Annotated in this window: 47 protein-coding genes and 1 riboswitch (1 of these 48 running past the window's edge); of the genes, 23 read left to right on the top strand and 24 right to left on the bottom strand. The window is 72.5% G+C overall.

The features are described 5' to 3' along the window. From ACFY29_RS21140 to ACFY29_RS21130, 3 genes are all read left to right on the top strand, one after another. Nucleotides 1-1095, top strand: partial view of a DNA topoisomerase IV subunit B gene (locus ACFY29_RS21140; protein WP_328425600.1) — the 3' portion only. 963 nt of this gene lie to the left of the window's left edge; only the last 1095 of its 2058 coding nucleotides appear in the window; its start codon lies beyond the left edge, outside the window; its stop codon occupies nt 1093-1095. Between the two features lie 32 nt (nt 1096-1127). Then, nucleotides 1128-3611 (top strand): DNA topoisomerase (ATP-hydrolyzing) subunit A, encoded by a 2484-nt coding sequence (locus ACFY29_RS21135; protein WP_386988647.1) that lies wholly within the window; start codon nt 1128-1130, stop codon nt 3609-3611. Nucleotides 3612-3820: 209 nt separating this feature from the next. Further along, nucleotides 3821-4339 (top strand): TrmH family RNA methyltransferase, encoded by a 519-nt coding sequence (locus tag ACFY29_RS21130; protein ID WP_328425602.1) that lies wholly within the window; start codon nt 3821-3823, stop codon nt 4337-4339. A gap of 70 nt (nt 4340-4409) precedes the next feature. On the opposite strand, the gene ACFY29_RS21125 is transcribed toward ACFY29_RS21130, so the two are convergent. The 7 genes from ACFY29_RS21125 to pseB all read right to left on the bottom strand — a co-directional run bounded on the left by ACFY29_RS21125 (nt 4410) and on the right by pseB (nt 11804). Continuing rightward, the gene (locus tag ACFY29_RS21125) at nt 4410-5045 is read right to left on the bottom strand and encodes an alpha-ketoglutarate-dependent dioxygenase AlkB (protein WP_386988644.1); all 636 of its coding nucleotides are present in this window, start codon (nt 5043-5045) and stop codon (nt 4410-4412) included. A 91-nt stretch (nt 5046-5136) separates the two neighbouring features. Continuing rightward, entirely contained in the window at nt 5137-6195 is a 1059-nt protein-coding gene (locus tag ACFY29_RS21120; protein WP_328426425.1) for a spore coat protein, read from the bottom strand. Next, nucleotides 6192-6905 (bottom strand): cytidylyltransferase domain-containing protein, encoded by a 714-nt coding sequence (locus ACFY29_RS21115; RefSeq protein ID WP_386989890.1) that lies wholly within the window; start codon nt 6903-6905, stop codon nt 6192-6194. Before ACFY29_RS21115 ends, ACFY29_RS21120 begins: the two co-directional genes overlap by 4 nt. 86 nt (nt 6906-6991) lie before the next feature. Further along, nucleotides 6992-8818 (bottom strand): class I SAM-dependent methyltransferase, encoded by a 1827-nt coding sequence (locus ACFY29_RS21110; protein ID WP_386988641.1) that lies wholly within the window; start codon nt 8816-8818, stop codon nt 6992-6994. Then, nucleotides 8808-9656: a hypothetical protein gene (locus ACFY29_RS21105; protein ID WP_355607399.1), complete on the bottom strand. Its 849-nt coding sequence runs from the start codon at nt 9654-9656 to the stop codon at nt 8808-8810. The genes ACFY29_RS21110 and ACFY29_RS21105 overlap by 11 nt, the downstream gene beginning before the upstream one ends. A gap of 10 nt (nt 9657-9666) precedes the next feature. Then, nucleotides 9667-10824 carry an aminotransferase class I/II-fold pyridoxal phosphate-dependent enzyme gene (locus ACFY29_RS21100; protein ID WP_355607396.1) on the bottom strand — a complete coding sequence of 386 codons (1158 nt, stop codon included), beginning with the start codon at nt 10822-10824 and terminating at the stop codon, nt 9667-9669. Beyond that, nucleotides 10821-11804, bottom strand: coding sequence for a UDP-N-acetylglucosamine 4,6-dehydratase (inverting) (pseB, locus tag ACFY29_RS21095; protein WP_328425612.1), 984 nt, complete (start codon nt 11802-11804; stop codon nt 10821-10823). The genes ACFY29_RS21100 and pseB overlap by 4 nt, the downstream gene beginning before the upstream one ends. Nucleotides 11805-12159: 355 nt before the next feature. Between pseB and ACFY29_RS21090 the strand changes: the two genes are divergently transcribed. Next, the gene (locus tag ACFY29_RS21090) at nt 12160-13893 is read left to right on the top strand and encodes a hypothetical protein (RefSeq protein WP_386988636.1); all 1734 of its coding nucleotides are present in this window, start codon (nt 12160-12162) and stop codon (nt 13891-13893) included. Between the two features lie 108 nt (nt 13894-14001). On the opposite strand, the gene ACFY29_RS21085 is transcribed toward ACFY29_RS21090, so the two are convergent. Next, nucleotides 14002-14511 (bottom strand): GNAT family N-acetyltransferase, encoded by a 510-nt coding sequence (locus ACFY29_RS21085; protein ID WP_386988634.1) that lies wholly within the window; start codon nt 14509-14511, stop codon nt 14002-14004. A gap of 99 nt (nt 14512-14610) precedes the next feature. On the opposite strand from ACFY29_RS21085, the gene ACFY29_RS21080 reads away from it, so the two are divergent. Genes ACFY29_RS21080 through ACFY29_RS21065 form a run of 4 tightly spaced genes read left to right on the top strand, consistent with a single transcriptional unit; the run spans nt 14611 to nt 17341 of the window. Beyond that, nucleotides 14611-14862 (top strand): acyl carrier protein, encoded by a 252-nt coding sequence (locus ACFY29_RS21080; RefSeq protein ID WP_328425618.1) that lies wholly within the window; start codon nt 14611-14613, stop codon nt 14860-14862. Next, on the top strand, nt 14859-16163 hold the full coding sequence (locus tag ACFY29_RS21075; RefSeq protein WP_386988631.1) for an AMP-binding protein: 1305 nt from the start codon (nt 14859-14861) through the stop codon (nt 16161-16163). The genes ACFY29_RS21080 and ACFY29_RS21075 overlap by 4 nt, the downstream gene beginning before the upstream one ends. Next, nucleotides 16156-16911, top strand: coding sequence for an SDR family NAD(P)-dependent oxidoreductase (locus tag ACFY29_RS21070; protein WP_386988628.1), 756 nt, complete (start codon nt 16156-16158; stop codon nt 16909-16911). The genes ACFY29_RS21075 and ACFY29_RS21070 overlap by 8 nt, the downstream gene beginning before the upstream one ends. Further along, nucleotides 16895-17341 carry a hypothetical protein gene (locus tag ACFY29_RS21065; RefSeq protein ID WP_386988625.1) on the top strand — a complete coding sequence of 149 codons (447 nt, stop codon included), beginning with the start codon at nt 16895-16897 and terminating at the stop codon, nt 17339-17341. The genes ACFY29_RS21070 and ACFY29_RS21065 overlap by 17 nt, the downstream gene beginning before the upstream one ends. Before the next feature lie 1040 nt (nt 17342-18381). Here ACFY29_RS21065 and pseI read toward each other — a convergent pair. Then, nucleotides 18382-19434, bottom strand: coding sequence for a pseudaminic acid synthase (pseI, locus tag ACFY29_RS21060; protein WP_355607376.1), 1053 nt, complete (start codon nt 19432-19434; stop codon nt 18382-18384). Between the two features lie 133 nt (nt 19435-19567). Beyond that, nucleotides 19568-20746, bottom strand: a complete 1179-nt coding sequence (locus tag ACFY29_RS21055) for a glycosyltransferase family 2 protein (protein ID WP_386988622.1) — start codon at nt 20744-20746, stop codon at nt 19568-19570. 311 nt (nt 20747-21057) lie between these two features. Here ACFY29_RS21055 and ACFY29_RS21050 point away from each other — a divergent pair, with 311 nt between their 5' ends. The 4 genes from ACFY29_RS21050 to ACFY29_RS21035 all read left to right on the top strand — a co-directional run bounded on the left by ACFY29_RS21050 (nt 21058) and on the right by ACFY29_RS21035 (nt 25186). After that, nucleotides 21058-22302 (top strand): acyltransferase family protein, encoded by a 1245-nt coding sequence (locus tag ACFY29_RS21050; RefSeq protein ID WP_386988620.1) that lies wholly within the window; start codon nt 21058-21060, stop codon nt 22300-22302. An 83-nt stretch (nt 22303-22385) separates the two neighbouring features. After that, nucleotides 22386-22778: a hypothetical protein gene (locus ACFY29_RS21045; RefSeq protein ID WP_386988617.1), complete on the top strand. Its 393-nt coding sequence runs from the start codon at nt 22386-22388 to the stop codon at nt 22776-22778. 135 nt (nt 22779-22913) lie between these two features. Next, nucleotides 22914-23681: a hypothetical protein gene (locus ACFY29_RS21040; protein WP_386988614.1), complete on the top strand. Its 768-nt coding sequence runs from the start codon at nt 22914-22916 to the stop codon at nt 23679-23681. Between the two features lie 285 nt (nt 23682-23966). Next, a riboswitch (cyclic di-AMP (ydaO/yuaA leader) is annotated at nt 23967-24108 on the top strand. A 244-nt stretch (nt 24109-24352) separates the two neighbouring features. Beyond that, nucleotides 24353-25186 (top strand): C39 family peptidase, encoded by an 834-nt coding sequence (locus tag ACFY29_RS21035; protein WP_386988612.1) that lies wholly within the window; start codon nt 24353-24355, stop codon nt 25184-25186. 70 nt (nt 25187-25256) lie between these two features. Here the strand turns inward: ACFY29_RS21035 and ACFY29_RS21030 are convergent, their stop codons facing one another. Further along, complete coding sequence (locus ACFY29_RS21030) at nt 25257-26300, bottom strand: hypothetical protein (RefSeq protein ID WP_386988609.1); 1044 nt, start codon at nt 26298-26300, stop codon at nt 25257-25259. A 148-nt stretch (nt 26301-26448) separates the two neighbouring features. Between ACFY29_RS21030 and ACFY29_RS21025 the strand changes: the two genes are divergently transcribed. After that, a complete protein-coding gene (locus tag ACFY29_RS21025) occupies nt 26449-27195 on the top strand; it encodes an alpha/beta fold hydrolase (RefSeq protein ID WP_386988606.1) in 747 nt (248 codons plus the stop codon). A gap of 4 nt (nt 27196-27199) precedes the next feature. Here ACFY29_RS21025 and ACFY29_RS21020 read toward each other — a convergent pair whose 3' ends face one another. The 4 genes from ACFY29_RS21020 to ACFY29_RS21005 form a co-directional block, all read right to left on the bottom strand. Further along, nucleotides 27200-28870 carry a CDP-glycerol glycerophosphotransferase family protein gene (locus tag ACFY29_RS21020; protein ID WP_386988604.1) on the bottom strand — a complete coding sequence of 557 codons (1671 nt, stop codon included), beginning with the start codon at nt 28868-28870 and terminating at the stop codon, nt 27200-27202. A gap of 42 nt (nt 28871-28912) precedes the next feature. Beyond that, a complete protein-coding gene (locus tag ACFY29_RS21015) occupies nt 28913-30430 on the bottom strand; it encodes a D-ribitol-5-phosphate cytidylyltransferase (RefSeq protein ID WP_386988601.1) in 1518 nt (505 codons plus the stop codon). A gap of 145 nt (nt 30431-30575) precedes the next feature. Further along, nucleotides 30576-31394, bottom strand: coding sequence for an ABC transporter ATP-binding protein (locus ACFY29_RS21010; protein ID WP_386988598.1), 819 nt, complete (start codon nt 31392-31394; stop codon nt 30576-30578). After that, nucleotides 31387-32280 (bottom strand): ABC transporter permease, encoded by an 894-nt coding sequence (locus ACFY29_RS21005; protein WP_328425647.1) that lies wholly within the window; start codon nt 32278-32280, stop codon nt 31387-31389. Before ACFY29_RS21005 ends, ACFY29_RS21010 begins: the two co-directional genes overlap by 8 nt. Before the next feature lie 217 nt (nt 32281-32497). Here ACFY29_RS21005 and ACFY29_RS21000 point away from each other — a divergent pair, with 217 nt between their 5' ends. The 3 genes from ACFY29_RS21000 (at nt 32498) to ACFY29_RS20990 (ending at nt 37366) form a co-directional block, all read left to right on the top strand. Next, nucleotides 32498-33097, top strand: a complete 600-nt coding sequence (locus ACFY29_RS21000) for a TetR/AcrR family transcriptional regulator (protein WP_386989888.1) — start codon at nt 32498-32500, stop codon at nt 33095-33097. Nucleotides 33098-33223: 126 nt separating this feature from the next. After that, nucleotides 33224-35335, top strand: coding sequence for a DUF6077 domain-containing protein (locus ACFY29_RS20995; protein WP_386988595.1), 2112 nt, complete (start codon nt 33224-33226; stop codon nt 35333-35335). Between the two features lie 273 nt (nt 35336-35608). After that, nucleotides 35609-37366, top strand: coding sequence for a CDP-glycerol glycerophosphotransferase family protein (locus ACFY29_RS20990; protein WP_386988592.1), 1758 nt, complete (start codon nt 35609-35611; stop codon nt 37364-37366). Nucleotides 37367-37424: 58 nt separating this feature from the next. Here the strand turns inward: ACFY29_RS20990 and ACFY29_RS20985 are convergent, their stop codons facing one another. Further along, complete coding sequence (locus ACFY29_RS20985) at nt 37425-37763, bottom strand: DUF952 domain-containing protein (protein ID WP_328425656.1); 339 nt, start codon at nt 37761-37763, stop codon at nt 37425-37427. 114 nt (nt 37764-37877) lie between these two features. On the opposite strand from ACFY29_RS20985, the gene ACFY29_RS20980 reads away from it, so the two are divergent. The 3 genes from ACFY29_RS20980 to ACFY29_RS20970 are packed head-to-tail and all read left to right on the top strand — an operon-like array spanning nt 37878 to nt 40379. Then, on the top strand, nt 37878-38189 hold the full coding sequence (locus tag ACFY29_RS20980) for a hypothetical protein (protein ID WP_328425658.1): 312 nt from the start codon (nt 37878-37880) through the stop codon (nt 38187-38189). A gap of 36 nt (nt 38190-38225) precedes the next feature. After that, a complete protein-coding gene (locus tag ACFY29_RS20975) occupies nt 38226-38933 on the top strand; it encodes a response regulator transcription factor (protein ID WP_386988588.1) in 708 nt (235 codons plus the stop codon). A gap of 9 nt (nt 38934-38942) precedes the next feature. Beyond that, a complete protein-coding gene (locus tag ACFY29_RS20970; protein WP_328425662.1) occupies nt 38943-40379 on the top strand; it encodes an ATP-binding protein in 1437 nt (478 codons plus the stop codon). Between the two features lie 3 nt (nt 40380-40382). Here the strand turns inward: ACFY29_RS20970 and ACFY29_RS20965 are convergent, their stop codons facing one another. From ACFY29_RS20965 to ACFY29_RS20950, 4 genes are all read right to left on the bottom strand, one after another. Then, the gene (locus tag ACFY29_RS20965; RefSeq protein WP_328426429.1) at nt 40383-41303 is read right to left on the bottom strand and encodes a TAXI family TRAP transporter solute-binding subunit; all 921 of its coding nucleotides are present in this window, start codon (nt 41301-41303) and stop codon (nt 40383-40385) included. Nucleotides 41304-41414: 111 nt separating this feature from the next. Next, complete coding sequence (locus tag ACFY29_RS20960) at nt 41415-42107, bottom strand: hypothetical protein (protein WP_328425664.1); 693 nt, start codon at nt 42105-42107, stop codon at nt 41415-41417. 108 nt (nt 42108-42215) lie between these two features. Further along, nucleotides 42216-43013, bottom strand: a complete 798-nt coding sequence (gene yaaA, locus ACFY29_RS20955; RefSeq protein WP_328425666.1) for a peroxide stress protein YaaA — start codon at nt 43011-43013, stop codon at nt 42216-42218. Nucleotides 43014-43078: 65 nt separating this feature from the next. Then, complete coding sequence (locus tag ACFY29_RS20950; RefSeq protein WP_386988584.1) at nt 43079-44698, bottom strand: ArnT family glycosyltransferase; 1620 nt, start codon at nt 44696-44698, stop codon at nt 43079-43081. 123 nt (nt 44699-44821) lie between these two features. On the opposite strand from ACFY29_RS20950, the gene ACFY29_RS20945 reads away from it, so the two are divergent. Both ACFY29_RS20945 and ACFY29_RS20940 read left to right on the top strand, forming a co-directional pair. After that, the gene (locus ACFY29_RS20945; protein WP_328425670.1) at nt 44822-45862 is read left to right on the top strand and encodes a phosphatase domain-containing protein; all 1041 of its coding nucleotides are present in this window, start codon (nt 44822-44824) and stop codon (nt 45860-45862) included. 110 nt (nt 45863-45972) lie between these two features. Beyond that, nucleotides 45973-47985, top strand: a complete 2013-nt coding sequence (locus tag ACFY29_RS20940; RefSeq protein WP_386988580.1) for a family 10 glycosylhydrolase — start codon at nt 45973-45975, stop codon at nt 47983-47985. 83 nt (nt 47986-48068) lie between these two features. On the opposite strand, the gene glgB is transcribed toward ACFY29_RS20940, so the two are convergent. The 3 genes from glgB to glgA form a co-directional block, all read right to left on the bottom strand. Beyond that, nucleotides 48069-50171 carry a 1,4-alpha-glucan branching protein GlgB gene (gene glgB / locus ACFY29_RS20935; protein WP_386988577.1) on the bottom strand — a complete coding sequence of 701 codons (2103 nt, stop codon included), beginning with the start codon at nt 50169-50171 and terminating at the stop codon, nt 48069-48071. Continuing rightward, nucleotides 50159-52234: a maltotransferase domain-containing protein gene (locus tag ACFY29_RS20930; RefSeq protein WP_386988574.1), complete on the bottom strand. Its 2076-nt coding sequence runs from the start codon at nt 52232-52234 to the stop codon at nt 50159-50161. The genes glgB and ACFY29_RS20930 overlap by 13 nt, the downstream gene beginning before the upstream one ends. 131 nt (nt 52235-52365) lie before the next feature. Further along, nucleotides 52366-53586, bottom strand: coding sequence for a glycogen synthase (gene glgA / locus ACFY29_RS20925; protein WP_355607314.1), 1221 nt, complete (start codon nt 53584-53586; stop codon nt 52366-52368). Nucleotides 53587-53656: 70 nt separating this feature from the next. Here glgA and glgC point away from each other — a divergent pair, with 70 nt between their 5' ends. Both glgC and pgm read left to right on the top strand, forming a co-directional pair. Continuing rightward, entirely contained in the window at nt 53657-54889 is a 1233-nt protein-coding gene (gene glgC, locus ACFY29_RS20920; protein WP_328425685.1) for a glucose-1-phosphate adenylyltransferase, read from the top strand. Nucleotides 54890-54935: 46 nt separating this feature from the next. Beyond that, entirely contained in the window at nt 54936-56579 is a 1644-nt protein-coding gene (gene pgm, locus ACFY29_RS20915; RefSeq protein WP_386988569.1) for a phosphoglucomutase (alpha-D-glucose-1,6-bisphosphate-dependent), read from the top strand. A gap of 19 nt (nt 56580-56598) precedes the next feature. Here pgm and ACFY29_RS20910 read toward each other — a convergent pair whose 3' ends face one another. After that, entirely contained in the window at nt 56599-57507 is a 909-nt protein-coding gene (locus tag ACFY29_RS20910; RefSeq protein ID WP_386989886.1) for an NAD(+)/NADH kinase, read from the bottom strand. Between the last annotated feature and the right edge of the window lie 164 nt (nt 57508-57671).

Below are 57671 nucleotides of genomic sequence, written 5' to 3'. Positions count from 1 at the left end.
CGCAAGGGCTTCGAGCGGGCCCTGGTCCGCACCCTCGCCGACGCGGTGCGCAACACCCGCGGCCTGCTCAAGGCCAAGGAGGAGCCGCCCACCCTGGACGACGTCCTGGAGGGGATGACCGCGGTGGTGCACGTGCGGATCCCCGAGCCGCAGTTCACCTCGCAGACCAAGGACGAGCTCTCCACCACCGGCATCACCAAGGTGATCCAGACCCAGGTCGACGCGCACATCAAGGCGTGGCTGGAGGACCGTCGCACCAAGGCCGAGGCGCGCACCGTTCTGCAGAAGATCGTCGACGCGGCACGGGTGCGGCTCACCCAGAAGCAGCAGAAGGACGCCGCCCGGCGCAAGACCGCGCTGGAGGGCGCGTCGATGCCGCCGAAGCTGGTCGACTGCCGCGCCACCGGCGTGGAACGGAGTGAGCTGTTCATCGTCGAGGGCGACAGCGCCCTCGGGACGAGCCGCATGGCCCGCTCCTCGGAGTACCAGGCGTTGCTGCCGATCCGGGGCAAGATCCTCAACGTGCAGAAGGCCAACCTCCAGCAGGTTCTGGACAATGCCGAGTGCGCCGCGATCGTCCAGGTCCTCGGTGCCGGCTCGGGGCGTACGTTCGACCTCTCCGCGCTGCGCTACGGCCGGGTGATGATCATGGCCGACGCCGACGTGGACGGCGCGCACATCCGCACGCTGCTCATCACCCTCTTCGCCCGGTACATGCGCCCGCTGATCGAGGCCGGCCGGCTCTACGCCGCGATGCCGCCCCTGCACAAGATCACGACCAAGGGGCGCAACCCGCAGACCGTCTACACCTACACCCAGGCCGAGATGGTGGCGACGGTCCGCAAGCTGGAGAAGGCCGGCAAGCAGATCGTCACCCCCATCCCACGGTTCAAGGGCCTCGGTGAGATGGACGCCGACGAGCTGTGGGACACCACGATGAACCCGGCCACCCGCGCCGTCCGCCGGATCACCATCGAGGACGTCGACGCCGCCGAACGCATCCTCGAACTGCTGATGGGCGAGAAGGTCGAGCCGCGCCGCAACTGGCTGATCGACTCCGCCGACCGGGTCGACCGGGAAGCGATCGACGCATGAGCACCGGTCTCGTTCAAGGGGAAAGCTGAGTCATGGCACGCCGCAAGGAAAACAAGGTCGACCTCTCCTCGTTCGACCAGGCCGGCGCGCGGGTCTTCGACAACCCGCTGGTCACCGAGGTCTCCGACTCCTACCTGGAGTACGCGTTCTCGGTCATCCACTCCCGCGCCCTGCCCGACGCCCGCGACGGTCTCAAGCCCGTACACCGGCGCATCCTCTGGTCGATGTACGAGCAGGGCTACCGGCCCGACCGCGGCCACGTGAAGTCCGCGCGCATCGTCGGGGACGCGATGGGCAAGTATCATCCACACGGCGACACGGCGATCTACGACGCGATGGTCCGCCTCGCGCAGGACTTCTCGCTCAACGTGCCGCTGATCGACGGCCACGGCAACTTCGGTTCCCCGGACGACGGTCCGGCCGCCGCCCGCTACACCGAGGCGCGGATGTCCCGCGAGGCGATGCTGCTCGTCGGTGAGCTGGGCGAGGACACCGTCGACGTCGAGCCCAACTACGACGGGTCGCTGACCCAGCCGACCGTGCTGCCTGCGGCCTTCCCCAACCTGCTGGTCAACGGCGCGTCCGGGATCGCGGTCGGGATGGCCACCAACATGATCCCGCACAACCTCGCCGAGGTGGTCTCTGCCGCCCGTTGGTTGATCAACCACCCGGACGCCACGCTGGACCGGCTCATGGAGTTCGTCCCGGGCCCGGACCTGCCCACCGGTGGAGTGCTGCTCGGCCTCGATGAGGTGCGCCGGGCGTACGAGACCGGGCGCGGCGTGGTGCGGATGCGCGGCAAGGTCGAGATCGGCCCGATCGAGGGCAGCCGGGGCCGCCAGGCGATCACGGTGGTCGAGCTGCCGTACGGCGTCGGCGCGGAGAAGGTCATCGCGGCGATCACCAACGAGGTCAACAAGACCAAGCGGCTGACCGGTATTGCCGACGTCAAGGACCTCACCGACCGCGAGAGCGGCACCCGGCTGGTCGTCGAGTGCAAGGTCGGGGTCAACCCGCAGGCCCTGCTCGCCGACCTCTACCGGTTGACCCCGCTGGAGCAGTCCTTCGGCGTCAACAACCTGGTGCTGGTCGACGGGCAGCCGCGCACCCTCGGGCTGAAGGCGCTGCTGGAGGTCTTCCTGGCCCACCGGTACGAGGTGGTCACCCGGCGCAGCTCGTACCGCCGCCGCAAGCGCCAGGAGCGGCTGCACCTGGTCGACGGCCTGCTGATCGCACTGCTGGACATCGATCGGGTGGTCCGGCTGATCCGGGGCAGCGACGACGCGCAGGCCGCCAAGGACGGGCTGATGAGCCAGTTCGGCCTCTCCGACATCCAGGCCACCTACATCCTGGACACTCCGCTGCGCCGCTTGACCAAGTACGACCGGATCGAGCTGGAGGCCGAGCAGGAGCGGCTGCGCACCGAGATCGCCGAGCTGTCCACGATCCTCGACGACGACAAGGTGCTCAAGAAGCTGGTTTCCGACGAGCTGGCGGCCGTGGTCAAGCAGTTCGGCAGCGAACGGCGCACGACGTTGGTCGACGGCGACCTCAAGGAGGTGCTGGCCGCGTCCGCGCCGGCTGGTCCGCTGGAGGTCGCCGACGACCCGTGCCAGGTGATCCTCTCCGCGACGGGGCTGGTCGCCCGCACCGCGGCCGAGTCGGAGGAGAGCGCCGAGGGGCGCCGGCGCAACGGCCGGGTCAAGCACGACACGGTACGCGCGATCGCGCACTCCACGGCCCGTGGTCGGGTGTTGCTGGTGACCAGTGCCGGTCGGGCCTTCAAGGTCGACGTACTGCCGCTGCCGGTGCTGCCCGAGCAGGCCGGCACGGTGTCGCTGCGCGGCGGCATGTCCGCCGCCGAGTTGGTGCCGTTGGAGCCGGGGGAGACGGTGGTTGGCCTGGCCCCGCTCGGCGGGTCTGCGGAGGGTTCGCCGGGGCTGGCGCTGGGCACGCGGCAGGGCATGGTGAAGATCTGCGCGCCGGAGTGGCCGGTGCGCTCCGACGAGTTCGAGGTGATTGGCCTGCGCGACGGCGACGAGGTGGTCGGGGCGACCTGGCTGGCTGACGGCGCCGAGACGCTGACCTTCATCACCTCGGAGGCGTCGCTGCTGCGCTTCGCCGCCGGGCTGGTCCGCCCGCAGGGCCTCAAGGGTGGCGGCATGGCTGGCATCAACCTGCCCGCCGGGGTGCAGGTGGCCTTCTTCGGCGCGGTGCGCACCGACGACCCGGGGCACGGTGAGCCGATGGTGGTCACCTCTACCGGGGCGACGGTCAAGGTGACGCCGTTCAAGGCGTACCCGGCGAAGGGCCGGGCGACCGGCGGGGTGCGTGCGCACCGCTTCCTCAAGGGTGAGACGGACGTGGCGGTCGCCTGGGTGGGGCCGCGCCCGGTCGGCGCCACCGGCACCGGCGACCCGGTCGAGTTGCCCGCGGCGGACCCGCGCCGCGACGGCTCCGGCTTCGCCGTCATGCTCGGCCCAACGGTGGTAGGCCACCTCATCGAACGCGACTAGCCCCACCCCCAGACCCCGCCCCGCCTCGTTGATCATGAGGTTATTGCGGCGACGCGCCGACGTTGCCGGCAGTAACCTCATGATCAACCGGGCTCGGGCGGGGGTGGGGCGCGGTATGGTGAGTGCTCTGTTGTCGGTGAGGGTTCGGGTGCGCCGCTAAGCACCCTTCACATGATCTTTCTTCTGTCCGGCGGAGTCGCCGGCGCGGCGTGAGCGCCGCCATCCGGGTCCGGCCGCCGCGCGAGCTGCGCGCCGCTCGCCGGCCCCGGCCGCACCGCTGTTGGGGTCACCTGATCGCCGCCCCGCTCTGGCCGCTGCACGGCGCGAACCTGGGTACCCTGCTGCGCACCTGCGACGCGGTCGGTGCCTGCCTCGCCGTGCCGCCGTTCCGTTGGGTGGACGAGGCCGTGGCCCGGGGCAACACGCTGCGCCGGCCGGGCTGCGTCCACCGGGTCGGCAGTCCGCTGCGCTGGCTGGCTGCCGAACGGGCCGCCGGTGCCCGGATCCTCGGGGTGGAGTTGGCCGACGAGGCCGTCCGGCTCGGTGATCTGCCCGCCGCTCGGGGCCGCACCGTGGTGCTGCTCGGGCACGAGGCGACCGGCATCCCGCCCGAGGCGCTCGACCACCTGGACGCGGCCGTGGAGATTCCCATGGTTGGGCACGGCCACAGCCTGAACGTCGCCGTCGCCGGCTCGCTGGTCCTCTACAAACTCGCCGGCCTCCTCTAGCCCTCAGCCCGTCCTCTGACCGCGTCGATCGTGCACTTGCTGCCCCGACGTGGCGGGTAAGGGGATGAGGTCAGGCGACGTTGATGGGGCGGAACTGGACGCTGACCCGGGGGCCGACCGGGCGGGTGGTCTTCGGGATGGTGTGTTCCCAGGTGCGTTGGCAGGAGCCGCCCATCACGATCAGGTCGCCGTGGCCCACCGGAAAGCGCAGGCTGTCGCCGCCGCCGCGAGGTCGCAGCAGCAGCGGCCGGGGCGCGCCGAAGGAGACGATCGCGACGATGGTGTCGGTGTGCGCCGACCGGCCGATGGTGTCGCCGTGCCAGGCCACGCTGTCCCGCCCTGAGCGGTAGAGGCACATGCCGGCGGTGACGAACGGCTCGCCCAGCTCGGGGGCGTAGTGCCGGGTCAGCTCCGCCCGTGCCGTGGTGAGCACCGGATGCGGCAGTTGCCGGTCGCCGTCGTACCAGCAGAGCAGGCGGGGCACGTCGACCTCGCTGTCGTACATGGTGCGCCGCTCGGCCCGCCAGGGGACCTCGGTGAGCAGGGTGTCGAGGACCGCGTCGGAGCCCTGCACCCAGCCGGGGAGGTGGTCGACCCAGGCGCCCCGGCTGAGGTGGTGCCGGCGGATCTGACCGGGCAGCGGCCCCAGGGTCGGCCCGGCGTCGGTCAGGTCGAGCATCGACGGCTGGTAGGCGGCCTGCGTCATGGGGCCACCCTAGCAGCCCTTTCGTACACCCGTGCCAATTGGTCGTCGCGGCCTGGAAGGGTCGAGATCAAGCGGTGAGCCCGGGCCGCGGTCAGCCAGTGACGGCGGCTGGGCTGACGGCGTCGAACACCGCGTCCACGACCCGCGCCCGGCCCCGCCCGTCGACCGTGGACCAGGCCCGAGCGGCGAGCGCCGTGCGTCGGTGCGGCGAGCTGAGCAACCCGTGCAGGGTGCGCGCCGCCGTCGCGCGGGCGGCCCGTCCGGCGACGCCGGTGCCGGTCAGCTCGGGCAGCTCGCCGAGACCGGCGGCCAGGCCGTGCCGCACCACCCGGGCGTACGACTCGCGCTGGTTGTCGACCACGCAGACCAGCGCGGCGGGTGCGCCGAGGCAGCAGAGTTCCCAGGTGGACGTGCCGGCGGCGCTGACCACCAGGTCGGCGTCGGTGATCAGCGTCGGCAGTGAGCCGGTGGGTGGGACCGGTCGGATGATCTGCCCGCGTCCGGGGGTGATCTCCTCCAGCTCCGCCTCGATCTCGGGTCGGCCGACGACGACCGTGAGGTCCATCGGATGGCCGGTGGCCACCAGCACCCGGGTCAGCACCGGGGCCGCGCCGACCGCGTCCGTGCCGCCGAAGAAGGCCAGCACCCGGGGTCGGCTGACCTCCGTGGCGGGCCGTGGTGCCGGCGGTCGGGCGGTCACCACCGAGTCGCGCAGCAGGGCGTACCCGCTGCCGGCGAGCAGCCGTCCGGGCAGCGCGGGGGCCTGCGCCCCGAAGTTCTGATCGAGGTAGAGGTCCGCGTCCTGGCCCCGGCTGTCCCCGTCGATCACGGCGAGGGTGAACACGCCGGCGGCGCGTAGCGCGCCCGCTCCGGCCGGGTCCAGCTCGTAGGAGTCGAGAACCAGGACGTCCAGCTCGTGCCGGCGGGCCGCCTCGACCAGCTCGGCCGGCGAGTCAGGGCCCGGGTGCAGGGGGATGCCCCGCGCGGCCAGTTCCGCGGTGGCCCAGTCGAGCCGCTCGACCGCGCCGAACACCGCGACGTGGGCGCCCCGGGCCAGGAACTCCTCGGCGAGCGCCAGGCAGCGGACGAGGTGGCCGACGCCGCGTCGCGGCCCGGCGTCGCAGCGCAGTCCGACCCGTAGCGTGCTCAGGACTCCTCCAGCCGCTTCTGCCGTACGTCGGCGTTGAGCGCGCGCAGCCGGGGCTGCCCGTCGAGCCAGTCGGCGAGCTTGGCCAGCGGCACGCTGACGTCGCCGAAGTGGTCGATCACCGCGTTCACCAACGCCCAGTCCTGCTCGGTGTCGAGGGTCAACCGCAGCGCCGAGCGGTCCGGGGTGAGCGTCACCCCGAGGACCCGGAACAGCTCCGGATGGGTGTACGCGTACGAGGTCACGTGCACCCGGTGGTGACCGGTGGCGAGCCGGTCCAGGGTACGCAGCGTCTCCGCCCGGATGATCTCGACGTCCAGTCCGCGGGGCAGGGTGCGGGCGATCGACGTGCTCGCGTAGTCCAGCCCGGGCACCGCGCGGTACACCGAGGCGACCAGCGTGATGATCTCCGGGTCGAGCAGCGGGCAGTCGGCGGTGAACCGCATGACCGCATCGCCCGGGTGCGCCGCCAGCGCGCCCACGAAGCGGTCCAGCACGTCGTCGACCGGCCCGCGGTGACAGGGCACGCCCAGTCGCGCGGACTCGGCCACCACCGCGTCGTCGACCGGGTCGGTGCTGGTGGCGACCACCAGGTCGGCCAGGACGCCGCTGTCCCGGGCGGCGCGCACCACCCGGCCCAGTACGGAACGCCCGGCGAGCGGGCGGAGCACCTTGCCGGGCAGTCGGGACGACCCCATCCGGGCCTGCACGATCCCGACGATCCGTGGCCCCCCGTTCGCGCCCGTGCCCCCCGTCGGGCCCACCCTGTGCGTCGTACCCGACGCGCTGTCGTGGCCGGTCACTGCTGCTCCTCCTCTTTCGGGGCGAGCGCCGAGCGGGCCCGGCGTTTGGCGGCACGGGCACCCCGCTTGGCCAGCCGGGCCGGGGTGATGGCGAGCCGGCCGACCCGGTAGCTGAGCGAACCGCTCAGCAGACCGATCGTTGCCTCGGCCCGGCGCAGCGCCCGTTCCCGCGAGGTGAGCATCTCGTCGGTCCACTTGGCCAGTGCGGCGAGTCGGCTGATCTCCTCGCGTTGGCGCAGCCACGCCTCCCGCAACTGCTGGTAGCTGCGCGTACCGACCGGCGGGTCGGTCGACTCGATGGCGTGCAGCTTGGCGGCGAGGCTGCCCCGGTTGGCGGTGTCCAGCCCGTGCAGTGCCGCGGTGATCGCCACCTCGGCGTCCACCGCCTGCGCCACGGTCTCCCGGGTCAGGTCGTGGCCGGCGAGCCCGCCGAGCACCACGGTCAGTCCCGCCACGTCGAGGGTGGACGACCAGGGGTGGGCGTACCCGCCGGTGAGCAGGCCCGTCGCGAAGCGCCACAGCCCACGGGCCAGCACCACGTCGCGGGGCAGGGCTTTGGTGGCCCGCCAGCTCGGGTCGAGTACCGCGTAGCGCTCTCCGGCGACCACCACGTTGTCGGTGCTGGCCAGCGCGCCCGCTCCGGCGATCCGGCCGTCGTCGTCGGCCTGACCGGCGAGCCAGCCCGCGTACCCGTGCAGCAGCGTGCGCAGCATTGCCAGGTCGCGGCGCAGGGCCGCGTCGAGCAGCAGGGTGCGGAGCAGCCGTCCGGACGGCACCGGCCCGGTCAGCGCGCCGGGGTCCCGGTACGCGGCCTCGCGGCTGGCGAACGGCGCGGCGGCCGGCACGCTCGCACTGGCCGGCGCGGTGAACCCCCACCGCCAGCCCGACGGGCCGTCGAACACCTCCAGCACGCCGATCCCGGGCTGCCCGGTCTGCGCCAGCACCGCCGGCAGGTCCCCGTCAGCGGCCGGCGTGGCCGGGTCGTCGGGCCGGACGGGGCGCCGGGCCAGCATCAGCCAGCCCGGCGCGAGGTCGGCGGCGCGCCCGGCGTGCAGCGCGTCCACGGCCAGCCGGGCCGGGTCCTGGAGCACCGGCGCGGTGGTGAAACCCCCCGCGCAGGCGCCGTGCAGCACGGCGTCGAACAGCCCCGACCCGGCGTCCCGGTCGAGCTGGTCGGCGTCGAGCAGCGCCGTGGCGGCGCCGGCGGTGGGGTACGCGGCCCAGCACGCGGTCGGCCGCAGTCCGACCCCGGTGAGCCGCTCGCGCAGCTGCTCCCGGTTGGCGGGGTGCGCCCGGTCCAGGACCCCGCCGACCACCCAGGCGGAGTCGTTCCGGTCGGCGTACCAGGGGGAGGTGGCGACCAGCCGGTGCAGCCCGAGCGGGTTGTCCAGTCGCAGCAACAGCGCGCCACCCGGCCGTACCGCGGCGACCAGGCGCGCCAGCACCCCGTCCCAGCCGAACCGGGTGCCCTCCACCGACTCCACCGGGTCGAGCCCGGCGGCGGCGATCACCACGTCGTACGTCTCGTCGTCGGTCAGCCCGGCAGGGCCACCCACCACCACGCGGGCGGCCCGCTGGGCCAGCGCCACCGCGTCCGGGTGGCTGCGCAGCAGGCAGGTCACCTCGGCGTGGGCGAGCCGATCGAGCAGCGCCGGGTCGTGCGGCCCGGCCAGCAGGACCCGGGCACCGGCCGGCACGATCCGGGCGGCCAGCGCGGCCAGCGGCCCCCCGTCGGCCAACCGCTCCTTCGGCAGGTCGGACCAGGCCAGCATCTCGCCGCCCGGCAGGGTGATCCGGCCGGCGGGTGCCGTCTCAGTCGTCACGGTCTTCCTCTTCCTCCTGGAGCGTCGCCCAACCGAGCAGCTCGCGCAGCTCGGCCGGCGTGCAGCGGTGATCCGTGCCCAGCTCGGCGCGGGCGATCTCGACCGCGGTGGGCAGGTCGACCGCGGCGCCGTGCAACTCCGGCCACTGCCGCCGGATGCGGGCGGTCCCGCCGAAGGTCGGGTCCTCATTGGACAGGATCATCGGGTCGCCGTAGACCGCTGGTTCGCAGCCGGCCGCGATGCCGTAGAAGATGGCGCTGGTCAGCCGGTTTGACGCTACCCGACGGTGCCGGCGCAGCTCGGTCAGCTGATTGTCGAGGAACTCCGGGTTGGTGTCCTTCCACCAGTGTCCCCGGTAGCCGTGGCAGATCACCCGGAACCCGGCGCGTTCGTAGAGGCGGCGGACGTGACGCATCCGGTACTCGTGCCAGTAGAGGCAGACCGTGACGGGGCCGGGTTCGGTGTCCTGGATGCGGGCGATCAGCGCCCGGTGGTCACCCTTGACGTGCTGGCCCTCCCAGCCGTGGAAGGGATACCAGATGGTGCCCTCCCGCTCCTCGGCGGGCGGCTCCTCGGGCCGCATGGCCAGCAGGTACACGAACGGAGCGCCGATCACGACCACGTTGCGCCGCCCCACCGACCAGGCCCGGCGGCGGGTCTGCTCCGACCAGAGCAGGCTCGGGGTGCGCTCGGCGTACGGATGGCCGGGGGCCAGGCCGTCGCCGATGTTCCAGCCGTGCTGCACGTACCCGTTGATCCGGGGTGGGTGCCGGTCGCCGAGGCCGGCGTACCGGGCCAGCACGTGAGCATGGCCGTAGAAGTGGTTGGCGTGGTGCATCAGGTTCCCATCAGGCGGCGGAACGCACCGAGCCGGCCCGTAGGGCCGCGACCAGCGCGTCGATGACGCGGTCCTGGTCGGCGTCGCTGAGTCCCGGGTAGAGCGGCAGCGACAGCTGCTGAGAGTAGAACGACTCGGCCACCGGGCAGGATCCGCGCCGGTAACCCAGGTCGGCGAAGGCCGGGTGCCAGTGCACGGGGACGTAGTTCACCTGGACGCCGATGCCGGCGGCGCGCATCCGGTCGTACACCTCGCGGCGGCGTCCGTCGAGCACCCGGATCGGGTAGAGGTGCCAGGCGGGTCGGGCCCACGCCCGCCGGCCCGGCAGCCGGACGCCCGGCAGGTCGGCGAGGGCCTCGTCGTAGCGGGCCACCAGCCGGTCTCGGCGGGCCAGGAACTCGCCGAGCCGCCGCAGCTGGCTACGGCCCAGCGCGCAGAGCACGTCCGGCAGCCGGTAGTTCAGCCCGAACTCGTGCACCTCCTGGTGCCAGCCGCCCTCGTCCGGCCACCGTTGCTCGTCGCGCTCGCGGACCAGGCCGATGTTGCGGAACCGGCGGGCCCGCTTCAGCAGCTCCGGGTGCGGGGTCACCACAGCGCCGCCCTCGGCGGTGGTGAGGTTCTTGGTGGGGAAGAACGACAGCGTGGTCAGGTCGGCCAGCGACCCGACCGGCCGGTCCTTGTAGCTGGCGCCGATGGAGTGCGCCGCGTCCGCGAGCAGCAGCGCGTCGTGCCCGCCCAGCGCGGTGCGCAGCGCGTCGTAGTCGGCCGGGTGGCCGGCGTAGTCGACGGCGGACACCACCCGGGTACGCGCGGTGGTCGCGGCGGCAGCCGCCGCCGGGTCGAGGGTGAAGGTGTCCTCCTCGACGTCGGCGAACACGATCTTCGCGCCGAGCGCGACGGCGCTGCTGGCGGTCGCCACGAACGTCATCGGCGGCACGATCACCTCGTCTCCGGGGCCGACGCCGGCCGCCGCGTACGCCACGTGCAGCGCCGCGGTGCCGTTGGAGACGGTGGCGCAGCCCGCGCCGCCGGTCCAGCCGGCGAGGTCGGCCTCGAACGCCTCGACCTGCGGCCCGGTGGTGAGCCAGTCGCCGCGCAGCACGCCGGCCACGGCCGCGATGTCGTCCTCGGTGACGGAGTGCCGGCCGTACGGGAGCATCCCCGTCATGCGGTGAGGCCGAGCATGTCGCGCAGTTGGTCGACGCTGAGCCACTCGTCGTTGGTGTCCGACTGGTACGCGAAGCCGTCCGGCACCGGCTCGCAGTCGACCGGCGGCTGGTAGCCCCAGCCGGCGATGGTCGGCTGGACGATGAACCGGTCCTTGGCGCGCAGCGTCCGGCGGCTGTCGTCCGGCGCGATCATCTCCTCGTGCAGCTTCTCGCCGGGCCGGATGCCGATCTCGTGCGTGGTGGCCTCCGGGGCGACCGCCTCGACCAGGTCGAGGATCCGCATGCTGGGGATCCGCGGCACGAACAGCTCGCCGCCCTGCATCTGGTCGAACGAGTCCATGACGAACTGGACGGCCTGCTCCAGCGTGATCCAGAAACGGGTCATCCGCTTGTCGGTGATCGGCAGGCTCTTGCCCTCGGCGGCCAGCCGGCTGAACAGCGGGACCACCGAGCCACGGCTGCCGACCACGTTGCCGTAGCGGACCACCGCGAACCGGGTCGGGTGGTGGGCGGCGTAGTGGTTGGCCGAGACGAACAGCTTGTCGCCGACCAGCTTGGTCGCGCCGTACAGGTTGATCGGGCTGGACGCCTTGTCGGTGGAGAGCGCGATGACCTTCCGGACGCCGGCCTCGATCGCGGCGTCGACCACGTGCTGCGAGCCGGTGATGTTGGTGGCGATGTACTCGGAGGGGTTGTACTCCGCCGTGTCCACCTGCTTGAGGGCGGCGGCGTGCACGACGTGCTCCACGCCGTGCATCGCCCGGGTGAGGCGGTGCCGGTCCCGGATGTCGCCGATGAACCAGCGCAGCCGGGGGTCGTCACCGAGCTGCTGGCGCAGCTCGTACTGCTTGAGCTCGTCGCGGGAGAACACCACCACCCGGGCGGGGTCGGCTTCGGTGAGGATGTGCCGCAGGAAGGTCCTGCCGAAGGAACCCGTTCCCCCGGTGATCAGAATGGACGATCCATTCAACTCACTCAATTTGGTGCTCCCGTGTTCGTGGATGAACGGGCGGCCCTCGGCCGGCCGACCGGGGTGAGACGCTAACCATGGCGGGTTAACGGGCCGGCGCTCCCGGGTTAACCCCGCCCCCTGCCCCCGTGAATGCCGGGCACCGGGCAGACGAACACTTCCGGCCACCCGCCAAGCGGGCTGACCAGGCCCGATCGGGCCGTTACAGTGGCCGCGCGAGCGACCCGGCCGCCCCTGCGCGCCGCTGGTACCCGCGTTCACCCGACATTCGCACCACCCCGGTTCGAGCGGGCCACCCCGAGCGTCAGCGGCGTGCCCGCCGGCCCGCGTGGCCCCGGTGCGGCCGGCAATTCAGGAGGCGTCGATGGCATCCGGCAGCCACGTGATGGAACGCCCGGCTGACCCGGTCGAGACACGACCGGCCATGCCCGCACGGCGTTGGCTGGTGCCGCTGCTGCTGCTCGTCGGATGGGTGCTCAGCGTGGCCTGGCGGATGTGGCTGTCCCGTCACATCGTGCTGCCGATCGCGCACACCGACGAGGACAGCTACCTGAACACCGCCCGCGCGCTGGCCGGCGGGCCGGGCGGGTTCAGCAGCGAGAACGGCCTGCTGCGCCGGGTCGGCTACCCGATGCTGATCTCGCCCGCGTTCCTCGGGGACCGGGACTTCAGCGACAGCTACCGGCTCGTCCAGCTGATCAACGCGATGGTGAACTCGACGCTGCTGCCGCTGGCGTACCTGCTCGGCCGGCGACTGCTCCAGCTGCGCCGGTCGTACGCCCTGCTCGGGGCGGTGGTGGCGGCAACCCTGCCGGCCACCGCCTTCTACGCCGGTGTCGCCATGATCGACTCGGTGATGGCGCCACTGGTGATCGCCTGGCTGCTCGCCGTGCACCGCTGGATCGAGCGGCCCGGCCCGCTCGCCGCGGCAACCGTCGGCCTGCTGGTCGGCGCGTTCCACCTCCTGCACTCCCGCGGCCTGGTGATCGTGGCGGTGCACATCGGGCTGGTGCTGCTGCTGCTGATCCGCCGCCGGATCACCCCGACCGTGATGCTCGCGGCGCTGCTGCCGGTGCTCGCCCTTGCGCTCGTCAACGAGGCCGGTATCCGGCTGCTCGGGGACAAGGTCTACCTGCTCGGCAACACCCCGGGCGGCAGCATGGTCGACGCGGTCTCCTCCGCCGCGGGTGTGGTCCGGGTCGGCGCGGCGGTCACCACCCAGCTCTGGTACCTCGTGGTCATCACGTTCGGGATGGCCGGGGTGGCCTGGGCGGCCGCCGTCCGGGAGCTGTGGCGGCCCCGGCGCGGCGACGCCACCCGCTGGACGATGGGCGTGGCGCTGGTGGTGAGCGTCGGAGTGGCCAGCGGGGCGTCGTTGATCCTGGCCGGCATCACCGGAAAGCCGCTGGACGCGATCTACGGCCGCTACGTGCAGATGTTGGCCCCGTTCTGGCTGCTGGTCGGGCTCGGGGTGCTGCTCACCGCCGGGCGCCGGGTGGTGCTGCGCCGGGCTGCCGTCGCGGTGGCGCTGCTGATCGCCGGCGGCGCCCTGATCGCCGTCCGCCTCGCGTACGTGGCCAGCCGGGGGCACTCGCTGCGCTACGGCGGCTTCGGCGCGCCGGACCTGATGGCGCTGACCGGCGGCTGGCGGGAGATGCGGCCGGTCGTCGCGTCGCTGATCGGCATCGCCGGCTGCGTGTTGCTCGTCGCCGCGGTCCAGGTGCCCCGGCTGCGGCTGCCGCTGCTCGGGGCGCTGCTGGTGGTCAACCTCGTGACCATGCAGGTGATCGACCAGCGGTTGGTGCGGCCGATGGTGGCCAGCAGCGCGCCGACGCCCTGGGTGGCCGACGTCGGGGTGCGGCCCGGCGAGCGGGTGTGGGCCTCCACCGGCGTCCAGTACATCCACCGGTTCAACCTCAGCCACCAGGTGACCTGGACCGACGTGCGGTGGTTCCAGGAGCAGCCGCCGGACACGGCTCAGGTGGTGTTCGCCCGCTGGGCGCCCGGCCAACCCGACGACTGGGACGGCGCGAAGTACGGCTTCGTGCGGCTCGGTGGCAACGTGCGTCAGCACTGGGCGGCCTGGCGGCGGGCCTGACCCGCACCGCCCCGCGTCCGGTGGACATCAATTTTCGTGAACGGGGGATGTCCACCGGACGCACGGCCGGTTAATGGTGCCGGACCAGTGCGGAAATGCTCGCCGTAATCAGCGCTGGCGGCGGTCCGCCCGGTTCAGGGAAATCGGGACTACGGTGATTTCCCGACCATCGGACAGCTCCTGTCGGGGGGTGCCCTCGACGAATCGGAAACGCCGGTTCATCTGCCGTACGACGGTGTTGTGCGCGAGCACCTCGCCGTCGAGTCGGTCCAGGTGCAGCCCGTCGAAGGCGTACTCGACGGCCTCCCGCATGACCGCCAGCCAGGCGGGCAGCGTCTCGCCCCGCTCGGCCAGCCCGTCAGCGTCCAGATAGAAGCCCCAGGCGCCGGTCCGGGGGCCGTCCAGCCGCAGGTCGAAGAAGGTGACCACGCCGCAGGGCAGGTCCTCGCGGACGTACACCAGCACCCGCCGGGACGGGTCGTCACGGACCGCCGACCACCACCGGGCGTGCTCGTCGGCGGTGATTTCGTGGCTGGTCTTGCTGACCTGACGGTTGGTTTCCTGATTACGCCAGGACAACATCAGGTGAACGTCTTCCGTCGTCGCTTCGCGCAGCACGTGCTCTCACTTTCCGTACTGTTCACGTCCGGTCCCGGCACCCTACCCGGGCGCACCGGGAAATCAGATATCTATTCGCGGGGCTGTAGACTCCGGCGCATGAAGGAATTGAGTCGCGCGCAGATCCGCGACCTCATGGCTCAGGTGCTGAAGAACCAGGACAAGGAGCTGCCCGCCGACGACGCGGCGCAGTTGCGGGAGATCGGCTTCCGGTCGCTGGACTTCTCCGAGCTGGCCCTGCGGGTGGAGGACGAGACGGGGGAGGAGCTCAACTTCGACGCCCCCGGCCTGCGCCGCATCGCCACCGTCGGGGACGTCCTCGACTTCCTCGTCGAGCTCCAGCAGCAGTGACCGTCGCGCCACCCCGCCCCCCGGCCGCCGCGCCCCCGGAACCGGCCGGCGTCGACAACCGGCTCGTCGTCGGCGGCGCCGCGCTGACCTGGCGGACGCTGCCGACGCCGGCGCTACCGGACCCCGCCGCGGTGCTCGCCCACTCCGCCGGTCACGCGCTCGCCGCCGCGCGGCAGCACGCCGTGCACGGCACCGAGCTGCTGCTCAGCGCCGCGAGCCGGGTCGACGCGGCGATGCGCGCGGAGCTGCTGGACGCCGGGTTCACCGTGACCGTCCTCGACGACGACGGCGCCCACCCGAGCGCGCCGCCCCAGCCGCGCGCCGCCGAACCCGGCCGGCTCTGGCTGCTGACCTCGGGCTCGACCGGCCGTCCCAAGCGGGTCGGGCACACCCTCGACACGCTGACCACCGTGCGGGCCGACCAGCCGGAGCGGACCTGGCTCTGTCCCTACGCCCCCGGCACGTACGCCTGGTGGCAGGTGGTCACCCTGTCGCTGACCCAGCCCGGTCAGCACCTGGTGGTGGTCGAGCCGGAGGAGCTGGACGACTGGCCCGCGGTCGCCGCGGCGCACGGGGTCGACGCCGCGTCCGGTACGCCGACTTTCTGGCGCCGCACCCTGCACCGGGACGCCGCCGCGCTGGCCCGGGTGCCGCTGCGCCAGATCACCCTCGGCGGGGAGCCGGTGGACCAGGCGATCCTGGACCAACTGCGGGAGGTCTTTCCCACCTCGCGGATCTCCTGGATCTACGCGTCTTCCGAGGTGGGCGCGTCCATCGTGGTGCACGACGGGCGGGCCGGGTTCCCGGTCGGCTGGCTGGACCGGGAGGCTCCCGGCCGGCCGACTCTCTCCGTCCGCGACGACGAGCTGGTCATCACCTCGCCGTACCACGGTGCCGGGCTGGGCGGCCCGGTCCGCACCGGGGACCGGGTGCAGGTGGTCGACGAGCGGGTGCTGATCACCGGCCGCCTGGACTCCGACGAGATCAACGTCGGTGGCAGCAAGGTCTCCGCCGGTGTGGTCCGCGGTGTGCTGGCCGGGCACCCCGCAGTTGCCTGGGCCCGGGTCACCGGCCGCCGTGCCCCGGTGCTCGGCCGGATGGTGGTCGCCGAGGTGGTCCTCGTCCACACTGACCCGTCCGACCGCCCCGCCGACCCGTCCGGCCAGCCCGTTGCCAGCGTGCCGGACGAGGCCGCGCTGGTTCGCTGGTGTGCCAACCGGCTGCCCGAGCACGCGGTGCCGCGCCGGATCCGCGTGCTGACCGAAATTCCCGTCAAGGAGACCCTGAAGAGCGATGTCTGACCTCGCCGACACCCAGTTCGTTCCGCCCAGCTCTGTGGTCCTCGTCTCCGGCGGCTCTCGGGGGCTGGGCCTGGCCATCGTCACCGACCTGCTCGACCAGGGCGTACGGGTCGCGGCGTTCGCCCGCACGGTCACCCCGGAGCTGGCGAAGCTCGCCGCCGAGCACCCCGACCGGGTGCACGTCGGCTCGGTGGACGTCACCGACCTGCACGCCGCTCAGGGCTTCGTCCGTGAGGTGGAGCAACGCCTCGGCCCGATCGACGGGATCGTCAACAACGCCGCCGTCGGGCAGGACTCCCTGCACGTACACACGGCCACCGACGACATCGCGCGGATCATCGAGACCAACCTGACCGCCCCGCTCCAGCTGACCCGGCTGGTGGTCCGGCGGATGCTTGGCAAGGGGCTGCGCGGGCGGATCGTCAACATCACCTCGATCTGCGCACAGCGCGGCTTCCCGGGCCTGGTCGCGTACTCGGCCACGAAGGGCGGCATGGACGCCGCCACCCGCTCGCTCGCCCGGGAGTTGGGCGGCCGGATGCTGGTCAACGCGGTCGCTCCCGGCTTCTTCGCCTCGGAGATGTCCGCCGTGCTCGGCCCGACCCAGCTCGACCAGATCGTGCGACGCACCCCGACCGGCCACCTGACCGAGCCGGTGGAGGTCGTACCGGTGGTCCGGATGCTGCTCCAGGCGCACACCAACATCAACGGCCAGGTCATCGTGGTGGACGGTGCCGCCTCCATCTGACCTGGACCCGGTCGTCCGGCCCCGCCCGGTGCCAGCGCTGCTCGCCGCCGCCGAGCGGTACCTGCGGGTGGTCGCCGACGCGGGGCAGTTGGCCGACGCGGCGACCCGCAGCCACCTCGACGACGGCCGCTGCGTGGGCTGGTACGGGCCGCCGACGGCCGGATGGCGGGTCGCGGTCGACGCGGAGCGCGCCGACGCCCCGGTCCCCCCGGCGCTGGCTCGCCGGTTCGGCACGGCGGACTTCTGGGCCCGGTGGACCCGGGCCGAGTGCTGCTGCAAGCTGGCCGACGTGCCGGTGGCGCTCTGGTGGCGTCGCTACGGGCTGGGTACGCCGGCCGACGGAGCGGCGGTCTGGCGCACCCTGCGGGTCGCCGACCTGGTAGTCACGGTCGGCTTCGCCCCAGGGTCTGACTTGGCCCCGGGGGTCTGACTTGGCCCCGGGTTCTGGCATCGCCCCGGGTTCTGGCATCGACCTGGTTTCTGGCATCGCGCTCTCGACGGGCCGGGGTCGCTCCTGCTTCTGACGGCCGCCGTGCTGCCAATGTCGCGCGTGCCTGTCGAGCTGCCCCACATCTGGGGCGCTCGCCACCGTCAGGTTCGCCGACGAGTGGACGGTGTTCGCCTGCGTCGGATTGTCGCGACGGGTGGGCGGTGTTCGCTTCCGTCGGGTTGTCGCGACGGGTGGGCGGTGTTCGCCTTCGTCGGGTTGTCGTGACGGGTGGGTGGTGGTCGCTTCCGTCGGGTTGTCGCGACGGGTGGGCGGTGTTCGCCTTCGTCGGGTTGTCGTGACGGGTGGGTGGTGGTCGCTTCCGTCGGGTTGTCGCGACGGGTGGGCGGTGTTCGCCTTCGTCGGGTTGTCGTGACGGGTGGGTGGTGGTCGCTTCCGTCGGGTTGCGTGGTCGCCTTCGTCGGGTTGTCGTGACGGGTGGGTGGTGTTCGCCTTCGTCGGGTTGCCGCGACGGGTGGGCGGTGGTCGCTTCCGTCGGGTTGCCCCCGACGGGTGGGCGGTGGTCGCTGCCGTGAGGGCCGCCTAGAAGCGGCCGTGTTCGCCTCCGTCGGGGTGCTCCACGAATGGGCGGTGCTCGCTGCCATCAACACTGCCCAGAAGTGGGCGGTGCGTGCGACCGTCAGGGCTGCCCCGTCGATGGGCGGTGCTCGCCGCCGTCAGAGCCGCTCCATATCTGGGGCAGCTCGACAGGGACGCGACGGTGGTCGCCCACCCCCGCCCCGCCCTGCTCGCCAACGCCGGGCCGCCCCGCGGGGGCGCATGCCGGCCCGAGCCCGAGCCGGGCCCGAGCCCGAGCCGGGCCCGAGCCCGAGCCGGGCCCGAGCCCGAGCCGGGCCCGAGCCCGAGCCGGGCCCGAGCCGAGCCCGAGCCCGAGCCCGAGCGAGCTGAGCCTCGGGCCGAGCTGAGCCGGGGACGGGGGGACCGGGGGACGAGCTGAGCCGGGTTCGGGGCCGGGTCGACGGTCAGATGAGGTCCCAGCTGAGCGGGGTGCCGCGCGGGACGTCGGTGGTGAAGGTGCGGCCCAGGACCCGGTCGATCTCCACCGGGGCCAGCCCGCCCGCCGGTCGGATGGATCGGACGTTGCGCGCCGTGACGGGGTCGCCGGCCCGCACGTCCTCGACCACGAAGAGCGAGCGACGGAACCGCAGTCCCTCCCGCTCGGCGGGCGTCGGGCCGATTGCGGTGCCGCCCAGCGCCGCGTACGCCCGGCCCGATTCGGCGACCAGGGCCGTCAGCTCCGTCGGGTTCAGTGAAAAGTCGGAGTCCACGCCGCCGTCAGCCCGGTCCAGCGTCACGTGCTTCTCGATGAAGCAGGCGCCCAGCGCCACCGAGGCGACCGCCACTCCGATGCCGGGGGTGTGGTCGGAGAGCCCGACCGGCACGTCGAACGCGCCGGCCAGCACCGGCAGCCGGCGCAGGTTGCTGTCGGCCGGCGGCGCCGGGTAGGACGCGGTGCAGGCCAGCAGCACGATGCCCGCCGCGCCGCCGTCCCGGGCGGTCCGCACGGCCGCGTCGATCTCGGCCACCGTCGCCATCCCGGTGGAGATCACCATCGGCTTGCCGGTGCTGGCCACCAACCGGATCAGCGGTAGGTCGACCAGCTCCGACGAAGCGATCTTGTACGCCGGCGCGTCCAGCGACTCCAGCAGCTCCACGGCGGTCGCGTCGAACGGTGACGAGAAGACGGTCAGACCGCGCGCACGGGCCCGCTCGAAGATCGGGGCGTGCCACTCGTACGGGGTGTGCGCCCGCTCGTAGAGGCGGTACAGGTTCTCCCCGCCCCACAGCTCGTGCCCGCTGGAGATGCGGAACGCCGGGGTGTCGACGTCGATCGTGATCGTGTCCGGCCGGTACGTCTGGAGTTTGAGGGCGTGCGCCCCACTCTCGGCCACCGCGTCGACGATGGCCAGCGCCCGGTCCAGGTCGCCGTTGTGGTTACCGGACATCTCGGCGACCACGAAGGGTCGCTCCCCGGCACCGACCGCGTGCGGTCCGATCTTGATTGTCGCCGTCATTCCGACCTCTGCTCAGGTACGCCCGCACCAAGGTGCGGTGGTGCTGTCGTCGTCCACCCGGCGGGCGGAAGACCTGAAAAACCAGGGCGCCGGCAGCCGACCCGGCTCCCGGCGTGGTGTGCGGTGGAGGCGGTCACGGCAGGCGGCGCCCGACCAGCGCGTCGCCTCGGTCCGCGTCGCCGACCGCGAGCCTGTCGCCCGTCCCCGTCGTGGACTCGGCCGGTCGGCTCGGATCCTCGTCGGCGACGGCCGGCCCGGCACCGTTGTCGGCGCCCCCCGCAGGGCCGGACCGGCGCAGCCGGCCCGCGACCCGGTGCGCCTGCCGCAACGCCGAGTACGCCAGGTAGTCACCGCGACCGACCAGGCGATGCTTGAGCCCGGCCACGCCCGGTGGCACCGGGTAGCCACCGGTGGGCAGGTAGCGGCGGTAGTGCTCGGCCACCCGGTGGAAGAAGGCCCGCCGCAGGTGCGGGTGCAGCCGATCGTCGTTGCCGACCACCACCAGAAGGTGACTGATCATCAGCTCGAACAGCTCGGCCCGCAACTGCTCGTCCGGGTGCCGCAGGCGCAGCCAGTCCATCAGCCGCTCGTACTGGGCGAACGCGTCGAAATGTCGGCCGCTGCGGGTGGAGGTGATCGCACCCTGCCGACCCTGCCGGTACAGGTAGCAGACCTGGTCCAGCACGGAGATCTTCTCCGCGCCGATCAGCAGCGGGTGGCTGAACGGGATGTCCTCGTACCAGCCGGGGTAGAACCGCAGCTCCAGCTCGTCCAGGAAAGCGCGGCGCACCACCTTGTTCCACGCGGTGTGCTGCACACGCAGCAGTTGCGGCTGGTCGGCCAGGCGGGCCACGCCCGGCATCCCGCGCAGCAGGTGGCTGCTCGCGTCGACCTCACGCCGGCCGTCCTCGTGCACCCGCAGGTGGTCCAGCATCAGGACGTCGGGCTGATGCTGGCGCAGCCGGTCCAGGACCGCCGGGATAGTGCCCGGCGGCAGCCAGTCATCGCTGTCGACGAACCAGACGTACCGGCCGGAGGCCACGTCGAGGCCGGCGTTGCGGGCCAGGCCCAGGCCCACATTGTGGTCCAGGTGAACGACCCGGACCCCGTCGCGGCCGGCGGCGTAAGACCGCAGCATCGCGCCGCAGCCGTCCGGGGAGGCGTCGTCGACGGCGATCAGCTCGACCGCGCCCGCCTCGCTCGCCGGTACGTCGGCCCGGATCGATTCAAGGCACTGGTACAGGTACGCCTCGACGCCGTACACGGGCACGACGATGCTCAGCAGCGGTGCGTGCGTCGGCTCATTGACCACGCCGCCACCTTCGACGGTCCGGGTGGCCGGCCTCGGAACCTGACGTGGCCGACGAAGGTGGAATCCCTGAACTCCCGCGGAGCGGAAGGTTAACGCCGGCCGCCCCGCGGGGCCCGGAGCCGGGGCGGCCGGGACGGTCCGCCGCGCGCCCGCCACCCGTGGGACACGTCCGATTCACCCTGGAGTAACCCGGTAGGGTGCCCCGGTGCGGCCCTGCCGGGCCGCCGTGGGCGTCGCCGTTGCGCCGTCCGACGCCACGCCGAGGAGGAGACGCACGTGCTGGTGATCCTGCGGAGCGCCGGGACCTCGGCATGACGAGCACCGTCGCCGAGCCGGAGGTCCGGCCCGCACCCGTCCCGGCCCGGCTGCCCTCGCTGACCGGGCTGCGCTGGATCGCCGCGTTGCTGGTGTTCGGCTTCCACGCCGGCACCATGCGGATCATCGCGGAGCCGGACTACAAGGCCGTGGTCGACGCCCTGTTCACCCTCGGCCTGTCCGGGGTGCAGTTCTTCTTCATTCTCAGTGGCTTCGTACTGGTCTGGTCGGCCCGCCCCGGCGACTCCCGGCGGAGCTTCTGGCGGCGCCGGGTCGCCAAGATCTATCCGAACCACCTGGTGCTGTGGGCGGCGGCGCTGCTGGTCGCCTGGTGGTTCGCCGATCCGGTGCTGCCGGCCGCCGCGCTGGAGAACCTGCTGCTGCTGCAGGCCTGGGACCCTCGGCCGGGTTGGTTCTACAGCATCAACACGGTGAGCTGGTCGCTGTCCTGCGAGTTCTTCTTCTACCTCTGCCTACCGCTGGCACTGCCGCTGCTACGCCGGTCCCGGCCGGCACTGCTCTGGACGCTGGTCGTCGCGTTGCCGCTGCTGATCCTTGCGCTCTGGCCGGCCCAGCACCTGGTGCCGGAGCCCAGCCGCTGGTGGTTCACCCAGGTCTTCCCGCTGGCGCGGTCGCTGGAGTTCTGGTTGGGCGCGGTGGCGGCCGAGTTGATGCGTCGGGGCCTCTGGCGGGGTCCCGGGTTGACCGGAGCCAGCCTGATCTTCGTGGCCACCTGGGTGGCCGCCGCGCAGTGGATCCGCGCCGAGCTGTGGACCACCCTGCTCGCGGTGGCGTATCTGCTGGTGATCACCGCCGCCGCGGACGCGGACGTGCGGGGGCGACGCTCACCGTGGCGGTCCCGCCCGCTGGTGTGGCTCGGCGAGGTCTCGTTCGCCTTCTACCTGGTGCACGTGCTGGTGATGACGAGCGTGCTGCGCTGGACCGGGGACTGGGGTACCGGCTTCGGCGGCTGGCGCGGCCCGGCGGCGGTGCTCGGCTTCCTGCTGGTGAACCTGATCCTCGCCGGGCTACTGCATCGTTTCGTCGAGACCCCGATGATGCGCAGGCTCACTCCGCGCCGTTCGGCCCGCCCGGCGGCCATTCCTCGACAGCGAGCAGGCGGCACCGAAGCCCGCGTCGCTGAAGCCAAAGCCGCTGAAGCCCGCGACGCCGAAGCCCGCAACGAGGCCGGCGGGGCGAGTAAAGCTCGCGAGCGATCGACCTACGCCGACTCGCGCTGACAGCGTCCACTCTGGTCGGCGCGGCGCGGGCCGACACGCCCGTCGTCGATGCGCCTGGTCGGCCACGACGGTAGCGTGGGGACGTGCTTTCGGTCGCGCTCACCTGTCCGCTGTGGTGGGTGGCGCGCTGGGCGACACGTGTGCTGACCAGCCTCGCCGTTGTCGCCGCCCTCGCGCTCGGCGCCGGCACGTCGCCCGCCTCGGCCTACGGGCTGTCGGCGTTCAGCCCCGGGTCGGTCGCGCCGTCGGGTCGGCCCGCCCCGATGGATGACACCGTGCACACGACGCCGATCGCCGCCGAGGAGGCCGCTGAGCAGCCCAGCCCGACGCGGTCGAGCGACGGGCAGGCAGCGCCCCTCGGTGGCGAGGCCGCCGTCCCCGCCGACGCGGCCCCGGTGCTCGCGGCCGGCGCCGACCGGCTACCCCGCGCGGATGGCCCGGCCAGCCGCGCGCCCCGAGCCCCACCCGGGCGCTGAGCCACCGGGACGAGCGTCCCGCCGCCGCGCCTGTCGACTCATCAGCTCCACACCCGCCGGACCCGTGGCCCCGCCGCAGCCTGGGTGGCCCCGTGCGGATCCCCATCGCATCGCTCTCTCCCCGAGGTGCCCACCATGGAGACCGTCGTCTTCTACCAGTTCCTGACCGAGGTGCCGCAGGCCGTCGCCATCTGGTCGGCCCTGTTCCTGCTGGCGCTGACCGTGCTCGCCGTGCTGGTCGCCCGCCCGGAGCGGGACCGGCCGGCGGTCGACCCGACTCCGGCGCCCACCGCCCGGGAGGTGGCCGCCGCCGAGGCCGCCGACCTGCGCCGGTACGCCGAGGAGGTGGCCGTCGCGGCGGCCGGCGCGGCGCAGACCGCCCGCCGCCGACGCGCGGACTGGCTGGCCGCTCAGGAGCAGGTGGAACGCGCGTGGGCCGGGTACGACGAGGCGGACACCGCCGCCCGTCGGTTCGCCGGCGCCGCGGCACTGCCCACCCCTCGTACTCCTCGTACCCCCGCCGAGTACGCCGCCCGGGAGCGCTATCTGCATCGCGCGGCGATGGCGGCGTACTGGCGCGGCGACCTGTCCATGCGGCAGCTCGCTGACGTGTTCGGGCAGCGGCACGGCTGGGACCCCCGCCGGCACCCGGTTGAGCAGGAGGTGCTGCTCAACCGGGCGGTCCGGGACGCGAGGCTCGCCGACTACCGGGCCGCCGCCGGGCGGGAACGGTCGGCCTGGCGAGACGCGGAGCTTGCGGCCTCCTCGGCCCGGGCCCTCACCGAGGAGGCGTACACGGCGGCGGCCCGGCTGCGTCCGAACCGGCTGCCGGCGCGTCGGACGATGACCGCAGTGCTCCGTCCGGCGGCCGCGACGCGCTGGCGGCCGGCCCGGGTTGGCTGAGTCGTCAATTAGGCCGTGAGCCCGGTCACACTCACTCGAAATCGGGCGGACGGCTCGATCGGCAGCATTGTTCCCACGAATTCGAGGCCATTGCCGACGGCCTGTCCGGTTGTCGCCCGCAGGCGCCGCCGTAACCGGTTGTCCCATCGAGTCGCGTCAGCGGCAATACGCGCAGAAATTGCTGCGACAGTTCAGGTTTACGCAGGTGAACCTGGCTTGGCAGGGTGCGGAGCGGCCAGTAGTGTCGTCCCGTCCGGTGCGGTAACCGATCGCAAGAGGCGACGCCGCGCTGACCCGCTTAATCGTGATCAACGAACCGGGGACCCACCAGTAAGTCCGGGGTGAATCCGCGAGCCACGGCCCGCGGTAGGGCGATCTTCCCGCCCGAATCCGTCAGCTAACCCGGTAGGCGGTGTCGGAAGGAGTTCCATCGTCGTGCAGCAACTCTCGACCCCTCGATTGTTCCCCCGCCTCCACGGCGCCGCGGTACCCCCGCTCATCCGTCCAGTGACGGTGAGCTGACCCCCGGGTCACCGCCTCTTCCGCCCGGCCGCGCCGGGCATTCCCCTGAGCGGTTCATCATCCGCGGACCACGGTCCGCGCGCTGGCGCCTGCCCGGATATCGGTCCGGCCCCGGTGTGCCGCTCTCCCCCTGATCCGTGGAGGACCCCGTGAAGCACACCCTGAAGCGTCAGCTCCGCCGCCTCACCACCGAGCGTCCGTACCAGATCGTCACCGCCTCCGCTGCGGCCCTCGTGATCGCGACCACCACCGGTGCTCTGTTCGCCGGCGCCGACGACGCCCCGGCCAGCCAGCACACCGCGACCACGGTCGCCGAGATGCGCAGCGACTCCGTTGCCTCCCGTGGCGAGGCGCGTGCCGCGTCCCCCTCGGCCAGCACCGCGCCGACCACCGCTGCCCCCGCGCCGGCCACCAAGGGCGCGTCGCCCGCCGCCAAGGCCAGCAGCAACCCGGACCTGACCAGTAAGCCGAAGCCGCCCGCGACCAAGGTGCTCGACTACGACTACCAGGTGCAGAACACGTACTTCAACTGTGGCCCGGCTGCCACCCGCAACGCCCTCAGCGCCGCCGGCATCGACCGCACCCAGGATGAGCTGGGCGCCGAGCTGGGCACCACCGAGATGGGCACCAACTCGGCCCTGGACACCACTCGGGTGCTCAACGCCGAGGTGAAGGGCTCCCCGTACCGGACCCGGATGTTCGCTGGCACGCCCAGCCCGGCCCAGATGGACCAGCTCCAGGCCGACGTGGTCAAGGCGATCACCGACGGCCGCGGCGTGGTGGCCAACGTCGCCGGCGACGCCACCGACACCGACGGCGGCTGGCACTCCTACGGCGGCGGCCACTACATCGCCGTGGTGGGTTACAAGGACAACGGCCGGACCGTGCGGATCGCCGACTCGGCCAACGCGGCCGACCCGTCGTACTGGATCACCACGATCAACCTGGCCAACTGGATCGCCACTCGGGGCTACTCCGCCTGACCCGGGCGTAGCCGCCGCGGGCGCCGTCCCCCACAAGGGGCCGGCGCCCGCGGCGTCTCTGTCCGTGCGATCAGTAGCTGATGAAGCCGTACAGCGCGAGGTGGTTCGACTTCGTCCCGCTGACCGTGTGGTCGATGCCGGACGGCTGCACGCTGCCCTTCACGAAGAGATAGTCGATCTTGCTGGAGCCGCTGGTGGCCTTCGACCCGTAGCCGGTCATGCCGTACCCGCCCAGCGTGCCGGGCGCGATGCCAGTGCGGTTCGCGTCGATGCCCACGACGCGGATCGTGGAGGCGTTCAGCAGGCTGGTCGCGTCGGCACCGAGGTGGATGCCGCTGTTGGCGATGCCCCGGTCGCCGTCGCCAGCGCACGCGTTCTGCCGGTTCTCCTGCGGTAGGTGCATCGTCGCGGCGAACACGCTGGTGCCGGTGGCCTTGATGGTGAACCGGGCCGCGATGGCGCTGGTCCGCTTCCACTTGTAGTAGTCGGTGCTGTCCGGGTCGCTGTTCGGCGGCTTGTACAGGGTGCACCCGGCGCCGTTGGCGTAGGCCGTGCCGGGCTTGAGCCAGCCCGCGCTCCAGTACTTCGAGATGTCACCGGCGGCGAGGCTGAGCGTCCGGGTGTTCCAGATGATCCCGTTGGTCTGCTTCTTTTTGAGGTCGCCGAGCGACTGCGAACTGCACTTGTGCGTGCTGCCCCACGGCTCCGGGTCACTCCACGCCACGATCGCACCGTAGGTGCCTGCCGGGTAGCCGAACTTGGCCGACAGTTGGTCGGCGTACGCCTCGGCCTGGCCGGTGCCGCGCACCTGCTGCACGATCAGGATGTCGGGTGCCACCACGCCACTGGTGCCGGTGCGGCCGGCGTCGTCAACCAGGATCGAGGTCAGGTGGTCCGGCCCGGAGATCCGGGTGCACGTCCCGTCGGAGTTGTTCACCACCAGGTTCTCGATGTTGTTGTTGTAGACCCGCAGGACCCGGTCGGCCGCCGCGACCGCGGTGGCGCCCTGCGTGGGGCTGGTTGACGATGTGCCGAGCGCGGGAGCGCTGGGCGCGGTGGCGAGTGCGACGGCCGCCAGGGCCGCCACCAGTGTTGATCGATGCCTCCTGCGCACGGTCGACTCCTCTCCACGGTGGGCTCGACGGGTGGCTGGGCCCGTCCAGGCGCCGAACTCTACAGTGGATCTTCCCTGGTCGCGGTCCCCGCGCGCATCGGCAGTGACGACTCTCGTACCTGGGGGCGAACCGTGGAAGACTGCGGCCGTGGTGGATGAATCAGGTGGCCGGACAGGCCGCGGGCCGATCCTGTTGCTGCTGCACGGGATGGGGGCGACCGGAGACGTCTGGCTGCCCTGGGCCCCACTGCTGGAGCAGCACTGGCCCGGGCGGTGGCTGGCACCGGACCTGGCCGGTCACGGTTGGTCGGCCCCGCTGCCGTCGTACTCCTTCGAGGGGTTCGCCGAGCGGATCGCCCACGGCCTGGCCGCCGACGACCGGATCGTCGTGCTCGGGCACTCGCTGGGCGGGGTGGTGGGCCTCGCGCTGGCCGCCCGCGCCGCCGGGATGCCGGTGGACGCGGTGGTCGGGCTGGGCATCAAGGCGGTCTGGTCACCCGACGAGCTGAGCCGCTCCGCCGAACTCGCCGCCCGCCCGGTCAGCTGGTTCGCCAGCCGCACCGAGGCGGCCCGCCGCTACCTGCGGGTCTCCGGGCTCGCCGGCCTGATCCCGTCGGATGATCCGGTGGTGGACGCCGGGCTGCGCCAGGTCGACGGCCGGTGGCGGCTGGCGATGGACTCGCCCGCGTTCGCCGTCGGCGAGCCCCACCTCGCCGCTCTGCTGGCCGCGACCGACGTGCCGGTGGTGCTGGCCCGCGGCGAGCACGACCCGATGGTCACCGACGCACAGCTCAAGGAGTTCGGCGTACCGGTCGTCACGCTGCCGGGGCTCGGGCACAACGCGCACGTGGAGGACCCGGCGGCGGTGCTGGCGCTGCTGGACGCGTACCGCTGAGCTGCTACACGGGGGTGGCGGTGGCCAAGGGCTTCGCCGGCGCCAACTCGTGGCGGGCGGCGGTCAGGAACGCCTCGGCGTACGACTCGGCCGGGAAGTCACCCAGGTAGCGGCGGCGGGTCGCCCAGCGCGCCTCGGCCAGCGGGTCGGTGTCCAGCAGGGCGGCCAGCACATCGTCCACATTCGACATGTCCCGGCGCAGCACGTAGCCGGCGCCGGCCAGCGGGAAGCGCTCCACGAACCGGTCGCCCTCGTCGCCCATGTCGGTGACCGCGTAGGGCTTGCCGGAGTAGAGGTAGTCCGAGATCACCCCGGACACGTCGGAGACCAGCGCGTCGGACCGGTTGACGCACTCGGTCAGGCTCAGCTCCCGGGCCGCCGCGCCCATCACGTGCTGCCGCCCGGTGCGGGCCCGGTCGGCGACCAGCAGCTCGGTCAGCCGGCCCAGTTGCCGGGCCGAGGCCGGGTTCTGCGCGGTGTACGGGTGGGCACGCAGGATCACCGTCGCGCCGCGCTCCAGCAGCCGGCGCAGCAGCTCGTCGGCCACCGGCAGCGAGCAGTAGTCGGCGTCGGCGTGGTGCCCGGTCCAGGTCGGGGTGTAGAGCACGGTCGGGTGCGCCAGCCCGCGCACCGGCTCCGGGCGTACCTCGATCGACTCGACCTGTGGGCGGCCCACCACCACGAACTTCTCCGCCGGGATCTGCACCCCGGCGCGGGCGTACCGGTCGATCGCGGCCGGACCGGCCACGAAGATCCGGTCGAAGATCCCCGAGACCGGGTTGGCGCTCGGCGCCTTGTCGCTGTCGCCGTGGTGCAGCTGCACGTGGGTGAGCTGGGTGAACCGGATGCAGTGGCTGTTCTTCGCACCGTGGTTGACGTAGAACGCCGCCCGCAGGCTGGGCACCAGCGCCTCGTCCATCGCCCGCAGGGTGGGGCAGTAGACCACCGGCGCGTCGGTGGCCGCGGCGATCGGCGCCAGGAACTCCGGCTCGCGCAGCACGACCATGAACGGCCGGCCGATCCGCTCCAGGTACGGCAGCCACATGGTGACCTGGTACTCGGAGCCGGGCGGCGCGGAGAAGTAGAGCAGGAACTCCGGCTGGTGCCGGCGCAGCGCGCGGGCCACCGCCCCGCCACCGGCGGTCGGCCGGAACCGCCGCCGGGCCAGGTCCAGAGCGACCGCCCCGGCTCCGGCGCCCACCAGCAGGCTGGCGACCAGCGCCACGGCTGCGGGCAGGGTCAGCGCGGCGGCCAGCGTGACCGCGGCGAGCAGCCCGAGCAGGGCGGTGCCGAGCTGATCGGCGATCACCGGGGTCCAGGTCCGGACCGGCAGGTTGGCCCCCCGGATCTCCAGGTTGCCGGCGGTCCGCAGCGGCCCCACCAGCAGCACCAGCCCCAGCAGGACCAGGGCGGTGGCGACCAGCGCGGGGTCAAACCCGTCGTCCAGCCGCCGGGAGTATCCGACCAGGACCGCGGCAGCGATCAGCGCCGTCTCCGCGACGAGGTCCGCGCTGGGCCGGATCCGCCGTTCGGCGGCCGCCGCGGCCAGTGCGGCGACGGCCAGCGCCAGCCCCCACCCGGTGGCGCCGGTCAGCGCCACCACGACGAACGCCAGCACGGCCAAGCCGGTGCTCAGGCACCGGGCGGCCAGCTTTCGGACCAGGTCACCGCGCATGTCGCTCCGTTCGCCGCCGTCCCGGATCTGCCGCCGTCAGCGTCAGCTCGCGGAGACCGCGCCAGCGGGCGCCTCGACCCGATCCGGCCCGGACTGGGCCGGCACGGTCGGCGCGGGGCCGTCACCGGGCGCCCGGCGTACGTCGATCACCTGGCCGGTCAGATCGGAGATCAGCACGTCCAGCGACGACTGGGCGACGGCCTCCGCGGCGAGCAGGGTGTGCTCCGGCTCCTCGCCGAAGGCCCGGGTCCGCATCGGGGTCGCGGTCCGCTCCGGGTTGATGCAGTTGACCCGTACGCCGAACTCGGCCCACTCGTCGGCGAGCGCCTGGGTGAGGTTGACCAGGGCGGCTTTGGTGGCCGAGTAGAGCGCGTAGCGGGCCCGCCCCCGGGTGTAGGAGCTGGAGGTGTAGAGCAGCAGCTGACCCTTGGTCTGCTGCAGGTACGGCAGGGCCTGCCGGGCGATGGTGACCGGGCCGACGAAGTTGACCTGGAGCACGCGGTCCATCGTCGCCTCGTCCATCTCGGTCAGGGCGCCCTTCTCCAGGATCCCGGCAGTGACCACCACGTGGTCGATCCGGCCGGTGGCCTCGAAGGCGGTCTTCAGCGCGGCCTCGACGTCCTCGGCGCGCTCCACGTGCGTGCCGGTGGTGGAGCGGCTGAACGGGAAGACCTGCGCGCCGTAGCGCTGGGCCAGCTCGCTCAGCTCGTGGCCGATGCCGTAGCTGCCGCCGAACACCACGACGGTGCGGCCGGTCAGCTCCTCGGTGTAGCTGCGGTGGTCGGTCAGCCGGGGCGCCTGCGCCGCGGCGAGCTGGAAGAGCTTGTCCGCCAGGTGCACGTCGACCGGGTGGGTGACCTTGATGTTCTCGTCCGAGCCGTCGATCACCTTGATCGGGGTGCCGGGCAGGTAGCGCAGCACCACCCCGCAGTCGTCGGTGGCGGAGAAGTTCGGGTCACCCTCGGCGATCCGGTACGCCTCGCGGATGGTGGGGGAGCGGAACGCCTGCGGGGTCTGGCCCCGACGCAGCCGGGAGCGCACCGGGATGTCGGTGATGCAGTCGTTGTCGTCCACCTGGATGATCGTGTCCGCGGACGGGATGGCCACGTCCACAGCGTCGTAGGTCCAGAGGGCGTTCACGCACTCGCGCACGATCCGGCCGCTGAGCAGCGGGCGCACCGCGTCGTGGAAGAGGATGTTGCAGTCCGCCGGGCCGACCGCGTCCAGCGCGATCCGGGTGGTCGCGTTGCGGGTTTCGCCGCCCTCGATCACCTGGGTGACCTTGCGTAGGCCGGCCTTCTCGACGATCAGCCGGGCGTCCTCGACGTGCCCGGTGGCCATCAGCACGATGATCTCGTCGATCTCCGGCGCGGCCTCGAAGACGGCCAGGGTGTGCTCGATGATCGGCTTACCGGCGATCTTCAGGAGCTGCTTCGGGATGCCGAGGCCCAGCCGGGTCCCGGTGCCGCCGGCCAGCACCACGGCCACCGTCCGCGAGGGCCGCCACGGTGCCGGGGTCTCCGGTGCGGCGTCCGGGCCAGTGGTCTGGTCCTGCGTCATTGCCGGATCCTCACTCTCAGGAATGCGTTAACGGAAGGTTCCGCCCGAGCGGCGACGGAATGAACCTTAACGCGCGGACCGCGTCACCCCAACGGGGGAGACGCGGTCGACGGCGCCGTGTCGATGCCGGAGGTTCTCCGACGCTCTACTTGCTGTTCGCGTAGGCCTCGTATGCCCGGATGACCTCGTCGGTGGGCCCGTCCATCCGCAGGACGCCGGATTCCAGCCAGATTGTCCGTTCGCAGGTGTCGCGCACCGAGGAGAGCTGATGGCTGACCAGGAACACGGTGCCGGCCCCCTCCCGCAGCTCCCGCACCCGCTGCTCGCTGCGCTTGCGGAAGCCCTTGTCGCCGGTGGCGAGCGCCTCGTCGATGAGCAGCACGTCGTGCCTCTTCGCCGCGGCGATGGAGAAGCGCAGGCGGGCCGCCATGCCGGAGGAGTACGTACGCATCGGCAGGCTGGCGAAGTCACCCCGCTCGTTGATCCCGGAGAAGTCGATGATCCCGGCGGCCTGCTGGGCCACCTCGTCGGGATGCATCCCCATGGCCAGGCAGCCGAGGACGACGTTGCGCTCACCCGAGAGGTCGTTGAGCAGTGCCGCGTTCACACCGAGCAGCGACGGCTGCCCCTGGGTGTAGATCGCGCCCCGGTTGACCGGCAGCAGGCCGGCGATGGCCCGCAGCAGGGTGGACTTGCCGGAGCCGTTGCTGCCGATCAGCCCGATCGCCTCGCCCCGGTACGCGGTGAACGACACCCCCTTCACCGCGTGCACCTCCCGGATGTTCGGCGCGGAGGTGCGCTTGATCAGCCGGCGCAGCGCGGCCACCGGAGTGGTGCCACCGGCGGCGCCCTGGTGCACCCGGTAGATGAGGTGCGCGTCGTCCACCACCACGGTCGGGATGCGCTCCTCGACCGGAGCCAGCGTCACGGTCGCCTGGAGGGAGTCGTCGAACTGCTCAACCACGGCCGTACTCCTGTTCGCCGCGCCAGAAGTAGATGAAGCCACCGATCCCGGCCACCAGCGCCCACCCCGCGCCGACCAGCCAGAGCTGGGTCAACGACTCGTTGAGCAGTGGCGCCTGCTCCAGCAGCGTGTACCGAGCCAGCTCGATGTAGACCAGCATCGGGTTGTACTGCACCAGCGTCGTCGCCCAGCCGGGCAGCCGTTCGAAGAGGCTGACGCTGTAGAGGACGCCGGAGCCGTACATCCAGGTGCGCAGGATGAACGGCATGACCTGCTTCAGGTCGCTCGCCTTGGCGCCCATCCGGGCCACCAGCAGCACGACGCCCGCGTTGAACACCGCCTGCAGGATCAGGGCCGGCACCAGCATCAGCCATTTCAGGGTGATCGGCTCGCCGGTGGCCAGCACGATGCCGATCAGCACCACCATCGAGGCCAGCAGCTGCTGGAACTGGGTCATCGTCGTGGACAGCGGCAGGGTGGCCCGGGGGAAGTGCAGCGCCCGGATCATCCCCAGATTGCTGCTGATCGACTGAGTGCCGGCCAGGACGGCGCTCTGGGTGAAGTTGAAGATGAACAGGCCCGTGGTCAGGTAGGCGATGTAGTTCGGGATGTCGTTCTGCGCCAGCACCACACCGAAGATCAGGTAGTACACCGCCGCGTTGGTCAGCGGGGTGAGAACCTGCCAGAGCTGTCCCAGCTTGGCGTTGCTGTACGAGGCGACCAGTTTGGCGTTGGCGTACGCGGCGATGAAGTGCCGGTAGGCCCACAATCGGCGGCTGTACTCGGCGAGGCTGGGTCGCTCACCGGCGACCCGTAGCCCGTGCCGAGCGGCCAGCTGCGCCTGGGTCAGGCCCGTTTCAGGGTCGACCAGCGCGGTGGTGGCCATGGAAAGGGCGCTCCGATCTTTCGGGACGACGGGTTGCTCGCGACGATGGAATCCTAGTGGGAGTTGTGCGCGGAGCGCCGCCTCGTCGCTGCGAGGACAGTAGTCCGAAACACGTCGGGACGCAACCGTACCGTCGTTGCGCTACTCTGGCCTTCGTGACCTGCGAGAAGAGTCCCTGGTGACGACCGAGAAGAGGCGCGCTCCGGCCGGTGCGGCGGTGCTCCGTGGTGAGATCACCACGGCCATCCGGCGCGCGCTGATGCAGGAGCTCGCCGCGGTCGGCTATGGCCGGCTCTCCATCGAGGCGGTGGCCCGCCGGGCCGGCGTCAGCAAGACGGCGGTCTACCGGCGGTGGAACTCCAAGCTCGACCTGGTCCTGGAGATGGTCGCCGCCGCGGCGCACGGCAAACTGCCGGCACTTGACACCGGCACCCTGCGCGGCGACCTCGCACTGCTGTTCCAGGTGGTGGCGCACGCGCTGCGCCACCCGCTGGCCTCGCAGATCATCCCGGACCTGCTGGCCGAGGCCGCCCGCAACCCCAGTATCGACCAGACCCTTCGGCAGGTGCTGCACGACCGACAGCAGGAGATCGGTGGCCGCCTGGTCACCCGCGCCATCCAGCGCGGCGAGCTGCCCGCCGACACCGACCCGGACGCCGCAGTCGACCTCATCGTCGGCCCGCTCTACTGGCGGCTCGCCATCGCTCGCCTCCCACTCACCGACAGCTACCTGGACAGTCTGGTCGAATCCGTGGCCGTCGGGCTCGGTGTGGACAGCCCCTCTGCCCGACCTCGGGCGGCCCCGGTTTCCGGCTGAGCACGCCCGCGACACCGGCACGAGGGGGATCGGTTCAGCTGTCGGTCTCCGCTAGGCTGCCCCCTTGGCACCCGGCCGTCACCGTGCCGAAACCCGCCCCTGATCCGCCCGACGAGAAGGACACCCGTGGCCAACGTCGACAGCATCGCCGTCGCGCCCACCAGCACGGACCCGGCACCGGGGTCCGATCAGGCTCCCCAGCCCAGCACCGGCCCCGCCCGCGCCCCGGCAGCCCGGTTCCGCGCGCTGGTGGCCGCCACCCCGGCGCTGCTCACCGATGGCGCCGTGGTCGCGTTCGCACTCTGGACCGTGCTCTACCACGCGGCCTTCCTGGGGGACCTGCGCCCGTCGGTGACCTTCCGGATCTGGCTGGTCGCCTGCGTGCTGCTCGCCGTCGTGGCCCTGCTGCGCGCCCGCCGCCGTTCCGCCGGCACCCTGAACGCCAGCGAGCCGGCCTCGGCTGATCCGGCACCCGCGCCGCCCGCCGTCGACCGCCGCCTGCTGATCGGGGTGCTGGCCGCCGCCGTCGTGGCCGCGATCACCGCCGGAGTGGCCGGGACGGATGTCGACATCTCCTGGTGGATCCCCGCGGTGGCCGGTCTGCTCGCGGCGGTCGGCGGCATCCTGCTGCTGCGCAAGGTCTGGCTGAGCGGCCCGACGTCCACGTCGGTCGCGCCCGCGCCCACCGCCGCGCAGTCGGCGTACGCGCTGGTCGTCTCGGTGCTGGTCGGGATCTCCTCGTTCTTCCTGGCCCGGAACACCCCGGACGACGTGTACTACGTGGGCAAGTCGGTCTGGATCGCCGAGCGGGACATCGTTCCGCTCAACGACTTCCTGTTCTCCGAGAACGTCCTGCCGGCGATGGGCTCGCAACCGCCGATCCCCTCGATCGAGGTGTTCGACGGCGCGCTCGCCAACGTGATCGGCATCCACGCGGCCTCGGCCACCTGGTACCTGGTCCTGCCGATCATGGCGGTGCTCGCGGTGCTGGCGCTCTGGCGGCTGACGCACCGGTGGGCGCCGCGCCGCCCGGTGCTCGCCTTCAGCGTGGCCGTCGCGTACCTCTACCTGGTCGTCGGCGGGGACGCCGCACTGGGAACGTTCCACCTGCCCCGGCTGTACGAGGGCAAGGGCATGTTCGTCTCGGCGGTGATCCCGCTGATGTGGCTCTACCTGACCGAGTGGTTCGACAACCGCTCCCGGCGCAGTCTGCTGCTCATCGTGGCGCTCTCGATCACCGCGATCGGCCTCACCACCACCGCCGCGATCATCCTGCCGATGCTGGTCGGCGCCGCCGGCTTCGCCATGCTCCTGGTCGGGCGGTGGAAGGCCGCACTGGTGGCCGGGGTCGCCGCGCTCGCGTACCCGATCGGCTCGGTGGTCGTCTCCCGCCTGGTGCTCGGCGGGATGAGCGCCAGTGGCGCGGACGATGCCTTCTTCGACGCGGCGTACACCTACCGGCGGACGCTGATGGTCGGCGTGGTCGGCGTGATCGGCGGCCTGGCGCTCTGGTGCGGCCCGCTGCTGGCCCGTCGTCGCACGCCCGCGCTGATCACAGCCGGTGCCACCCTGGCGCTGAGCGTGCTGTTCGTTCCCGGCGTGCTGGAAGCGATGAGCGCGCTCAGTGGCATCTCGGTGGTGCTCTGGCGGGTGCCGTGGCTGCTCGCCCTGCCAACGCTGATCGGGTTGCTCTGCACCGTGCGCGTGCCGGTCGCGTCACGGGCTATGCGCCGCGCGGCGTCCGGCGGGATCGCGGTGCTGCTGGTCGCGTCGTTCGCCCTCTTCGCCACCCCGATGTGGTCGCCGACGAGCTGGGTCGACGTGCACGACCGACCCACGTGGAAGCTGCCCCAGCAGCGCCAGTCGATCGCCTTCTGGATCAAGGGGCTGGACCGGCCGCCGGGCCTGCTGCTCGCGCCGAAGACGATCATGCGGACCTCCCTGATCGTCACCAGCGAGGTCCGGGTTGTCCTGCCCCGCGACTTCTACCTCGTCGAGTACGACCTCAACTCGCAGTTCGCCAAGGACCGCCTGCTGCTCGCCGCGTTCGCCGACGGCGGCGACACCACCCCGTCGCCGTCCGAGCTGGCGCCAGCGCTCGACCGGCTGGACGTGGGCACCATCTGCGTCTACAACGGCAACCAGTACGCCCGCGACATGGCACCACAGCTCGGCTACCAGGAGTTCGCCGAGCGCCGGGCACCCGGTGCGATGACCTGCTACCGGCGGGTCGGCTGAGCGCACGCCCAGCAGAGATGGCCGGCTCCGTTGTGGTGCCCGGCTTACCGAGCTACGGAGCTTTGACCGGAATGGTGCCGGATACCCGAGCGACGCCATCATGTCCCTTCGCGTTAAGGTCGCAGTCACACGTGGCCGGCCGCCACGAGGAATCGGGGCCGCCGCCACCGTGGCCCGCCGCACTCCTGCGGGTGCGGTCGGCCAGGCGCGGCGGGAAGTGACGCCGACCACCACGGGCCCAGCCCGTCCTCGAACTCGTAGGGAGCGAACTCTTTGTTCGGCACGTTGACAGGACGCATCGGAGTGGCCGCCCAGAGCGCGCTGCTGGTGCTGTCCTACCTGGTCATGCTCGTCGCCGGCGCACTCGGCTGGATCGGTCTGTTCGCCGTTGCCGGGCTGATCGCCGTGCTCGGCGAGTTCGCCCTGTCCCGTTGGTCGCCGCCGTCACTGCTGCTGCTGGACAAGGTCGGCCTGCACTGGTCGTACCGGCAGCTGACCCGGGACCTCGCGGCCGTGCTGGTGGTCGCCGCGGAGGTGTCTCTCAGCGGCACCGAGCTGACCTGGCTGCTGGTCCTGCCGGCCACCGTCTGGGTCGTCTCGGTCTTCGCCGGAGCGCTCTCCACGATGATCGACCGTCGTAACCCGCTCTCCGCCATGGTGCGCAACATCGAGCTGGGTCCGCTGCGCTCGGCCCCCCGGCCGCCGGCCTGGGCGGCCGCGGTCGCCGGGGACCGGATGCCCCTGCTCAACGTGCTGCTCGTGCCGGCAGCCGTCGCGGCCGCGGTGCAACACGACCCGACGCCGTTCTTCGTCGCCGCGGTGGTGGCGGTGGTGGCGACCGGACTGGTGGGCGCGATCATCGCGCTGACCTGGCTGCGTGGTCGGGGTACCGGGCAGGACCCGCTGCTGCCCGCCGTCCAGCGTTGGTTGGACACCCACCGGCCCGAGGTGGCGCTCTACTTCGCCGGCCCGGCCAAGGACGTCTACCAGGCGAACATGTGGCTCGCTCCGACCGAGGCGCTGGGCCAGCCCGCGGTGGTGCTGATGCGCAACCGGGAGGCGTTCCTGGAGTTGGCCGACACCCGGCTGCCGGTGATCTGCGTACCGGCCGGGGTGGACTTCATGAACCTCGAGCTCAGCAGCGTCCGCGCGGCGCTCTACTCCGCGAACGTCGGCGCGAACATCCACCTGCTCCGCGATCCCGGCATGAAGCACGTCTTCGTCGGGCACGGCGACAGCGACAAGCAGGCCAGCGTCAACCCGTACAGCAAGGTGTACGACGAGGTCTGGGTCGCCGGCCTGGCCGGCCGGGAGCGGTACGCCCGGGCCGGGGTGGGCGTGCTCGACTCGGACATCGTCGAGATCGGCCGGCCGCAGTTGGCCGGTGTGCACACCTTCGGCGCCGAGTCGGTGGACCGGCCGTTCACCGTGCTCTACGCGCCCACCTGGGAGGGATGGCTCGACGACGACCCATACCACACCTCGCTGGTGCTGATGGGGGAGCGGATCGTCAAGGGGCTGCTGGCCACCAATCCCCGGGTGCGTCTGATCTACAAGCCGCACCCGCTCACCGGGTCGCGGTCCAAGGCTGCCAGGGTCACGCACGAGCGGGTGGTGGATGCCATCCGGGCCGCCGGCGGCAACCCGAACGCGGCCTCTCTGGACGGGACCGCGCACCTGGTGGTCACCGGCCGCACGCCGGCGCTGTTCGACTGTTTCAACCAGACCGACCTGCTGATCAGCGACGTGTCCAGTGTGGTCTCCGACTTCGTGCAGAGCCAGCGGCCGTACGTGGTGGCCAACCCGGCCGGCCTGCCGGAGGACGAGTTCCGCCGGGAGTACCCGACCGCGCGGGCCGCGTACCTGCTCTCCAAGGACTGCGGCGAGCTGGAGAAGATCGTGGCGGTGACCCGGGCCGGCGACGACCCGATGACCGAGGCCCGCCGGGAGCTGAAGACCTACCTGCTCGGCCCCGCCGAGGCCAACCCGATGGACCGGTTCCAGGAGGAGATCGGCCGGCTCTGCCGCTGAACCTCGCGTTCGGAGATCCGCGCCCGGCCCGACACCCGTCGGGCCGGGCGCGGTCACGTCAGCCCAGCAGGGCGGCCACCGCGTCGGGCACCGGGACGTCGGCCGGCAACGCCCGCGCCGCCGCCACCGCCGTCACCGGCAGCGGGCCGTACAGGTGCGGGAAGGGTTGCCCGCCCCGCGACGGCTCCCAGCGCAGCGCGTCGCCCAGCCGCTCCTCCTCGACGCTGAGCAGGGTCAGCCCGCTCGCTCCGCTGAAGTATCGGCTGGCGGTCTGCACCACCTGGTCCGGACCGGAGAGGTGGATGAACCCGGACTCGTGGTCCATCGCCGTGCCGGTGAAGGTGCCGGCGGCGAGGGCGTCGTTCCACTCCGCGGTCGGCAGCAGTTTGTAGATCACAGCGGCAGCCTACGTGCGCCTCGCGGCCGTCCCCGCCCGGTTTTCGCGCGTACCGCCTCGGCCGTCGCCCCCTGCCGGGCATGCTCAGGTGGAGCGGCCGCGGAGGGGATGGCGATGGAGAGCTACGACGACGACTGGACCGACAGCCAGCGCGCGCTGTACGACGAGTGCTACCGGGCCGGCGGCGAGTGGGCGGACGATCCGGACACCCCGTCCGACGACGTACAGCACGTGATCAACCTGGCCGAGGCGGACGACGACGCCTTCCAGGACGCCGAGATCGACTACGCACCCCTGGTCGACGCGGTCACCCAGGCCAGCGGGGTCAACGTCACCAGCGTGCCGGCCCGCCACGACGACCCCGGTTTCCGGGGCTTCACCGACGGCGTCCGGGACGCCACCGCCGACGACGTCTTCGGCCTCTGACCGACCCGGCTGGGAGGCGGCCCTCCCGCTCGCGCCATGCTTCTGCCACCATTCGCTGGACAGCGCTGCGAACGGACGGGGGCACAGGTGCGGATCCTGCTGGTGGAGGACGACCGTCGGGTTGCCGCCGCGCTCTCCTCCGCCCTCACCCGCCGCGGCTACCAGGTCGAGCACGCGGCCACCGTCGCCGCGGCGCTCTCCGCCGCTCCGTGCGACCTGGTGCTGCTCGACCTGACCCTGCCCGACGGGGACGGCACCGACCTGTGCCGGGAGCTGCGTCGGCGCAGCAGCCAGCTCGGGATCATCGCGGTGACCGCGCGGGGCGAGGAACGCGATCGGGTGCTCGGCCTGCGCCTCGGCGCGGACGACTACGTGGTCAAGCCGTTCTCGATGGTGGAGTTGCAGGCCCGGATCGAGGCGGTGCTGCGCCGGGCCGCGAACACCGCGCCGGAGCGGCACCTGATCGAGGCCGGGGCGGTGCGCATCGACGTGGCCGCCCGGACGGTGAGGGTGGACGGCCGCGAGGTCACGTTGACCCGCAAGGAGTTCGACGTGCTGCTCTCGCTGGCCCGCCAGCCGGGGGTGGCGGTGCCCCGCGACCGCATCCTGCTCGACGCCTGGGGCACCACCTGGGCCGATCGGCACACCGTCGAGGTGCACGTCGGGTCGCTGCGCGGCAAGCTGGGCGACGCCCGCCTGGTGGAGACCGTACGCGGGGTCGGCTACCGGCTGCGCGATGCGTGAGGGGCTGCCGTGCGCCGTCGACTGGTGATCAGCTATCTGCTACTGATGGTGCTCGTCCTCATCGCGTTGGAGAACCCGCTGGCTGTCACCCTGGCCAGCCGCGAGACCGAACAGGTCCGCGCCGACCGGCTCGCCGACGCCACCCGGTTCGCCTCGCTGGCCGGGCCGGCGCTGCGCGGCGGCGGGCCGGGCCCACTCGAAGCGGAGCTGCGCAGCTACGACGAGCTGTACGGGATCGGCGCGGCGGTCGTCGACCGGGACCGTCGCACCGTGTTCGCCTCGGCGAGCTGGCGGCCCGCCGGGGGGACCGCGACGGCTCTGGACATCGCGCTGTCCGGGCAGCAGACCAGCACCCCCGCCACGGTCTGGCCGTGGACGGCCGGCGCGGTGGTGGTGGCGGTGCCGATCAACGACGGCGGCGAGGTGCTCGGCGCGGTGGTGATCGTGACGTCGGTCGACCCAATCCGCCGGGCCGTCACCTCCTGGTGGTTGCTGCTCTTTCTGGCCGGCCTGCTCGCCATGCTGGCCTGCGTACTCACCGCGTTCGGGCTGGCCAGCTGGGTGCTGCGCCCGGTCACCGAGCTGGACGCGGTCACCCATGAGATCGCCGAGGGCGATCGGGGTGCCCGGGTGCAGCACCGACTCGGCCCGTCGGAGCTGCGCCGGCTCGCGGCCAGCTTCAACCACATGGCCGACGTGGTCTCCGACGTGATGGACCGGCAGCGCGCGTTCGTCGCGCACGCCAGCCACCAGTTGCGGAACCCGCTCACCGCGTTGCGGCTGCGGGTGGAGGAGCTGGGTCCCAGCCTCACCGACCCCGACGGGCGCTCCGAGCACCGGCTGGCGCTGGAGGAGACCGACCGGCTGGCGCTGGTGCTCGACGCGCTGCTCACCCTGGCCCGGGCCGAACGCGAGGAGAACGAGCGGGTCACCGTGGACGCCGCCGCCGTGGCCGCGTCCCGGGTGGCCGCGTGGGCGCCGTTGGCCCGGCACCGGTCGGTCGCGCTGCGGCTCGCCACGAGCGACGCCCCGGCGTACGCCCGGACCGTGCCGACCGCCGTCGACCAGGCTCTGGACGCGTTGATCGACAACGCGGTGAAGTTCAGTGGGGCCGGCGGGGCGGTGACGGTGACCGTGGCCCGCCGCGACCAGGGGGTGGCTCTGGAGGTGCGGGACACCGGCCCGGGGATGACCGAGAGTCAGCTCGGGCAGGCCACCGAGCGGTTCTGGCGGGCACCGGACGCACAGAACGTGGACGGCGCCGGGCTCGGCCTGACCATCGCCGCGGTGCTGGTGGACGCCTCCGACGGGCGACTCACCATGCGACCGGGGGAGCGGCGCGGGCTGGTCGCCGCCCTGTGGTTCCCGGCGCCCGCACCTGACCCTGAAGCCGACCCGGCCGACGGGGAACCGACCGCCGACCTGCGGCCCGCCCCGGCTCGGTAGTGGTCAGGGCTTGGCCGCGCGGTACCAGGCGGCGGCCCCCGGGTGCAGCGACAGCGGCGCGGTGGCGATCGCCGAGCGCGGGCTCATCTGCCCCGCCGCCGGATGCGCGGCGCCCAACTCGGCCCGGCGCTCCATCAGCAGCCGGGTCACCTCCCGGACCAGCCGCTCCGGCAGGTCGGCCCGGACGATCAGGTAGTTCGGGTCGGCCACCGTGGTCACCGGGTCCACGCCGTACACCGAGCGGGGGATGTCCCGGGAGACGTAGACCTGGCCGTAGCGGGCGCGCAGCGGCTCCGTCCACTCGCCGAGGTCCACGATTCGGGTGGCGCTGCGTCCGGCCAGCTCCTTGATGCCCTGCACCGGCAGTCCGCCGGAGAAGAAGAACGCGTCGATCTCCCCGGCGCGGAGCGCGGCCACCGAGTCGTCCAGCCCGAGCCGCTCCCGGAGCACCCCGTCGCCGCCGAGCTGGGCCACCTCCAGCAGCCGCATCGCGGTGATCTCGGTGCCCGATCCGGGTGCGCCGACGGAGACCCGCCGGCCGCGCAGGTCGGCGACCGTGCGGACCGGCCCGCCGCCGGTGGTGACCAGGTGCAGCTGGTCGTCGTACACCCGGGCGACAGCGTTGACCGACGGGCTTTCCGAGGTGGTGGTGGGCAGCACGTCGGCCTGGGTGAAGCCGAGTTCGGCTGCTCCGGAGCCGATCAGCCGGACGTTCTCCGCCGAGGCGGCGGTGACCACCACGGTGGCCCGCACGTTGGGCAGCTCCCGGTTGAGGATGGCGGCCAGGGACTGCCCGAAGGCGTAGTAGACGGCGGTCGGGCTGCCGGTGGCGATCCGGATCGGCAGCGGCTCGGCCTGGGCGTCCCGGCAACTGGCGGCACCGGCCACGGTTGTGGCCAGCAGCAGCGCCAGCAGCGCGGCCATTCCCACGCGGCGGCGGCCGAGCCGGCCGGACGAGGTACGACTCACGCGGAGCACTGTGCGCTGCCGGAACGGTGCGCGCAAGCCCCGTTCGGGTGGGTGGGGCGTGCCGGGTCAGCAGGCCGGGCGGCGTTCCGGCTCCGTTTCCGAGCCCCGTGCGGCCTCCATCGCCGCGCTGCGCAGAATCCGCTCCCGGTCCGGCCCGTCGGCGACGCTGACCAGGAAGCAGCCGGTGCCGGGGCGGAGCACGGCCGGGACATCGAGCACGGCCGCGCTACGGATCAACACCGCGGCCAGGTCCCGGTCAGTGAGCCGTACGCCGAGGATGTGCCGGCGGACGTGCCGCCCGCCGGCCAGCAGCGCCGACCGCCAGGCCGCCGCCGCGAGCCGGGACACCCACCGGCGACGGGCCGGTGAGGCACCGGGCTGCGGCCCACCGAGCAGCTCCCGACGCCCCTGCCACCAACCGGCGTTCAGCAGCCGGGTGTACGCGCCGTGATGCTCCGGGGGCACCCAGAGCCGGTGCAGCTCGTAGCGGCGGCGCAGGCCGCCGACGGCCACCTCCTGGGTCACCGGAATGTCCAGCCGGGCGAGCAGCTGCCGCATCCGCTGAGCGGCGTCCTCCCGGTTGAACTCCACTCCCGGCGAGTGCGACCGGAGCGCCGCGGTCGGCCGGGCGACGGTCGGCAGGGGTGTGCACCGCAACAGGCAGGCGGCCTCGAACGCGTCGCCCAGGGTCAGCCAGTCCAGCGGGGGTGGCGTCGCCGGCGAGCGGAGCCGGTCGAGCAGGGCGGGTTCACGGGCCAACGAGGCGCTCCCTTGTCGGAGTCTGGGTTCCCCTACCGTGACCCCTGCCCAGCCCTTGCGGAACTGATCCCGCCCAGCCTTGAGGAAATCTTGCGGCTGGCGACCCGCCTACAGCTCGGTGACCACCAGATCCACCTGTCGCGGCCGGCCGGCTGGGGCGGCCTGCTCCACGACGGTGTGCTTCAGCTCGCGCAGCGTGCCGACCAGTTCCCCGGCGGTTCGCGGCCGGGCGCCGGCGATCAGCAGGTCACGGACCAACCGCCCCTTGGTCGCCTTGTTGAAGTGGCTCACCACCGAGCGGACCGGCACACCGTCGACCTCCCGCTCGTGCAGCACCCGCACGGTCACCGTGCGCTCGGCCAACTCCCCGCGCGGCGTCCAGGTGGCCGCGTACGAGCCGGAGCGCAGGTCGAGCACCGGCCCGGTGCCGGCCGCAGCCGTCAGGGCCGGCGCCAGCACCGGCCGCCAGTACGCCGACAGCGCCCCCACGCCGGGCAGCCGGGCACCGATCGGGCAGCGGTACGGCGGGATCCGGTCGGCGAGCCGGACCGCGCCCCACAGGCCGGAGCTGATCAGGATCGACCGGCGGGCCGCCCGCTGCGCCGCCGCCGGCAAGGAGGCCAGCTCCAGCGCCTCGTAGAGCACCCCGGTGTAGATCTGCGCTGCCGGCGCGGTGGCCGCCACCCGCAGCCGGGCGTTGCGGCGCAGCTCGCCGCGCTGGCCCTCGCTGAGCCCGAGCGCCGCCCGCGCCGCCGCCTCGTCCGGCCCGGTGCTCAGCGCCACCAGCGCGTCCAGCACCCGCTCCCGGGCCGGGTTCAGCTCGGGCAGCGCGAGCCGGTCCGGGTCCCACCGTCGGCCGGTGCCGGCGTCGGCCTTCCCCTCCGAGGGCGGCAGCAGGATGAGCATCGGGTCTCCTCGACGGGTGGGACGGCGGCGCCCACGCGCCGGTTCGGCCAGCGTACGACCCGCCGTTACCGCCAGGGCCGCACCGGGGTGTCGGGGTGGTACACGCGATAGCCGTCGACCTCCCGTACCGGTGCGGCGTCGGGCTCGTCGGCGAGCAGTCGACGCAGCCGCCGCTCCATCGGCGAGTCGATCTCCACCACGTAGCCGGGTCGCTCGGCCCGCCCGACCTGCCGCCAGTACGGCAGGTACCGGTTCTGGCCGGGGGACAGGTCATCGTCGAGCACCCCGCAGACCACCGTCTCGTCGGTGTTGAAGACCAGTCGGTTGCAGGTCCAGTAGTCCCCGTACACCTCGTGGGGGCCGTTGGCGCGCAGCGCGGCGGCGAGTTCCCGGGCCTGCCGCTCCTCGGTCCGCGACGCCCGCACGTCGGTGGTCACGAAGAGCACGGTGATCACCAGCATGGTCGCCGTCAGGCCGGCCAGCACGGCGGTGGCCAGTGCGCCGGTGAGCCGACCGAGCACCCCGACCGTGCCCCGCCAGCAGGCCACCGCGGCCACCCAGAGCGGCCAGAGCACTGCCGGCAGCGACAGTTGCAGCACCGACAGGTAGCGGGCGTTGTCCAGCGGACTGGTCGCGGCGAGCGGGCTGCGCACGTACGACAGCAGGGTCAACGCGGCGCCGGCGACCAGGGCGAGCTGCACCACCGGCCGGACACGCTCCCCGCGCGGCGCTCCCGCGGCCCGGCGGTACGCGAGGACCGCGAGCACCGCGGCGACCACCAGCAGCACCGGGTAGAGCAGCCCGAACCACTGCTGCCAGCGGCCGCAGCCGTCCACCGGGCAGAGCCCGTGCGCCAGCGGCACCCCCTCCAGCAGGCCGCCCCGGATCCGGTCCGACCACGGTGGCAGCGGGCCTTCCTTGGTGCTCACCTCCCGGAACACCGACAGCGAGTCGTCACCCGGCGCCGCCCGGAGGTTGTCCCAGAGCATCGGTGCCACTCCGACCACGACGCCCGCCACCAGCAGCAGGCCGGACCAGCCGACGAGTTCCCGCCGCGCCGCCCACACCAGCGCCAGCCCGGCCACCGCCAGGTAGGGCAGGATCAGCCAGTCCGACCAGGCGGCCAACCCGACGAGCAGGCCGAACAGCGCGACGGCGAGCCGGCGGCGGTGGACCGTGCCGGCCGCCAGCCCCACGGTGATCAGCAGCATCAGCAGCACCGCCGGCTTCACCTCGGGCCGTCCGCCGACCACGGTGAGCTGATCGCGCACCACCCGCTCCGGCCCGAGCGCCAGCAGGCCGACGATGAAGGCGGCGAACCACGGCGCGCAGAGCCGGCGGGTCAGCCGGTGGATCAGGTAGAGGAAGACCGCGTACAGCGCGAGCATCGGCAGCCGCAGCACCGGCCAGCTCGGCCCGGCCACCGCGACCAGCGGCGCGGCCAGGTACGACTCCAGCATCCCCATGTAGTGCTGGCCGTAGAGGAAGACCGGGTGCTCCCGGCCCTGCCCGATGTGCAGCGCGGCGAGGCCGAAGGTGGCCTCGTCGCTGTTCGACACCGGCACGGTGTACAGCGTCAGGACCAGCCGGTACCCGATGCCGGCCAGACCGAACAGCAGCGCGGCGAGCGCCGGTCGGTCGAGTCGTGGGCGCCACCGCCCACGGTGCTGCTCTGGTTTCGACACGACCACGCCCCCGTCGTCGTCCCGACCGGAGTGTTTCACGCATGGCGGGCTGGTCGGGGTGGTTCGGCTCAGCCGGGGTCGGCTCGCGTGGCCGTGGCTGTCGACGTGTGGCAGGGTTGGCGCGTGCCACCCACTCCCGCCGGCCAACTGGCCGTTCCGAACCTGCACCGGGCCGCGCGGATCGAGGACGCCGTGCACCAGCTCGTGGAGCGTCGGCTGCGGCGCACCGGCTGGCGGATCAACATCATCGCGTACACCAACTACGGCTCCCCGGGCTGGGTGCGGGTGATGTGCCGGGTGCTGCTCGGTCGGCCGGACACCCGTCAGCGGGGCCGGTTGGACAAGGTCCGCGGCTGGCGCAGCTTCACCACCCTGCCGGCCAAGCACGTCACGGTGACCATCGAGGCCGGCGGCGTGCGGCACGAGACCCGGGCCGACCGCAGCGGCTTCGTCGACACCCTGGTAGAGGCCGACCTGCCGCCCGGGTGGGGCACTGTCCGGCTCAGCGTCCCGGACGCCGAGCCGGTCGACGCGCCGGTGCGCATCCTCGACCCGGACGTCAAGTTCGGCATCCTCTCCGACATCGACGACACGGTGATGGTGACGGCGCTGCCCCGGCCGCTGCTCGCCGCGTGGAACACGTTCGTGCTCGACGAGCACGCCCGCAACGCCGTGCCCGGCATGGCGGTGCTCTACGAGCGGCTGGTCACCGCGCACCCCGGCGCCCCGGTCTTCTACCTCTCCACCGGCGCCTGGAACGTGGCGCCGACGCTGACCCGGTTCCTGTCCCGGCACCTCTACCCGGCCGGGCCGCTGCTGCTCACCGACTGGGGCCCGACGGCGGACCGTTGGTTCCGCAGCGGCCGGGAGCACAAGCGGGTGACCCTGGCCCGGCTGGCCCGGGAGTTCCCCGACGTGCGTTGGCTGCTGGTCGGCGACGACGGCCAGCACGACCAGGAGATCTACCGGGAGTTCGCCGCCGCCCACCCGGAGAACGTGGCGGGGGTGGCGATCCGCCGACTCTCCCCGACCCAGTCGGTGCTGGCCGGTAGCCTGCCCGCCCCGGCCGGCCTCCCGTCGACGGGGCCGGTGGGGCAGAAATGGCTCTCCGCGCCGGACGGCGCCGGCCTGTGGAAGCTGCTGCGCGACGCCGGCCTGGTCTGACCGCCGGTCCGCCGGGTATCGGACGGTGGTCGGCGTCGCGAGGTGACTTCGTAGCGGGAAAATTGTGAAGGATACTTGCGCAACGGATCGGCAACCTTGAACATATTTTCGTGCGTAGAGACTATGGTCGATATCTGTCCGGGCTGGCGCTGGTAGCGGCGCTGGTGCTCGGCGCGGCAGCCCCCGCCTCCCCACCCGCCCCTCCGGACACCGTGCCGGTGGCCGCCCAGGCGGCCTGCGTGACCGATCCGGCAACCCCGAAGCGGCAGCTACGCGGCATGTGGATCGCCAGCGTGGCCAACATCGACTGGCCCAGCCGCACCGGGCTCACCCAGGCGGCCCAGCAGGCGGAGTACCGGGGCTGGCTCGATCTTGCCCAGCAGCGTCGGATGAACGCCGTCGTCGTGCAGATCCGCCCCGCCGCCGACGCGTTCTGGCCGTCCACCTATGAGCCCTGGTCGCAGTGGCTCACCGGCACCCAGGGCGGCAACCCCGGCTACGACCCGCTGGCCTTCATGGTGGCCGAGGCGCATGCCCGCAACCTGGAGTTCCACGCCTGGTTCAACCCGTATCGGGTCGCCACCCACACCGACCTGACCAAGCTGGCGGCCAGCCACCCGGCCCGCAAGAACCCGGGCTGGGCCGTCGCCTACAACGGCCAGCTCTACTACAACCCCGGCATCCCCGCTGTCCGCGCCTTCGTGCAGGACGCCATGATGGACGCCGTCCGCCGCTACGACATCGACGCGGTGCACTGGGACGACTACTTCTACCCGTACCCGGGCAGCGGTGGGGGTTTCCCCGACCAGGCCACCTTCGCCCAGTACGGCGCCGGCTTCAGCAACATCGCCGACTGGCGGCGCAACAACGTCAACCTGTTGGTGCAGGAGATGCACAACCGGATCCAGGCGATCAAGCCGTGGGTGAAGCTCGGCGTGAGCCCGTTCGGCATCTGGCGCAACGCCGGCACCGATCCGCTCGGCTCGCGCACCACCGGCCTCCAGTCGTACGACGCGATCTACGCCGACACCCGCCGCTGGGTGAAGCAGGGCTGGATCGACTACATCGCCCCGCAGATCTACTGGCACATCGGCCACTCCTCGGCCGACTACGCGGAGCTGGTCCGCTGGTGGTCCGAGACCGTGGCCGGCACTGACGTGCAGTTGCTCGTCGGGCAGGCCACCTACCGCGCCGGGGCGTCCGGGCAGGACGCCGCCTGGCAGGACCCGGCGGAACTGACCGACCACCTGACGCTCAACCGCACCTACCCCCGGATCCTCGGCGACATCCACTTCAGCGCCAAGGACGTCCGCGCCGACCGCATCGGCGCCGTCTCCCGGGTGGCGACCGACCACTACCGCCGGCCCGCGCTGGCGCCGGCCGGGTTGGGCGGCGCCGCGCCCGCCGCGCCGAACCTCACCTCGGCGGTACGCGGCACCGGCGGCGTGACCCTGAACTGGCAGCGCGGTGCGACCGGCAGCACGTCCGCGTACGCGGTGTACCGGCTGCCCGGCGACGGCGCGGTCGACCCCTGCGACCTGGCCGACGCCCGCAACCTGCTCGGCACGGTTCGCGCCTCGGGCAGCACCGGGACGTTCACCGACGCCACCGCCGCGGCCGGCTCGACCTACCGGTACCTGGTGACCGGGCTGGACCGGCTGCACCACGAGAGCCCGGCCAGCAACGCGCGGTTGGTCACCGGCACCGGCGGCACGTTCAGCGTGATCGTGGACAACGCCACCGCCGGTGGCTTCACCGCCGCCGCCACCTGGGGCACGTCGTCGTACCTCGCCACGCGGTACGGCGCCAACTACCGGTTCGCCGAGCCGCAGGCGGTCAGCGACCCGGCCTGGTTCAGCACGACGCTGCCCGTCGCCGGCTCGTACCGGGTCGAGGTCTGGTACCCGGCCGACTCCGGCTACAACAGCGCCACGCCGCACCTGGTGGCGACGGCGAACGGGACCGTGACGGCCACCGTCGACCAGCGCAGCGGCGGCGGGCAGTGGCGGGTGCTGGGCACCTACGACTTCGCCGCGGGGACGCGCCAGGTCGTCGGGGTCAGCCGCTGGACCAGCACCCAGGGGTACGTCGTGGCCGACGCCGTCCGGATCACCCGGCTCTGAGCGCGCCGTTCCCCCGGGGCGTCTCGACGCGTCGGGGGAACGGTCCCGCCCGCCCAGACGTCGCCCGGACCCGGCGCGCCCGGTCAGTCGCGGCGGAGCCAGATGACGCCGAGTGGGGGGACCTGGAGGGCGGCGGAGGCGACCATGCCGTGCCACGGCACGTCCTCGGCGTGCACCTCGCCCAGGTTGCCCACCCCGGAGCCGCCGTAGTGGTGGGCGTCGGTGTTGAGCACCTCAGCCCAGGTGCCGCCGGCCGGCAGACCGATCCGGTAGTCGTGCAGCGGCTGGGCGGAGAAGTTCGCCACGCAGACCAGCGTCGAGCCGTCCGGGGCGATCCGGATGAACGACACGGTGTTGTTGGCGACGTCGTCACCGGCGATCCAGCGGAACCCGGCCGGCTCGGTGTCCTGCGCCCAGAGCGCCGGGGTGTCCCGGTAGACCCGGTTCAGGTCACCGACGAGGCGCTGCACGCCGGCTCGTGCCGGGTCGTGCAGCAGGTACCAGTCGAGGCCGCGCTCCTCGCTCCACTCCCGGTCGTCGGCCAGCTCGGAGCCCATGAAGAGCAGCTGCTTGCCCGGGTGCGCCCACATGTAGGCCAGCAGCGCCCGTACGTTGGCCAGCCGCTGCCAGGTGTCGCCGGGCATCTTGCCGGCCAGGGAGCCCTTGCCGTGCACCACCTCGTCGTGGCTGATCGGCAGCACATAGTTCTCGCTCCAGGCGTACGCCAGGGAGAAGGTGAGCTGGTGGTGGTGGTGCTGCCGGTAGATCGGGTCCTTCGAGGTGTAGAGCAGGGTGTCGTGCATCCAGCCCATGTTCCACTTGAACCCGAAGCCCAGCCCGCCCTCGGCGGTGGGCCGGGTCACGCCCGGCCAGGCGGTGGACTCCTCGGCGATCATCACCACCCCGGCGTGGTGCTTGTAGACGGTCGCGTTCACCTCCTGCAGGAACGCGATGGCCTCCAGGTTCTCCCGACCGCCGTACTGGTTGGGGGCCCACTCGCCGTCCTTGCGGGAGTAGTCCAGGTAGAGCATCGAGGCGACGGCGTCCACCCGCAGCCCGTCGATGTGGAACTGGTCGCACCAGTAGAGCGCGTTGGCGACCAGGAAGTTGCGGACCTCGCGGCGGCCGAAGTCGAAGACGTAGGTGCCCCAGTCGGGGTGCTCGCCGCGCCGCGGGTCGGGGTGCTCGTAGAGCGGGGTGCCGTCGAAGCGCGCGAGGGCCCACTCGTCCTTGGGGAAGTGCGCCGGCACCCAGTCCAGGAGGACGCCGACGCCGGCGGCGTGCAGCTGGTCGACCAGGTACCGGAAGTCGTCCGGGTCGCCGAAGCGGGAGGTCGGCGCGTAGTAGCCGGTCACCTGGTAGCCCCAGGAACCGCCGAACGGGTGCTCCATCACCGGCAGGAACTCCACGTGGGTGAAGCCCAGTTCGGTCACGTACGCGGTGAGCTGCTCGGCCAGCTCGCGGTAGCCGAGACCGGGCCGCCACGAGCCGAGGTGCACCTCGTACACGCTCATCGGCTCCTGGTGCGGCTGCCGCTCGGCCCGGCGGGCCAGCCAGTCCGCGTCGGACCACCGGTACGTCGAGTGGTGCACCACCGACGCGGTGGCCGGCGGCACCTCGGCGTACGCCGCGAGGGGGTCTGCCTTGTCCCGCCACTGCCCGTCGGCGCCGAGCACCCGGTACTTGTAACGGGCCCCGACCCGGGCGTTGGGGACGAACAGCTCCCACACGCCGCTGGAGCCGAGCGAGCGCATCGACCAGCCGTCGTCGGGCGCCCAGCCGGTGAAGTCGCCGACCAACCGCACCCCGTGCGCGTTGGGCGCCCAGACGGTGAACGCGACGCCCTCGTCGAAGACCCGGGCGCCGAGCGCCTCCCACAGCCGTTCGTGCCGGCCCTCGCCGATCAGGTGCAGGTCCAGCTCGCCGAGGGTCGGCGGGTAGCGGTACGGGTCGTCGTGCACGGCACCGTCGACCTCCACCCGGTAGTCGAGCACGGTGCCCTCGACGCGACTCTCGAAGACACCGATGTCGTGCACCCGCTTCATCGGGTGCCGCTCGTCGCCGATGAGCAGCACGACGTCGCCGGCGCCTCGGCGCATCGTGCGGATCGTCGTCCACCCGTCGGCGGGGTGCGCGCCGAGCAGCGCGTGCGGGTCGTGCGTCACGCCGGTGATCAGCTGGTCCATCGGGCGTCCTTCGAGGCGGGAGCGGTCGGCGTGGTACCGCCGGACAGGTCGGCGGGGACGTCCGCGACGGTGAGCGTGGCCGGAACGGTCGCTGCGCGTACCGGTGCGGCGGGCGGGTTCGACCGGCGCACGGTCAGCACGTGTGCCGGTTGCAGGTACGGGTCGAGCCGCACCGCGTTGCGCTGACCCCAGTCGTAGCTGGTGCCGGTGAGCTCGTCGTGCACGGTGAACCGCTCGTGCCAGTCGAAGCCGAGGGCGGGCATGTCCAGCGTGGTGTTGCCCCACTGCACGGTGCGCGGGTCGAACGAGCAGATCACGATGACGGTGTTGCCGGTCTCCGGGTCGTGTTTGGACCAGCAGAGCAGCGCCGGGTTGTCGATCTCGTGGAAGCGCAGGTTGCGCAGCTGGTGCAGGGCCGGATTGTCGTGGCGTACCCGGTTGAGGGTGGCGAGGAACGGTGCCAGCGAACGGCCCTGCGCCTCGGCGCCGGCCCAGTCCCGGGGGCGCAGCTCGTACTTCTCGTTGTCCAGGTACTCCTCGGCGCCGGGGCGGGCCACGTGCTCGAACAGCTCGTAGCCGGCGTACAGGCCCCAGGAGGGGGAGAGCAGCGCGGCCAGCACCGCCCGGATCTTGAACATCGGTGGGCCGCCGTGCTGCAACGACTCGTGCAGGATGTCCGGGGTGTTCGGCCAGAAGTTGGGCCGCATGTAGTCGGCCGCTGCGAGCAGTTCCTCGCAGTACGCCCGCATCTCGGCCGCCGATGTGCGCCAGGTGAAGTAGGTGTACGACTGGGTGAAGCCGATCTTGCCGAGACCGTGCATGATGGCCGGCCGGGTGAACGCCTCGGCCAGGAACAGCACGTCCGGGTCGACCGCCTTCACCTCGGCGATGAGCCAGTGCCAGAAGTCGAACGGCTTGGTGTGCGGGTTGTCCACCCGGAAGATCCGGATGCCCTCGCCGACCCAGTGCAGCACCACCCGCAGCACCTCGGCCCGGATGCCCTCCGGATCGTTGTCGAAGTTCACCGGGTAGATGTCCTGGTACTTCTTCGGCGGGTTCTCCGCGTACGCGATGCTGCCGTCGGCCCGGGTCGTGAACCACTCCGGGTGCTCGCTGACCCACGGGTGGTCCGGCGCGCACTGCAACGCCAGATCCATGGCCACCTCCAGGCCCAGGGCCGCCGCGGCCTCGATGAAGGCCCGGAAGTCTGCCGGCGTACCCAGGTCGGGGTGGATGGCGTCGTGGCCGCCCTCGGCGGCGCCGATCGCCCACGGCGAGCCCACGTCGTCCGGCCCGGCGGTGAGCGCGTTGTTGGGGCCCTTGCGGTTGACCCGGCCGATCGGGTGGATCGGTGGCAGGTAGAGCACGTCGAAGCCCATCGCCGCGACGCCCGGCAGCCGATCCGTGGCGGTGGCGAAGGTGCCGGAGCGCGCGCCCACCGCTCCCTCTGAGCGCGGGAAGAACTCGTACCAGGCGGAGAAGAGCGCGCGCTGCCGGTCCACCCAGAGGGAGTACGTGTCACCCTCGGTGATCAGCTCCCGCACCGGATGCTCCCAGAGCAGGTCGGCCAGGGCCAGCGCCGGGTCGACCCGCTGCGGCAGCGGCAGGTCGGTGTCGACCAGCGCCGTGAGAGCCGTGGCGACCCGGGCCCGCTCGGCGGCCGGCACCAGCTCGCGGGCGGCGGTGAGCACCCGGGCACCCTCGGCCAGGTCGTTGGCCAGCTCGGCCGGCCCCTGCCCGGCGGCCACCTTCTTGGTCACTGCGTTCTGCCAGGTCAGGTACGGATCCTGGAACGCCTCGACGGTGAAGACCCAGGCGCCGACCGTGTCCGGACGAACGGTGGCGTGCCAGCGGTCCTGCCCCGGCTCGCCGGGGCGCATCCGGGTGAACGGCCGCGCCGCACCGTCCGGGCCGAGCCACACCACGTTGCAGCCGAGCGCGTCGTGACCCTCACGGTAGGCGCGGGCCGACACCGGCACCGGCTCGTCGACCACTGCCTTGGCCGGGTAGCGACCGCAGGCGACGGCGGGGGAGACGTCTTCGATCGGGAACCGTCCAGTCACCCCGCCAACCTACTGTGCGAGATCCTCTCGCGCGCGGCAAGCAACTCCAACAGCACGATCATGGGGCCGGGCGGCGCCACTCGCGAGCCCTCAGAGGCGCAGGGTTGGCGCGAGATGGCGATCTGAGCGGGTCAGCCCGCTGCCCCGACCGAGCGGTACACGTCGAGTGTCTGCCGGGCGACGGCGTCCCAGGAGAAGTGCTCCACCGCGCGCTGCCGGCCGGCCTTGCCGAACCGCGCGGTGCGAGCCGGGTCGGCCAGCAGCGTGTTGACCGCCGCCGCCAGGTCGGCGACGAACTTCTCCGGGGCCAGCGGCCGGCCGGACCCGTCGGCGGCCTGCTCGATCGGCACCAGCAGGCCCGTCTCACCGTCGGCCACCACCTCGGGGATGCCACCGGTGGCGGTCGCCACCACCGCCGTCTCGCAGGCCATCGCCTCCAGGTTGACGATGCCCATCGGCTCGTACACCGACGGGCAGACGAAGACGGTGGCGTGGGTGAGCACCTGGATCACCTCGGGCTTGGGCAGCATCTCGGCCACCCAGACCACCCCGGAGCGGTTGGCCCGCAGCTCGGCGGCCAACTCCTCCACCTCGGCGGCGATCTCCGCGGTGTCCGGAGCGCCGGCAAGCAGCACGAGCTGGGTGTCCGCCGGCAGCTCCCGGGCGGCCCGCAGCAGGTAGGGCAGCCCCTTCTGGCGGGTGATCCTTCCGACGTACACCACGCTGGGTCGGGCCGGGTCGATGCCGAGCCGCTCCAGCACGTCGGTGCCCCGGTCCGGGGCGTACTGGATGGTGTCGATGCCGTTGTAGACCACCCGGACCCGGTCCGGGTCGACCTGCGGGTAGGCGGCCAGCACATCGCGGCGCATCCCACCGCTGACCGCGATCACCGCGTCGGCGGCCTCCACCGCCGTGCGCTCGCACCAGGAGGAGAGCGCGTAGCCGCCGCCGAGCTGCTCGGCCTTCCACGGCCGCAGCGGCTCCAGACTGTGCGCGGTCATCACGTGCGGCACCCCGTGCAGCAGCTTCGCGGTGTGTCCGGCCAGGTTGGCGTACCAGGTGTGGCTGTGCACCACGTCGGTGCCGGCCGCGCCGGCGGCCATCTCCAGGTCCACGCCCATGGTGCGCAGCGCGGCGTTCGCGCCGGTGAGGCCGGGCGGTTCGGCGTACGCGGTGACGCCCGGCTCGGTGCGCGGCAGACCGAAGCAGTGCACCCGCACGTCGGCGAGTCGGCGCAACTCCCGGGCCAGGTACTCGACGTGCACGCCGGCGCCGCCGTAGACCTCCGGCGGGTACTCACGGGTCAGTAGATCGACGCGCAGGGAGCCGGTGGCCGGGGAGGAGTCGGTCATGTGCGCACCCTAGTGCAGAAGACTCCCCGTACGAGTGGTGAAGTGCGACGCGGGTGGATAGCGTCGGGGCATGGCTGCCAAGGTGCTCGCGATCGTCCTGGCGGGTGGGGAGGGCAAGCGCCTGATGCCACTCACCACGGACCGGGCCAAGCCGGCCGTCCCGTTCGGCGGGATGTACCGCATGGTCGACTTCGTCCTCTCCAACCTGGCCAACGCCGGCTATCTCAAGATCGTCGTGCTGACCCAGTACAAGTCCCACTCCCTCGACCGGCACATCACCAAGACCTGGCGGATGTCCACGCTGCTCGGCAACTACGTCACCCCGGTACCCGCGCAGCAGCGTCGCGGCCCCTGGTGGTTCGCCGGCTCCGCCGACGCCATCTACCAGAGCTTCAACCTGATCAACGACGAGCAGCCTGACTACGTGATCGTCTTCGGCGCCGACCACATCTACCGGATGGACCCGCGGCAGATGGTGGAGGACCACATCGCCTCTGGCGCCGCGGTGACCGTCGCCGGCATCCGCCAGCCGCTGTCGACGGCCGACCAGTTCGGCGTCATCGAGGTCGGCGAGGACGGTCGGCGCATCCGGGCGTTCCGCGAGAAGCCCACCGACGCGGTCGGCCTGGCGGACGCACCGGACGAGATCTACGCGTCGATGGGCAACTACGTCTTCACGACCCGGGCGCTCTGCGAGGCGGTCGAGCGCGACGCGGAGGACAAGACCAGCAAGCACGACATGGGCGGCAGCATCATCCCGATGCTCGTCGAGCGGGGCGAGGCCAACGTCTACGACTTCCGGGACAACGAGGTGCCGGGCACCACCGACCGGGACCGCGGTTACTGGCGAGACGTCGGGACGCTCGACTCGTTCTACGACGCGCATATGGATCTGATCAACGTGCACCCGGTGTTCAACATGTACAACTTCGACTGGCCGATCTACACGGAGCAGCCGCCGTGGCCGCCGGCGAAGTTCGTGCACCAGTGGGGCGAGCGGGTCGGCCGCGCGGTCGGCTCGATGGTCTCCCCGGGCGTGGTGATCTCCGGCTCGCTGGTGGAAAACTCGATCGTCTCGCCGAAGGTGCGGGTGCACTCCTGGGCGCACGTCGAGGGCTCGGTGCTGATGGAGGGTGTCGAGATCGGCCGGCACGCGGTGATCCGACGAGCCATCCTGGACAAGAACGTGTTCGTCCCGGAGGGCGCCGAGATCGGCGTCGACCTGGAGAAGGACCGGCAGCGCTACACCGTCTCCGACAACGGCATCGTGGTGATCGGCAAGGGCCAGAAGGTCGAGCTGTGATCCCTGCCGGCCCGTCGTCCGTCGCAGTACCGAGGAGGTAGACCCCGTGCCCCATCCCCGTGCCGGCCAGCCCGCCGAGGCCGCCGACCTGGTCGACGTGCCGCGCCTGGTGACCGCCTACTACGCCGAGCACCCGGACCCGGCGGACCCGGCGCAGCAGGTCTCCTTCGGCACCTCCGGCCACCGGGGTTCCAGCCTGCGCAACGCGTTCAACTCCGACCACATCCTGGCGGTCACCCAGGCGCTCTGCGACTACCGACGGGAGCACGGCCCGGACGGCCCGCTCTTCCTCGCCCGGGACACGCACGCGCTCTCCGCGCCGGCCGCGGTGGACGCCCTGGAGGTGCTCGCCGCCAACGGGGTCACCGTGCTGGTGGACAGCCGCGACGGCTACACCCCGACCCCTGCGCTGTCGCACGCGATCCTCACCCACAACCGGGGGCGCACCAGCGGGCTCGCCGACGGCATCGTCATCACCCCGTCGCACAACCCGCCCGACGACGGCGGCTTCAAGTACAACCCCACCAACGGCGGGCCGGCCGACACCGACGTCACCAGGTGGATCCAGGACCGGGCCAACGCGATCCTCGCCGCCGGGCTCAAGGAGGTCCGCCGGATCACCTACGCCCGGGCCCGGGCCGCTGACACCACCGGGGAGTACGACTTCCTCGCCAACTACGTCGACGACCTGCCGGCGGCCATCGACGTCGACGCCATCCGTGACGCCGGGGTCCGGATCGGCGCGGACCCGCTGGGCGGGGCGAGCGTGGCGTACTGGGGCGAGATCGCCGAGCGGCACCGGCTGGACCTGACCGTGATCAACCCGACGGTCGACCCGACCTGGCGGTTCATGACCCTGGACGGCGACGGCAAGATCCGAATGGACTGCTCCTCGCCGAACGCCATGGCGTCGCTGATCGCCGCCCGCGCCAACTACCAGATCTCCACCGGCAACGACGCCGACGCCGACCGGCACGGCATCGTCACCCCGGACGCCGGCCTGATGAACCCCAACCACTACCTGGCGGTGGCGATCAACCACCTGTTCCGCACCCGACCCGACTGGGGTCCGGCCGCCGCGGTGGGCAAGACCCTGGTCTCCTCGTCGATGATCGACCGGGTCGCCGCCGACCTCGGTCGGCCGCTGCTGGAGGTGCCGGTCGGCTTCAAGTGGTTCGTGCCCGGGCTGCTGGACGGTGCGGTCGGCTTCGGCGGGGAGGAGAGCGCCGGCGCGTCGTTCCTGCGCCGCGACGGCTCCACCTGGACCACCGACAAGGACGGCATCCTGCTCTGCCTGCTCGCCGCCGAGATCCTGGCGAGCACCGGGCGCAGCCCGAGCGAGCACTGGGCCGAGCTGGCCGAGCGGTTCGGCGCGCCCTCGTACGCCCGGATCGACGCCCCGGCCACCCGTGAGCAGAAGGCCGTGCTCGGCAAGCTCTCCCCAGAGCAGGTAACCGCCACCGAACTGGCCGGCGAGCCGATCACCGCGACGCTGACCAGCGCGCCCGGCAACGGTGCGCCGATCGGCGGTCTCAAGGTCAGCACGCAGTCCGGCTGGTTCGCCGCCCGGCCGTCCGGCACCGAGGACGTCTACAAGATCTACGCCGAGTCGTTCCAGGGGCCGGAGCACCTGGCGCGCATTCAGCAGGAGGCCAAAAACCTGGTGGACGGGGTGCTCAGCCAGGCCTGACCCCGCCCAGTGGGGTCGGTCAGCAGGGTGGGGGGCGATCCTGCTGGTGATGCTGGAGCTCCTCGGGCAGCAGCTCGCGGAGCTGCTCGGGCAGGAACGGCAGGTCGAGCAGGCTCATCTTCAACTGGTTGCGTTCCTGGTAGCGCAGCGGGTCGAGGCGGACCACCAGGCCGGCGTTGCGCCGGTAACTGATGTCGATGGCCCCCTCGGTCGCCGCGTCCCGGAACACCAACCCGTCCATCTCCACGGCGACCGCCGCCGAGTTGGGTTCCAGCTCCAGCCGGATCTTCTCCCCTGGAGAAAGCACCACCGACCGGGAGATACCGGCCATCGGTGCCGATGGCGTCACCACCACCACGTCCGCCGCCGGGGAGATCAGCGGTCCACCGGCGGCGTAGCTGTACGCCGTGGAGCCGATCGGCGTGCTGACCACCACGGCGTCGCAGCGGTAGTAGCCGTACTGCTGGCCGTCGATCCCGAGGGTGGCGGTGATGAAGCCGGAGCCGGGCTGACGGACCAGGGCGATGTCGTTGAACGCCACGACGTCGTCGCCGCACACGTCGCAGGCCAGGCAGGCGTGCGACTCGACGGTGAAGTCCTTCGACAGCAACCTGCTCAACGCCTCGGGCAGCTCCGGCGGTTCGACCTCGACCAGAAAGCCGAGCCTGCCCAGGTGCACGCCGAGCACCGGTTTCGGGTCGAGGATGGCGGAACGCAGCGCTCCCAGCATGGTGCCGTCACCACCGATGCTGATCAACGCGTCGGCGCGGACGGCCACCGCGTCCGCCGGCACCGGCTCGACGCTGGCAGGTACGCGGTGCTTGTCTTCCTCGCGCACCATCAGCGACTTGTGGTGGCGCGACGCCCACCGTTCGATGATCTCGACCACCTCGGAGACATCCCGGGTGGGGTGCAGCACCAGACCCAGCCCCGACACCCGTACAGCTCATCACATCGGCGTCGGATACGCCTGGCGTACCCCGAAGGTGGGGCCGCGGGGCGGGGGCCCCCCGCCCCCCCCCCCCCCCGCCCCGGGGGGGGGGGGCCGGGCGGGGGGGGGGCGCCCCGGGGCCCCCCGCCGGGCGGGGGGGC

It is taken from the genome of Micromonospora sp. NPDC000668 (assembly GCF_042897975.1).
Taxonomy (GTDB): Bacteria; Actinomycetota; Actinomycetes; order Mycobacteriales; family Micromonosporaceae; genus Micromonospora.
The sequence above is the reverse complement of the archived record's forward strand: the minus strand, read 5'-3'. Positions and strand labels throughout refer to the sequence as shown.

Bases quoted from the DNA above. Each gene is read 5' to 3' on its own strand.
- ACFY29_RS20965 (WP_328426429.1), bottom strand. From the start codon at position 41,303: ATGGCCGCGCTGCTGGCGCTGCTGCTGGCCACAACCGTGGCCGGTGCC.
- ACFY29_RS21135 (WP_386988647.1), top strand. From the start codon at position 1,128: ATGGCACGCCGCAAGGAAAACAAGGTCGACCTCTCCTCGTTCGACCAG.
- pseI (WP_355607376.1), bottom strand. From the start codon at position 19,434: ATGACGGCGACAATCAAGATCGGACCGCACGCGGTCGGTGCCGGGGAG.
- glgB (WP_386988577.1), bottom strand. From the start codon at position 50,171: ATGGACCAGCTGATCACCGGCGTGACGCACGACCCGCACGCGCTGCTC.
- yaaA (WP_328425666.1), bottom strand. From the start codon at position 43,013: ATGCTCATCCTGCTGCCGCCCTCGGAGGGGAAGGCCGACGCCGGCACC.
- ACFY29_RS21105 (WP_355607399.1), bottom strand. From the start codon at position 9,656: ATGCACCACGCCAACCACTTCTACGGCCATGCTCACGTGCTGGCCCGG.
- ACFY29_RS21100 (WP_355607396.1), bottom strand. From the start codon at position 10,824: ATGACGGGGATGCTCCCGTACGGCCGGCACTCCGTCACCGAGGACGAC.
- ACFY29_RS21090 (WP_386988636.1), top strand. From the start codon at position 12,160: ATGGCATCCGGCAGCCACGTGATGGAACGCCCGGCTGACCCGGTCGAG.
- ACFY29_RS21125 (WP_386988644.1), bottom strand. From the start codon at position 5,045: ATGACGCAGGCCGCCTACCAGCCGTCGATGCTCGACCTGACCGACGCC.
- ACFY29_RS21005 (WP_328425647.1), bottom strand. From the start codon at position 32,280: ATGGCCACCACCGCGCTGGTCGACCCTGAAACGGGCCTGACCCAGGCG.
- ACFY29_RS21015 (WP_386988601.1), bottom strand. From the start codon at position 30,430: ATGACGCAGGACCAGACCACTGGCCCGGACGCCGCACCGGAGACCCCG.
- glgA (WP_355607314.1), bottom strand. From the start codon at position 53,586: ATGACCGACTCCTCCCCGGCCACCGGCTCCCTGCGCGTCGATCTACTG.
- ACFY29_RS21080 (WP_328425618.1), top strand. From the start codon at position 14,611: ATGAAGGAATTGAGTCGCGCGCAGATCCGCGACCTCATGGCTCAGGTG.
- ACFY29_RS20980 (WP_328425658.1), top strand. From the start codon at position 37,878: ATGGAGAGCTACGACGACGACTGGACCGACAGCCAGCGCGCGCTGTAC.
- ACFY29_RS21040 (WP_386988614.1), top strand. From the start codon at position 22,914: ATGGAGACCGTCGTCTTCTACCAGTTCCTGACCGAGGTGCCGCAGGCC.
- ACFY29_RS21020 (WP_386988604.1), bottom strand. From the start codon at position 28,870: ATGCGCGGTGACCTGGTCCGAAAGCTGGCCGCCCGGTGCCTGAGCACC.
- glgC (WP_328425685.1), top strand. From the start codon at position 53,657: ATGGCTGCCAAGGTGCTCGCGATCGTCCTGGCGGGTGGGGAGGGCAAG.
- ACFY29_RS21070 (WP_386988628.1), top strand. From the start codon at position 16,156: ATGTCTGACCTCGCCGACACCCAGTTCGTTCCGCCCAGCTCTGTGGTC.
- ACFY29_RS20975 (WP_386988588.1), top strand. From the start codon at position 38,226: ATGCTTCTGCCACCATTCGCTGGACAGCGCTGCGAACGGACGGGGGCA.
- ACFY29_RS21050 (WP_386988620.1), top strand. From the start codon at position 21,058: ATGACGAGCACCGTCGCCGAGCCGGAGGTCCGGCCCGCACCCGTCCCG.